The sequence below is a fragment of the Micromonospora taraxaci genome (assembly GCF_007830095.1).
Lineage (GTDB): Bacteria > Actinomycetota > Actinomycetes > Mycobacteriales > Micromonosporaceae > Micromonospora > Micromonospora taraxaci.
The window spans coordinates 1595199-1651844 of the sequence record NZ_VIWZ01000001.1 but is presented as its reverse complement, the minus strand read 5'-3'; the positions used below and the strand labels follow the sequence as shown (position 1 = coordinate 1651844).

The window sequence follows — 56646 nt, the reverse complement described above, 5'->3', positions numbered from 1 at the left end:
AGCCTTCATGTGGTGCGGATTTGCCTACACCACGGCCTACACGCTTACCCCGGCACAACCACCGGCCGGGCTCAGCTACCTTCCTGCGTCACCCCATCGCTTGACTACTACCCGTCAGGTTCCCACGCTCCCCAACATCAACCCGAAGGTCTCCGTCAGTTTGGGTGGTTAGCACAACGAGGTTCATCAGGGACGCTCTTTCGCGGGTACGGGAATATCAACCCGTTGTCCATCGACTACGCCTCTCGGCCTCGCCTTAGGTCCCGACTCACCCAGGGCGGATTAGCCTGGCCCTGGAACCCTTGGTCATCCGGCGGAAGGGTTTCTCACCCTTCTTTCGCTACTCATGCCTGCATTCTCACTCGTGCCGCGTCCACAACTGGGTCACCCCGCTGCTTCACTCGCGGCACGACGCTCCCCTACCCATCCACACACCTGCACAAGGAATCACGTCCAAGCGAGGATAAAATGTGAATGCCACAGCTTCGGCGGTGTGCTTGAGCCCCGCTACATTGTCGGCGCGGAACCACTTGACCAGTGAGCTATTACGCACTCTTTAAAGGGTGGCTGCTTCTAAGCCAACCTCCTGGTTGTCTATGCGACCCCACATCCTTTTCCACTTAGCACACGCTTAGGGGCCTTAGCTGGTGATCTGGGCTGTTTCCCTCTCGACTACGAAGCTTATCCCCCGCAGTCTCACTGCCGCGCTCTCACTTACCGGCATTCGGAGTTTGGCTGATTTCGGTAAGCTTGTGGGCCCCCTAGACCATCCAGTGCTCTACCTCCGGCAAGAAACACGCGACGCTGCACCTAAATGCATTTCGGGGAGAACCAGCTATCACGGAGTTTGATTGGCCTTTCACCCCTAACCACAGGTCATCCCCCAATTTTTCAACATTGGTGGGTTCGGCCCTCCACGCGGTCTTACCCGCGCTTCAGCCTGCCCATGGCTAGATCACTCCGCTTCGGGTCTAGGACACGCGACTGAATCGCCCTATTCAGACTCGCTTTCGCTACGGCTCCCCCACACGGGTTAACCTCGCCACATGCCACTAACTCGCAGGCTCATTCTTCAAAAGGCACGCCGTCACCCCGCAAGGCTCCGACGGATTGTAGGCGAACGGTTTCAGGTACTATTTCACTCCCCTCCCGGGGTACTTTTCACCATTCCCTCACGGTACTTGTCCGCTATCGGTCACCAGGAAGTATTTAGGCTTACCAGGTGGTCCTGGCAGATTCACGGCAGATTTCAGGGGTCCGCCGCTACTCGGGAACACCCACAGAAGGTCAGCAACTTTCACCTACCGGACTTTCACCGTCTACGGTCAGCCATTCCAGACTGTTCGACTAGCCACTAACTTTGTAACTCCTCGAGCGCATGTCAGTACACTCAGCGGGGTCCCACAACCCCGACCACGCAACCCCTGACAGGTATCACACGCAGCCGGTTTAGCCTCGATCCGCTTTCGCTCGCCACTACTCACGGAATCACTAAATTGTTTTCTCTTCCTACGGGTACTGAGATGTTTCACTTCCCCGCGTTCCCTCCACACACCCTATGTGTTCAGGTGTGGGTGACACCACATGACTGGTGCCAGGTTTCCCCATTCGGACACCCTGGGATCACAGCTTGGTTGACAGCTCCCCCAGGCCTATCGCGGCCTCCCACGTCCTTCATCGGCTCCTGGTGCCAAGGCATTCACCGTTCGCCCTTGACAACTTGACCACAAAGATGCTCGCGTCCACTGTGCAATTCTCAACAAACGACCAACCCACAACCCGATCCGCCCCACACCAAACCCAGTCCTCAGACCAGCGGTATGTGAGGCCAGGCCATGCCTGGCAACCTCGCGAACCCACAGGCTCGCTACGGTTCCGAAAGAAACAACACGATGGTTGTTCTTTCAGGACCCAACAGGGTGCTCACATTCTCCCCCAGCCGCACCAGAAGCCACCGTTCCCACCACCCAGCGGTGGCTGTACTAGGCGCCGCCGGCCGTTGCCAGGGCAAAACTTGCCAGTGTCTCCGCCATTCGAGCACCCCACCACCACATTCGGGTGATGCGGGCTCCTTACCGACTTTCGTCGGAAGGTGCTCCTTAGAAAGGAGGTGATCCAGCCGCACCTTCCGGTACGGCTACCTTGTTACGACTTCGTCCCAATCGCCAGCCCCACCTTCGACGGCTCCCTCCACAAGGGTTGGGCCACCGGCTTCGGGTGTTGCCGACTTTCGTGACGTGACGGGCGGTGTGTACAAGGCCCGGGAACGTATTCACCGCAGCGTTGCTGATCTGCGATTACTAGCGACTCCGACTTCACGGGGTCGAGTTGCAGACCCCGATCCGAACTGAGACCGGCTTTTTGGGATTCGCTCCACCTCACGGTATCGCAGCCCATTGTACCGGCCATTGTAGCATGCGTGAAGCCCTGGACATAAGGGGCATGATGACTTGACGTCATCCCCACCTTCCTCCGAGTTGACCCCGGCAGTCTTCGATGAGTCCCCGCCATAACGCGCTGGCAACATCGAACGAGGGTTGCGCTCGTTGCGGGACTTAACCCAACATCTCACGACACGAGCTGACGACAGCCATGCACCACCTGTGACCGCCCCCGAAGGACCCCCCATCTCTGGAGGTTTTGCGGCCATGTCAAACCCAGGTAAGGTTCTTCGCGTTGCATCGAATTAATCCGCATGCTCCGCCGCTTGTGCGGGCCCCCGTCAATTCCTTTGAGTTTTAGCCTTGCGGCCGTACTCCCCAGGCGGGGCGCTTAATGCGTTAGCTGCGGCACAGGGAACCGGAGAGGCCCCCCACACCTAGCGCCCAACGTTTACAGCGTGGACTACCAGGGTATCTAATCCTGTTCGCTCCCCACGCTTTCGCTCCTCAGCGTCAGTATCGGCCCAGAGACCCGCCTTCGCCACCGGTGTTCCTCCTGATATCTGCGCATTTCACCGCTACACCAGGAATTCCAGTCTCCCCTACCGAACTCTAGCCTGCCCGTATCGACCGCAGGCTTGGGGTTGAGCCCCAAGTTTTCACGGTCGACGCGACAAGCCGCCTACGAGCTCTTTACGCCCAATAAATCCGGACAACGCTCGCACCCTACGTCTTACCGCGGCTGCTGGCACGTAGTTGGCCGGTGCTTCTTCTGCAGGTACCGTCACTCTCGCTTCGTCCCTGCTGAAAGAGGTTTACAACCCGAAGGCCGTCATCCCTCACGCGGCGTCGCTGCATCAGGCTTCCGCCCATTGTGCAATATTCCCCACTGCTGCCTCCCGTAGGAGTCTGGGCCGTGTCTCAGTCCCAGTGTGGCCGGTCGCCCTCTCAGGCCGGCTACCCGTCGTCGCCTTGGTAGGCCATCACCCCACCAACAAGCTGATAGGCCGCGAGCCCATCCCAAGCCGAAAAACTTTCCACCACCAGCCATGCGGCCAGCAGTAATATTCGGTATTAGCCCCCGTTTCCGAGGGTTATCCCAAAGCTTGGGGCAGGTTGCTCACGTGTTACTCACCCGTTCGCCGCTCGAGTACCCCGAAGGGCCTTTCCGCTCGACTTGCATGTGTTAAGCACGCCGCCAGCGTTCGTCCTGAGCCAGGATCAAACTCTCCAACAAAAAACTATGTTGAACAGCATCCTGACAACAAACAAATGTTGCCAAAGGAATCCCAACCAGCCAGCAAAAACTGACCAGTCCGGGGTATAAATCATAATTGGCACTGGCTTTACAAGCACCCTGTTGAGTTCTCAAAGAACAACCACACACCGACCAGAAGCCCCACCTCAGTGGAACCCCGTATCGGGGCAACCGCTCAAACTTACTTGGTCGAACTTTCATTGTCAACCTCATGTTCGAGGCGATCAATGTGGCTCGTCCGATTCCACGATGACGCACGCCGTACCCGGCGGTCGCTACTGTCGTGGGAAGCCGCAGACCGGCCGATCGCCGCTTCGCGGCTCTCCGCCCGGCTCCTGCCGGCTTCGAAACTCTACCCGGTCGGCTTCGCGTTCGCAACTCCGTATCCGGAGTGTTCCGCACCGCCCGATCCTCGGTCTCGCTCGGCGTTACCGCCACGAGCCCGGTGCCCGTTCTCAGCCGGTTTGTCCGGCCTCCCCCGTGCAGAGAGAAAGTTACGCGGACGGCCCGGAGAAGGCAAATCAGGGTTCATCACTGGTTTGGCCGAGCGGCTCGCGCGGCCTCCGACGCAGCTCAGGCGACAGTCCCTCGCCGAGCTGGGGGACGCGAGCTGTGCCGACGTGCCAGAGTGTCAGGCATGGATGAGTCCGGGCGCGGGGCGAGGGTGTTCGCCGAGGAGGCTCTGCTCGGCCTCCTCCTGCCGTTCTGGCAGGTGGTAATCGGCGCGGTCGTGCTCGTCGTCCTGGTGCTGTCGGTCGGACGGCTCGCTCGGCGGGGCAGGTCCCGGATGACCACGGCGCTGTTGGTCACCGCTGCGGCGATCGCCGGCTTCGCGGTGATCGGCGTCCTGCTGGAGGGCTGAGGCTCTACAGCCGACGGTTCGCCAGGCTGGGCAGCTCGGCCCGGATCGTGGCGAGGCGATCGAGGTCCAGGTCGACGACCGACACACCAGGGCCGTCCGGTAGCTGGGTGAGGACCGTCCCCCACGGGTCGACCACCATGCTGCGACCGAAGCAGGTACGGCCCGGCTCGTGGTCGCCGGTCTGGCCGGCCGCCGCCACGAAGCACTGGTTCTCGATCGCCCGGGCCCGCAGCAGGACCTCCCAGTGGTCCCGCCCGGTGTGCATCATGAATGCCGCCGGCACTACCAGCAGGTGTGCTCCCCCATCGGTGGCGAGCAGCCGGTACAGCTCCGGGAAGCGCAGGTCGTAGCAGATCGACAGACCGACGCGCAGACCCTCGACGTCCACCACCACCGGTTGGTCCCCGGGCGCGACGGTCGCGGACTCCAGATAGGAGACCCGACCGGGGATCTCGACGTCGTACAGATGGATCTTGCGGTAGCTCGCGGCCAGGCTGCCGGTGCGGTCGAAGACCAGCGACGTGTTCCAGGTGTGCTCCGGGTCCGGACCGGCCTCGTGGAACGAGCCGGCGACCAACCAGATCCCGAGCCGCCGGGCGATTCCGGCGAAGAAGCTGCCGACCTCTCCGTCCACCGGCTCCGGGTCGGGCAACCCGGCGGCCGGGCCGAGGTAGTCGACGTACTCAGGTAGGACGGCCAGGTCCGCGCCACCCGCCGCCGCACGTTCCAGCAGGACCTCCGCGGCGGCCAGGTTGGCCTTGTGGTCGTCCCGGGCGTTCAGCTGGCAGACGGCGACACGCATGAGCACAGGGTACGACCGGAGGAGCCGGCGTGGACAGCGTCAGAGGCTGGCCAACACCAGAGCCCCGGCGGCGAACCCGAGCCCGGCGACCTGGACCGGGCGCAGCCGCTCCCGGTCGACGGCCAACGCCAGCAGGACGGTGCTGGCCGGGTAGAGCGCGGCGATGGCCGCGATGATGCTCAGGTGGCCACGGGCAGCGGCGGCCAGGAAGAGCCCGTTGGCGGCACTGTCCAGCAGACCGGCGACCGCTGCCCAGCCCAGCACCCGTCGTTCCAGTCGCAGGCGCACGCCGGTGCCGGCGGCCAGCGCGAGGCCGACAGCGATCGAGCTGGCCCGTACCGCCGCCACCGGCCACATCCCGGCGCTCTCGTCGGCCTGGCCGAGGAGGGTGAAGAAGACACCGAAGAGCGCTCCGGCGGCGAGGGCGAGCCCGACGAGCCGTGCCGGGACACCCTTCCGTCCGCCACTCTCCCCCAGGCTGACCAGGGCGATCGCCAGCACCGCGAGACCCGCGCCGGTGAGCGCCAGTGCACCGGGGAAGGACGCGGTGAACAGGCCAGCGATGATCGGCACCACTGCGGCGGTGATGGCGGTGACCGGCGCCACGACGGCCATCATCCCGCCGGCGAGGGCCCGGTAGAGCAGCATGACCCCGCCGGCGCCAGCCACCCCGGCGAGCAGGCCCCAGGCGATGTCACCGACGGTCGGGGTGCCGGGCACCGCCAACACGAGTACGACCAGCAGTGGAACGCTCAGGAGTTGGGAGACGACGGTCACGGCGATCGGGTTGGCGCGACGGGACGCCTTGCCGCCGGAGAAGTCGGCGATGCCGAACGCGACGGCGGCCACCGTTGCCAGGACAATGGGGAGCATGCCACTGTCGTACCATAATAGTGACCGTGAAGGATAGTTTAATGACCGAGGCGGGAGCGGATCGGGTGGGTGCGGTGACCGCCGCGGTGGCCCGACAGGTACGCGACCTACGGGCCGCCCGAGGCTGGTCCTTCGAGGAGTTGGCCGGTCGGTCCGGGGTGAGCAAGGGGATGCTCGTGCAGATCGAGGGCGCGCGCACCAACCCGAGCGTCGGCACGCTGTGCCGGGTCGCGGACGCCTTCGGCGTCAACATCGCCCAACTCCTGGAGCCGGCCGAGGAACAGGCCGTGAAGATCACCTCAGCGGCTCAGGCGCCGGTGCTCTGGCAGGGTGAGCACGGCGGCACGGCCCGTCTGCTGAGCGGCCTTGGCGAGCCCGACCTCGTCGAACTGTGGGACTGGCAGCTCGTGCCGGGCGAGGATCACCGGTCCGCCGACCACCCGCGCGGCACGCGGGAGGTGCTGCACGTCCTCACCGGCTCTGTGGTCGTCCGCGTCGACGGGCAGGACCACGGGGTACGGGCCGGGGAGACCATCGAATTCCACGCCGACCGGGAACACGGCTATCGCAACGACACCACCGAACCGGCTCGGCTGATGATGGTGACCGTCACCCCGTCGGGCGAGTGGGACCGCCGAACGCGATCACGCCGGCCGCGTCAGGAGTGAGCGGCCGGCGTGGCGTGGGGAGGATCAGGCCGACTTCTCCTCGCGGTCCCGCCGGGCCCGACGCCCGGTGAACTCGCGCGGAACGATCGTCGGGTTGACGTTCTCCAGGACCACCTCGCGGGTGATCAGCACCCGGGCGGCGTCGGGGTTGCTCGGCACCTCGTACATCGCGGAGAGCAGGACTTCCTCGATGATGGCGCGCAGGCCACGGGCACCGGTGCCTCGCAGCATCGCCTGGTCGGCGATCGCCTCCAGCGCCGGCTCGTCGAACTCCAGCTCGACGCCGTCCAGCTCGAACAGGCGCTGGTACTGCCGGACGAGCGCGTTGCGCGGCTCGGTGAGGATGCGCACCAAAGCGCTGCGGTCCAGACTGCGCACGTTGGTGATCACCGGCAGCCGGCCCACGAACTCCGGGATGAGCCCGAACTTGAGCATGTCTTCCGGCATGACCTGGCTGAAGATGTCGTCGGTCGACCGCTCGGACACCGACCGCAGCCGGGCACCGAAGCCGGTGCCGCCCTGGCCGGTACGGGACTCGATGATCTGGTCGAGACCCGCGAACGCACCGCCGCAGATGAACAGCACGTTCGTGGTGTCGATCTGGATGAACTCCTGGTGGGGGTGCTTGCGACCGCCCTGCGGCGGCACGTTGGCCACCGTGCCTTCCAGCATCTTGAGCAGGGCCTGCTGCACGCCCTCGCCGGAGACGTCGCGCGTGATCGACGGGTTCTCCGACTTACGGGCGATCTTGTCGACCTCGTCGATGTAGATGATGCCGGTCTCGGCGCGCTTGATGTCGTAGTCCGCGGCCTGGATCAGCTTGAGGAGGATGTTCTCGACGTCCTCACCCACGTAGCCCGCCTCGGTCAGCGCCGTGGCGTCGGCGATGGCGAACGGGACGTTCAACATCCGGGCGAGGGTCTGCGCCAGGTGGGTCTTGCCGCACCCGGTCGGGCCGAGCAGCAGGATGTTGGACTTGGCCAGCTCGACGGCATCACTGCCGGAGCCGGGAGCATTCGCCGCCTCGGCCTGGATTCGCTTGTAGTGGTTGTAGACCGCGACGGCGAGGGCCTTCTTGGCCTGGTCCTGCCCCACGACGTAGTTGTCGAGGAACTGGCAGATCTCCATCGGCTTGGGAAGCTCTTCCCACTTCACCTCGCCGGACTCGGCCAGCTCCTCTTCGATGATCTCGTTGCAGAGATCGATGCACTCGTCGCAGATGTAGACCCCTGGGCCCGCGATGAGCTTCTTGACCTGCTTCTGCGACTTGCCGCAGAAGGAGCATTTCAGTAGGTCGCCGCCGTCACCGATCCGTGCCACCTACGTTCTCCCTGCACTCATCGGCCGGAACCCCGGCCCTGACCTGCTGACGCTGCGCGCCGCCCGGTGTGGTTCGCTTCGTCGACCCGACCGGCGAAGCGGTACGGACCCGACGTTACCCGCTGCCGGGGCAATCTCCGACCCCCAAAACGGGTGTGTCAGAGGTCGGCCGGGAACTTCACGCCCCGGCCAACCTCTGACCCGGTACAGCTCAGCTGGCGGAGTGGGTCGCCAGCAGACCCTTCTTGCGGCTGGTCAGGATCGTGTCGACCAGCCCGTACTCCTTGGATTCCTCGGCCGTCATGATCTTGTCACGGTCGATGTCCTTGCGAACCTGCTCGATCGGCCGGTTGCAGTGGCGGGACAGCATGTCCTCCAACTGCGTCCGCATCCGCAGGATCTCCCGAGCCTGGATCTCGATGTCCGAGCCCTGCCCGTAGCCGCCCTCGGTGGCCGGCTGGTGGATGATGATCCGCGAGTTCGGAAGCGCCATCCGCTTACCCGCGGTGCCCGCCGACAGCAGCACCGCCGCCGCGCTGGCGGCCTGCCCGAGGCAGACCGTCTGGATGTCCGGACGGACGTACTGCATGGTGTCGTAGATCGCCGTCATCGCGGTGAACGAGCCACCCGGCGAGTTGATGTACATGATGATGTCGCGGTCCGGGTCGGTGCCCTCGAGCGTCAGCAGCTGGGCCATCACGTCATTGGCCGACGCGTCGTCCACCTGCACGCCGAGGAAGATGATCCGGTCCTCGAAGAGCTTGTTGTACGGGTTGGACTCCTTGACCCCGTACGACGTGCGCTCCACGAACGACGGCAACACGTAACGGTTGTGCACGGCCGCGAACTGGGGCGGCAGGCTCAGATCAGTCATCGTCAGCTCCTCAGCTCAGGGTCCCGGCGCCATCCGGAACCTGAGCGGCCCCGATGATCACCTTGTCGATGAAGCCGTAGTCCATGGCCTCCTGGGCGGTGAACCAACGGTCCCGGTCCGAGTCCGCCTCGATCTGCGACTGGTCTTGGCCGGTGTGGTGCGCGACCCGCTCCTGGAACATCCGCTTCGTGTAGAGCATCTGCTCCGCCTGGATGGCGATGTCGGACGCCGTGCCGCCCAGGCCGCCGGACGGCTGGTGCATCATGATCCGGGCGTGCGGCAGGGCGTAACGCTTGCCCTTGGTGCCCGCGCAGAGCAGCAGCTGGCCCATCGAGGCCGCCATGCCCATCGCCACGGTCGACACGTCGTTGTCGATGAACTGCATGGTGTCGTAGATCGCCATGCCGGAGTAGACCGAGCCACCCGGCGAGTTGATCCACAGGTTGATGTCGCGGTCCGGGTCCTCCGCGGCGAGCAGCAGCAGCTGCGCGCAGATGCGGTTGGCGACCTGGTCGGTCACCTCACTGCCCAGGAAGATGATGCGTTCCTTGAGCAACCGGTTGTAGACCGAGTCGTCGAGGTTGCCAATGGAGTCGCCACCGCGCGCGTCAATCGCCCGGAGCGACTTCTTGGGGATGTGCATGTCGGTCATGGCAGCCCTTCGCTCTCCGTACCGTCTTTCCCGACACTAACCGGTGTGCGGGGCGGCAGAGTCCCGGTCGGGGCACTGTTCGCTCTCAGCGCAGCTGTGTCGGGCACACCCGCGGCGCGGGCTCCCGGCGTACCCGGGGAAAGGATTCGGCCGCCGTCCACCGCACAGCGGCGGACGGCGGCCGCACCCGACGATCAGTGCTGGTGGTTGTGCTCGGCCTCGTTGGCGGCGCGCAGCGCGTCAAGGGTGATGCCGTTGCCGGCCGCGTCCTTGATCGTGATCCGCTCCATGACGGCCGCGAGCGCCTTGCCCCGCCGCACGTCGCCGAAGACGGCGGCGGCCGCGCCGGAGCGCACCAGCTGGTCGTAGTACTGCTGCGGGGCCATACCGGCGCGCTGCGCCCGGTGCACGATCTCGTGACCGAACTCGTCGTCGGAGACCTGCACGTCCTCGGCGTCGGCCAGCGTGTCCAGCAGGAGCTGGACCTTGACGCCCTCGGTCGCCGCCTCGGTCAGCTCGGCGTCGATCTGCTCCTCGGTCTTGTCCTCGGCCGCGAGGTACTCCTCCATGGAGGCGCCGATCCGCTCCAGCTGGTCGACCATCGCCTGCTTGCGGCTCTCGACCTCCTCGCGGACGACACCCTCCGGGGCCGGGATCTCGGCGGCCTCGACCAGCTGCGCCAGGGCCTTGTCCCGAGCGGCGTAGATCTGCTCGACCTGCTTGCCCTGGGTGACCCGCGAACGCAGGTCGCCGCGCAGCTCCTCGATCGTGTCGAACTCGCTCGCCATCTGGGCGAACTCGTCGTTCAGCTCGGGCAGCTCCTTCTCCTTGACCGTGCGCACGGTCACCGCCACCTCGGCGTCGCGACCGGCGAAGTCGCCGCCGACCAGCTGGGTGGTGAAGGTGGTGTCGTCGCCGGCGGCGAGGCCGACCACGGCCTCGTCGAGGCCCGGGAGGAGCTGCTTGCTGCCCACCTCGTGGGAGATGTTGCTGGCCTGGCCGCCCGGCACGTCCTCGCCGTCGACGGTGGCGTTGAGGTCGATCTGGACGTAGTCACCCTCGGCGGCGGCCCGCTCGACCGTCTTGAGGGTCGCGAAACGCTCCCGCAGGTTCTTCACCTGCTCGTCGATCTCGCTCTCGTCGATCTGCAGCTCGTCGACGACCACCTCGATGGTCGACGCGTCCGGGATGGTGATCTCCGGGCGGACGTCGACCTCGGCGGTGAAGTTCAGCGAGTCACCGTCGTTGAACTCGGTGATCTCGACCTCGGGGCGCCCCAGCGTCTTGAGGTCGTGCTCACGCACCGCGGCGAGGATGTTCTCCGGGATGGCCTCCTGGACCGCCTCGTTGAGGACGGTGCCCCGGCCGACCCGCTGGTCGATCACGGCGGTCGGCACCTTGCCCCGGCGGAAGCCCGGAACCTGGACCTGCGAACCGATCTCCCGGTACGCCTTCTTGAGGCTCGGCTCGAGCTCGACGAACGGCACCTCGATGGCGAGCCGCACGCGCGTCGGGCTCAGAGTCTCGACGGTGCTCTTCACAGGCGTACTCCTTGACGGATCTCAGTTGAGTCTGGGCGTGATTCAGCCCATCGAGTGTAGGCGAGCCGGCCTGACGCTCCGGCATCGCCCGGGGACCGCACTGGGCGGCACCCGGGTCGGCCCGGCCGCGGACGACAGTCGGGGTGGCGGGATTTGAACCCACGGCCCCTCGCTCCCAAAGCGAGTGCGCTACCAAGCTGCGCCACACCCCGTGGCGACGAGCAGTCTATGCCGTCGTCGCGTCCCAGGCGGTGCCGGGGCATCCCCCACCCGGACACATCTCCCGAAAGCGCCCACATCGCCACCTCTGGGCGTCGCGCGGGGCCGCACGGGCCGCAAGATCCACACAACTTCCTGGATATAGGGGCCTCACGACGCGCAGATACCACTACATCCCTGATGTTGTGCGGATCTTGGGGAGGCACGACGCGGTCTTGGGGAGGGGCGACGCGGCGTCGGGACGACGCGGGTACCGCGGGGCGGTGGCGCGGTTACGCGTCGGGCGTCGACATTGGGTACGCTGTCGGTGCACCTCGTTCCGACGGGGCGCACGCGGGCGTAGCTCAATGGTAGAGCTTCAGTCTTCCAAACTGACTACGCGAGTTCGATTCTCGTCGCCCGCTCCAACGGCCACCGGCCCAGGTCAGAGGCTCCATCGCTCGATCCGGGCCGGTCGGTCACTCCCCTAGTCAGCGGTGCTGGCAACTGTCGGCTCGGCGGCGTCCGTCCGGTTACGTCTCCGCAGATAAATGATCAACACGGCCAGCACAGTCGCGAGCGACAGCGGCCACAGCAGCGGCGCGAGTGACCGCCAGAGGGGCCAGACCGGGTTGGCGAGCCCGTGCGAGGCGACGCCCCGCCAGGTGAGCAGAGTGCCGGGCAGCAGGGCGACGGTCAGCAGCGTGCGAGCCACCCGGGGTACGGGCGGCCGTCGCCGCGCCACCCACCAGAACAGCGCCGCGCCGGCGGCTCCGCCGAGCAGGGCGCCGACGAGGGTGGTGGCGAGGAAACCGTCCGGCGCGGCCGGGGCGATGGTCAGCGTCGAGACGGTGTCGCGGTGGTTGAGCGTGACGTCCAGTCCGTCCGCCTCGGTGCGCCAGCCGTCGCACGGGCCGCCCGAGACCCGGTGCAGGGTCGGCCACCCCTTCGACGCGGCATTCTGGCGCAGCTGATCGGAGAGCGCGCAGTCGGCGCGGGGGATGCCGTACTGGAATGTCGCGCGGGACGAACCGAAGTCGTCCGAAGCGAGGAAAGTGCCGTACCCGAAGCCGCGTTCGAGCCGCATGCCGGCCGACTCGGCCTGCGGGAGAAGCTCCGCCGCGATACCCGTCGCACGTTCGAAGCTGAGCGGTACGGTGCCCCGGCCGCCGTACCAGGAGCCGAGAGCGAGACCCGGCGTGCCCAGCAGCACCGCGCCGAGCAACACCATTGCAATGCCCCGCAGCCGATGCCGCACTGGCCCTCCTCTGGCTCGGTGCGGCTGAGGGTAGTCCCCGTGGTCCACGAACGGGTGCCCGTCAACGGGGACGAAGAAGGCCCAGGTGGACCGCATGGTCGCGGCACCTGGGCCCACCCGGGGCGCCCGGGTCACCATGTCACTTCAGGTGGAACCGCTCGTCGATCGCGAGGGCCGCCAGTTGCGGCACGGAGAACGGCAGCTTCGTCAGCTCCGGCCGAAGCTCGTCGAGCTTCTTGCCCTGCGCCACGTACACCACCACGCCATCCGGGTGGCGGTACGCCGACCACTGGTCCAGCCGGTCGTCCCTGCCGGGTCGAACCACCACGCCGACCTGCGCCGTTCCCACGGTCTCGACCTGACATTCGCCCTCCATGCCCCAGAACGTCTGGGCCAGGGCACACGGTTCGGTGGGCAGTTCGTGGGTGCCCGCCTCGTGCACCTCGACGATGACGCGCCCGGTGCCCTCGCCCTGCGCCACGGCCACGGAGGTCGAGTAACTCCACCTGTCGACCCCGTCCACTGTGGCCTCGAACTGCGCCTGGTGGGTCCGTAGGGTCAGTTGGCCGTCCGGCGGGTTCGGCGGGTCGTCGGGGGTGCTGTAGCCGGTGGGCACGATCGCGACGACATCTCGGAGCAGTTTGGCCCCTTCGTCGTACTTGGTGCCGGCCCGCGCCGTCCGGTCCTCCTGCGGTCGACCGTCGGGGCCGGTCGGCCACGGCTTCGCGGTGTCGCCCGACGCATCCGGCGCGACCGGCGGACCCCCAGGTTGGTAGACACGGCCGTCCGGAGTGGCGACGGCCGCGAAGCCCGTGACCGCCAATACGACAGCCGCGGTCCCGACCGACGCCCACACCGCACGGTGGCGGACGTTCGCCCGCCGGGCCACGCCGAGCGTGGCCGCCGTACTCAATGGTGGTGGCGGGGTGAGGCTCGCCATCTCGCCGCGCAACCTCGCACGCAACTCGTCTTCGTTCATCGCTCCCCCATACCGATCTCGCTGTAGGTGGGTGCCAGGAGGCCACGCAACGTGTCGAGCCCGCGTGCCGCCTGGCTCTTCACCGTCCCTGGAGAACACTCCAGCAGCGCCGCGACGTCCTCGACCGACAGGTCCTCCCAGTAGCGGAGAACCAGCACGGCGCGTTGGCGCGGTGCCACGCACGCCAGCGCCTGGAGCAGCAGCAGCCGGCTCTCCGGCGAGTCCGGCGGGGCCACCTGCTCGGCGTCCTCGCCTACCACCCGTTCGCGCCGCCACCAGCCACGCCGTCGCTCGTCGAGGAATGTGCGGATCAGGATCTGGCGTACGTAGCTGTCGAGCACCTCGTGCCGGGAGATCCGATTCCAGACCCGGTAGAGCTTGACGAACGCGGTCTGGACCAGGTCCTCGGCACGGTGCCAGTCGCCGCACAGCAGGTACGCGGTGCCGCGCATGGCACCGGACCGAGCCGCGAAGTACTCGGCGAACGCCGTGTCGCGATCGCTCATTCAGGCCTCCGATCCCCGTTTCGAGGTAGTCACGCGGGGTCGGGCGCAGAGGGTTGCTCCTGAACTCGCACTCGTTTCACGGCAGTCAACGACCAACTGGCGCGTTCAGCAGCTCGGGGCGGGGTCAAGGGTGGCGGTCGGCCCGCACAACCTTGACAGGTGTCGATCTATGGACTGGTGTAAGGACCAGTGACATCGACATCCGTCAGGAGGGCACATGATCGTCCGACGACGGTGGACAGCTGCCGCCAGCACAGTAATCCTGTTCAGCGCAGTGCTGTCCCACCCCGCACCGGGAACCGCGGCGCCAGCCGACCCCGCCCCACCGATCACAGTGAGCGCCACCGAAACCGCAGTGGTCCGGGTGCAGCTACGCGATCAGGCGCAGCTCGACCGGCTGGTCGCCACCGGCGCGGACCTGGCCAACCGGCCCCGCACGCGGGACGGACGGATCCTCGCCGACCTCGTGCTGAGCGGCACACAACTCGCCGACCTGACCGCGCAGGGCGCCACGGCGATACAGATCGTGCAGCGTGCCGGGGACGGCAGCCGAAACTACGCCGAGAGCGTCCGCGCGGCGCAGGCCCGCACCGCCACCGGACTACGCGCTCCGGCCGGCCAGCGCACCGCCACCAACACCGACACCCTCCACGTCCAGCAGGCGTACTGGTGGACCACGACCGGCCAGACGTTCCTCCAGGCGCAGGTGGCCACCACCGCCACCGACGACCCGGACGTGGAGATCACCGTCAACTGGCGGACGGCGGACGGGGCGACCGGCTCGTTCCCGCTCTACCGCTTCGAGGACTCCGGCGAGTACCAGTACCACTACGCGCTCCCCCAGCCGGTGCCCGGTCGACCAGTCCAGCTGACGGCCACCTCCAGCCTCGGCGGGGTCAGTCGGGCGATCACGCCGACGCTCTGGCCCAACGCCACCCCGCCGCCGGTGCCTGTCGGCTACCAGAAGGACTTCATCGACGCGTACCTGACGCCGGTGGACATCCAGTCACGGATCAAGCGACTGGCCCGCCAGTACCGGGACCTGGTCGACGTGATCGACCTGCCGAACAAGACCCAGGGGTACCGACGTACCGCCGCCGCGTACCTCGGTGACCCGGCGGTCGCCGCCGTGGTCGTGGACTCGGTGCGCTTCGGCGACCAGGGTATGAACGGTGTGCAGGTGCGCACCGTCGACCCGGGTCGTCCGAACCGGCCGCTGACCGTCGGCTACCGCGACCGCGTCCTGACCGTGTCGCTGGCCACCGACACCGGGGGCAAGACGGTGAGCACCACCGACGAGGTCGCCGCAGCGATCAACGCGCGCCAACCGGACCGGTTCCGGGCCACTGTCGAGGACGGCTCGACCGGGCTGCCGATGCCCGTCGCCGGTCCGGTCCGACTCGACGACGGTCTGCAGGGCACCGAGGTGCCGGCCCGGCCGTGGACGGTGCAGGCGCTGCGCCTCGGCGTCCACCGGGACGGCTCCCGGGTGGGTGTGCTCGCGTACTCCCAGGAGCATGCCCGGGAGTGGGCCACTCCGCTTGTGACGTTGGAGTTCGCCGAGCGGATGCTGGCCAACGCGCGGACCGACCCGGCCACCCGTGAGCTGCTGGAGCAGGTCGACATCTTCGTCATCCCGACGGTCAACCCCGACGGCGCGAACTACTCGTTCAACGACTTCAACTTCCAGCGCAAGAACCTGGTCAACCACTGCACCGGGCCGGCCCGCGACCCGAAGAACCGCACCTCGTGGGGCGTCGACATCAACCGCAACTACACAGTCGGTTCGTACTTCGACGGCTACGTCGGCGCCAGCGCCAACTGCCTTTCCGGCAACTACGCGGGCACGGCCGAGCTGTCCGAGGCGGAGAGCCGCAACGTGATCGCGCTCGCCCAGGACCACCCGAACATCAAGTTCGCGATGAACGTGCACTCCTACGGCGGGTACTTCATGTGGCCGCCGGGGGCGTACCGGGCCGACGGCAGGGTCACCCTGCCCCGGCCGTCGATCGACGAGTCGACGCTGTTCCTCGACAGCGCCCGGCGGATCGTCGGTGCCATCGCGCAGGAGCGTGGCACCGTCACCTGGCCGTCGCAGACCGGGCCGGTGGCCGACGTGCTCTACTCCGCCGCCGGCAACTCGGCCGACCAGCTCTACTACGAGCTGGGCATCTTCGCCTGGGACTTCGAGGTCGGCAACGACCGGTGGAACCCGGCCACCGGCCAGTGGGAGGGAGTCGGCTTCCAGCCGCCGTTCGACGAGGCGCACGGCGAGTCGCAGGAGTACGCGGGCGGGCTGGTCGAGCTGGTGCGGGTGGCCCGCGACTACGCCGTCGCCCAACCCGCCGGCTGATCCCTCAGCGGCGCCAGGCCGCCACGAACGGGGTACCAGACGCACCGGCCGGCCACGGATGAACCGTGGCCGGCCGGGTAAGCAGCGACAGTGCCTGGTGGGGAGACGACCGGTGTCGCGGCGTGCCGCGACCGGGCGTACGGGCGGGTCGGCTCCGAGTCGACCCGCCCGTACGCGCTCCGGATCAGTTCGAGGAGATCCAGTTCCAGGCGGAGACGACCCACGCGGTCTGCTGGAGCCAGGCCACACCGAGGCCGGCGAGGAACACCGCCGTCGCCAGGTGCGCGCCTCGGGCGCTGCGCCGGACCCGACCCATCTGCCGTTCCAGCACCACCCGGCCGACCAGCCGGGACAGGGAGAACAGGCCGACCGCCACCAACAGGCTGAGCACCAGCACCAGCACCGGGCCGCTGAGGTCACCCTGACCGGAGAGCGCCCAGATCCCCCAGCAGACGAACGCGAAGAGCCCGGCCGCCGCACTCCACTCACCGCCGCGACGCAGCTGCGCCATCCGTGAGCTCAGCGACTGGCGAGGAACCGGCCCACCGGGCCAGCCGGTGCCGGTCGGCTCCTGCTCGACCACCGGGAACGGCTCGGTCCGCGGGGTGCGCGGCTGACCGACCGGCGCCACGCCCCGGCGGAACCCGTCCCGCTGCGGCGGCACCCCGACGCCGGCCTGCGGCGGCACCTCCACGGTCCGCTCGGCCCACGGCTGCGTCTGGTCTGCCATCTTGTCCTCCCCCTGACCGACGGCATCACCACCGCCTGATTCCGAGGGTAGCCACCCGGCAAATCGGTCGCCGACCCCGCCCGAGACACAGGACGACCCGACGGTGCCCGATCCCACAGCGGGCAGGGTACGGTCGGCTGATGGGTGACCCGGACCGACGGCGGCGACGGCTACGCCACCACCCCGACTCCGACACGGCCGGACGTGGCGCCGACACCCCGACGGCCAGCACCGCCGGGGTACACGACGGGGACGACCCGCCGCCGCGCCGCAGGGGCCCGGGCGGCGACGACCGCGACGGCGAGCGAGGGCTACGCGGGCTGGTCGGTTCGGGCTCGTCCCAGGTGGGGCTGAGCGCCGCCCTGCGAGCCCGGGACGCGGCCCGACCGACCGAGGACGACCTGGCCGAGGCGGAGGCCCGGGTGGTGGTCGTCCGACGTAACTGGGTACCCCGCGAGGAGCTGCCCCGCTCGCCGCGCTGACCGCCCCGGCTCAGGGCAGGTCGGGCAGCTGTCGGGTCTGCTCGTACTCGGCCACCTGGGCGATCCGACGGGCGTGCCGCTCGTTGCCGGAGAACGGCGTGTTCAGGAACGCCTCGACGATGCCGGTGGCCTCGTCCAGCGTGTGCTGCCGGGCGCCGACCGCTACCACGTTGGCGTCGTTGTGCTGGCGGGCCAGCTGAGCGGTCTCCACGCTCCAGGCCAGCGCGGCCCGGACCCCGGCGACCTTGTTCGCGGCGATCTGCTCACCGTTGCCGGACCCGCCGATGACCACGCCGAGGCCCGTCTCGTCGGCCACCACCTGGGTGCCCGTGTGCAGGCAGAACGTCGGGTAGTCGTCGTCCGGGTCGTAGGCGTGCGGGCCGACGTCGATCACCTCGTACCCCTGCTTGGCCAGGTGATTGGCGAGGTGCACCTTCAACTCGAAACCGGCGTGATCGGATCCCAGGTAGACGCGCATACCGGGCAGTCTGTCAGGCCGCGCTCTCCGACGTCGCAGCGGCGGCGTCGGAGAGCCGGGTTCGTCACACGGTCGTGCGGTGGGCCACTCAGCGCGGCAGCTCGGCGACGACCAGACCGCCGCGCGCCTTCGGGGTGAACCAGGTGCTCTTGCGGGGCATCTTCTCCCGGGCCAGGTTCACCGCGACGAAGTCCGCCACGGTCACCGGCGCGATCAGGATGGCCAGCTCGGCCCGGCCGGCGTCGACCTCACCGGTGAGCCAGCTCGCCGGGTAGTCACCGCCGACGTAGGTGATCCGCTTGTCGCCCGGGTCCAGACCGAGCGCGTCGCGCAGCAGCAACCGCTCGACCAGGGCGTGGTCCAGGTTCTCCAGACGGGCGGAGGCCGTGGCCGGCAGGCGCACCGCGTACCCCTGGCCGTCGAGGCGGAGGTGCACGGTGCCGCCGTCCGTCGGGACCTCGACCGGGCCGTCGATCGGCTCGACAGCGGCGCCCGCGGCCCGCAGCCGGTCGAGCAGCTCGGCCGGCGTCGTGGTCAGCTCGCTGACCAGCCGGTTGTAGGGCTGGATGGCCACCGACGCGGGGGTGGTGACCACGGCCAGGAAGCGGGTCAGCCCGCCGGTCTGGGCGGCCAGGCTGCGATGGTTGCCGTCGGCCACGACCAGCTCTCCGCCACCGGCGAGGTCGGTCAGCGCGGTCTGCTCGGGGCCGGGGCCGAGCAACCAGATGGCGTGCGTGCGGCCGGCCTGGTCGGTGTCCGTCGCGGCGGGCGCGCCGGCCGTCTCGGTCGCCGTCGCGAGCGCGGCGTGCAGCTCGTCGCCACGCCCGGTCTGCAGCAGGAGTACGGGTGAGAGCAGGTGACCCAGCGCCTCGGCCAGTGCCACCCGCTCGCGCACCTTGGCGATGAACACGTCCTCGTTGCGGATGACCAGGCCCGGCTCGTCGGCCCGGGTGGAGATCTGGTCGGTGTCCACCATCGCGAACAGCCCGTACGCGGGCTCCTCTCCGGCTGCGGTGATCCGGTAGAGCACCACCACCTGCTCGGCGGGGGTGTAGCTGCCGTCCGCCTTGGCCTCGGCGAGGCGGGAGACCGCGTCCGGCAGCGCGTCGAGGAACGACCTGCCCAGGCTCTGCGGAGCGCGGTGCGGCATCTCGATGCCGAGGGCACTGTGCGGGTTCGACTCGATGATCGCGGTGATCTCCGCGTCGTCGGCGAACTCGTCGTAGTTCTGCGCGCCGGTGCCACCAGTGGTGACCCACGCCCGGGTGATCGGATGCACGACCGTCATACCCGTGACGCTACCGGCGACGATGTCGCCGCCGACGGGGACCCGCAGGGCGTCCACCAGATGAAAGCAGCAGGCTCGGCGCGGCGGTCAGCCGGCGCGGTCGGACACGCCCCGACGGTGTCGACCCGCGCTCACCGGCCCGTTGTTGCCCCGTCGAACGGTTCCGACGGGTCCGCTGTTCACGCTGCGGCGAGGCGAGGCGGGCGGCCCCGGCACGGGACGGTCCGGGGGCGGTGACGGGACGGGCCGCGGGTTCAGCGGCGGCGTCGGCACCGGGCGCGGCGCGGCCGGCGCCGGGGGTGGGGGCGCGGGTTCCGCCGGCGCCGCCAGTGCCGGCAGATCCGGCAGGGCCGGCAGATCCAGCAGATCCGGCACCGAGTCGGCGGCTGCCGGCAGCGGGTCGGCCGGGGCGGGCGGTGTGAGGCGGGAGGTCACCGGCACCCGGGCCACGCCCACCACGATGGGCGGTGCGAGGAGATCGACCAGGTGGGCGGGCAGGTCCGGACGGACCGCCGGCCAGCGGGAGTCGTCGACCGACCAGTAGGCCGGTCCGGAATTGTCGATCACCCCCGGGCGGGTCAACTGATCGTCACCGGACGCACGGTGCTTGGCCATCGGGATTGCCTCCACGGACTGCGGCTTGCGACCCTGCGGGTCGCTGCGGCGGACATGCAGGCCAACGAGCGCAGCGGTCTCCCGGTGACGGGACGGGCGAGGCGGCGACCCGACACGCCCGGGAGCGTACGGGAAAGGGCCCCGGTCAGCGCCGAGCGCCGACCGGGGCCCTTCCGCACCGCTCAGTCGAAGATCGGGCCCTGCTCGCGGGTGCGCTTCAGCTCGTAGAAGCCGGGCGTGCCGGCGACCAGCAGGACGCCGTCCCAGAGCCGACCGGCGGCCTCCCCCTTCGGCGCCGGGGTGATCACCGGACCGAAGAACGCGACAGGGCTGCCGTCCGGGCCGGGCGCGTGCACGACCGGCGTGCCGACGTCCTGGCCGACCGGGCGCATTCCCGCCTCGTGGCTGGCCCGCAACGCCTCGTCGAAGTCGGTGCTGTCGGCGGCGTCGGCCAGGGCCGGGTCCAGGCCGGCGTCGGTCAGCGCGGCGACGTAGAGCTCACGCTGCCGCTCCTCCTTGCCGAGGTGGATCCGGGTGCCGAGCGCGGTGTAGAGCGGGCGCAGGACGTCGTTGCCGTACCGCTGCTCGGCGGCGATGCAGACCCGGACCGGGCCCCAGGCGGTGCGAAGGAAGGACTTGTACTCCTCGGGCAGCTCGTCCCGGCCGTCGTTGAGCACAGCGAGGCTCATCACGTGGAAACGGATGTCCACGTCCCGGACCTGCTCGACCTCGAGCAGCCAGCGGGACGTGATCCACGCCCACGGGCAGGCCGGGTCGAACCACATGTCTGCGGTGACGCGATCGGTCACGGTGAGGTCCCTTCTCAACAGGGGCGCCGGCGCTCCGGCGTCTCACCGGAATCTTCACCCCACGGCACGTCGAGCGGCACCCGAATGAGAGCGTGACCTCGGCCACCGCCGGCTGCCCGTACGTGGAAGACTCGAATCGGGCCAGCTGTCACGAGTGGCTGGGAGACGGACGCCGCCGGGCGTCGGCGTGAAGTGGGATGGAGACGAACAGTGCCGGGAGTGCGCAACCTGACGCAGGTGGAGGCGACCGAGCGGGCCCGCCTGCTCAACGTGACGGGGTACGACATCAGGCTGGACCTGTCGAGCGCCGTGCTGGCGGCGGACGGCCGTACGTTCCGGTCCGTCACCGAGGTTCGCTTCCGCTGTTCAGAACCAGGTGCGAGCACGTTCATCGAGTTGGCCGCCGACTCGGTGCGGTCCGCGACGCTGAACGGCACCCCGGTCGACCTCTCCGAGTGGTCGGCCGAGAAGGGCCTGGTGCTGTCCGGATTGGACAGCGACAACACGTTGGTGGTCGACGCCGACTTCGCCTACTCCAACAGCGGTCAGGGGCTGCACCGCACTGTCGACCCGGTGGACGGCGAGACGTACCTCTACAGCCAGTTCGAGACCGCCGACGCGCAGCGGGTGTTCGCCTGCTTCGACCAGCCTGACCTGAAGAGCGTCTACACCTGGCATGCCACGGTGCCGGCGCACTGGCGGGCGGTGTCCAACATGCCGGTGCAGCGGGAGGAGCCGGCGGGTGAGGCGCTCAAGACGCTCCACTTCGCCGAGTCGCCGCGGATGAGCACCTACATCACGGCGATGTGCGCCGGGCCGTACCACGAGGTGCGGGACAGCCACGACGGCATCGACCTGGGCGTGTTCTGCCGCGCGTCGATGGCGCGTTACCTCGACTCCGACGACCTGTTCCTGGTCACCAAGCAGGGCTTCGACTTCTTCCACGAGAAGTTCGGTGTGCGCTACCCGCTGCCGAAGTACGACCAGCTCTGGGTGCCCGACTTCAACGCCGGCGCGATGGAGAACTTCGGCTGCGTCACCCACGCCGAGTCGCACTACCTGTTCCGCTCGCAGGTCACCGACTTCGAGTACGAGCAGCGGGCCAACACGATCCTGCACGAGCTGGCCCACATGTGGTTCGGTGACCTGGTCACCATGCGCTGGTGGAACGACCTGTGGCTCAACGAGTCGTTCGCCGAGTGGGCCAGCCACTGGTGCAACACCAACGCCACCCGGTTCACCGAGGCGTGGACGACGTTCCTGTCCATTCGGAAGAACTGGGGCTACCGGCAGGACCAGCTCTCCTCCACGCACCCGGTCTACACCGAGATGCCGGACATGGAGGCCGTCGAGGTCAACTTCGACGGCATCACCTACGCCAAGGGCGCGAGCGTGCTCAAGCAGCTTGTCGCGTACGTGGGTGAGGAGCCGTTCGTCGCCGGGTTGCGGGCCTACTTCGGCAAGCACGCCTGGGGCAACGCCACCTTCGACGACCTGCTCACCGAGTTGGAGGCGGCCTCCGGCCGGGAGCTGCGCAAGTTCGCGGCGCAGTGGCTGGAGACCGCGCAGGTCAACACGTTGCGCCCCGAGGTGACCATCGGCGCGGACGGCACATACGAGCAGGTGGCGGTCCTGCAGGAGGCGCCGACCGCCTACCCGACGCTGCGGACGCACCGGATCGGCGTGGGTCTCTACGACCTGACCGACGGGCGACTGGTCCGCCGTGAGCGGTACGAGGTGGACGTGACCGGCGAGCGGACCGACCTCGCCGAGCTGCGCGGTGTGCGCGCCGCCGACGTGCTGCTGCTCAACGACGACGACCTGAGCTACACCAAGCTGCGCCTCGACGAGCGTTCGATGGCGACTGTGGTGCAGCACATCGGTGGCTTCGAGTCGTCGCTGGCCCGGGCGCTGTGCTGGACCGCCGCGTGGGACATGACCCGCGACGCGGAGCTGTCCGCCCGCGACTACGTGGCGCTGACGCTGAGCGGGCTGCCCGCCGAGACCGACATCAACCTGGTCACCGCCACCCTGCGGCAGGCGACCACCACGCTCACCGTGTACGCCGACCCGGCCTGGGCTCCGACCGGCTGGGCCGACCTGGCCCGGACCGCCCGGGACGCGCTCGCCAACGCCGAGCCGGGCAGCGGTTTCCAGATCGCCTGGGCTCGCGCGTTCACCTCGGCGGCACGCTCCGACGAGGATCTGGCCACGTTGCGGGGTTGGCTGGACGGCACCGGAATCCCGGCCGGGCTGACCGTGGACACCGAGTTGCGGTGGTCGGTCCTCGCCGCCCTGGTGGCGAACGGCGCGGCGGGTGCCGCCGAGATCGAGGCGGAGCTGGCCGGCGACCGCACCGCCAGCGGTGAGCGGGAGGCCGCGTACGCCCAGGCTCTGGTGCCGACGGCGGAGAACAAGGCCGCCCTGTGGGCGCTGCTGACCGGCCCCGACGCGTTGCCGAACTGGCGGCACCGGGCGCTGTTGCAGGGCTTCGCGCACCCGACGCAGGTGGAGCTGATCGCCCCGTACCGGGAGCGGTACTTCGCGACCGTCGCACAGGTGTGGGCCACTCGGGACAGCGAGCCGGCGCAGGAGTTCGCGCAGTTGGCGTACCCGACCTACCTGGTGGAGGACGACACTGTGGCGGCCACCGACGCGTGGCTGGCCGGCGACGGGCACCCCGGCCCGCTGCGCCGGTTGGTCGCCGAGGGTCGCGATGGTGTGGTGCGGGCGTTGAAGGCCCGCGCGAAGGACGCCCAGCAGAGCTGACCAGCGAGTACACGGCCCGGGCCGGTGTGGGCTGAGAGCTCACGCCGGCCCGGGCCGTTATGGTTGCGGAAGGAGGTGGACGCGATGGCACAGCCGACCTACCAATGGCAACCCCCGGAGCGGGGCTGGCGCGAGCAGGACCTGTCCGACCTGCCTGAGGACGGTAACCGCTACGAGATCATCGACGGGAGCCTGCACGTGACACCACCAGCCGGTCCAGAGCACCATGAGCTGGCCGACGAGATCCGGATGGCGATCCGTCAGGCGGCTCCGGCTGGTTGGCGCGTGATCCGAGAGATCGGGGTGCAGGTCCCCGGCGGGAATCTCATCCCCGATCTGACCGTGTTGCGACCAAGCGCAGCGCGCGGGCGGATGTGGGCAGAACCGTCGAACATCGAGCTCGTCCTGGAAGTCGAGTCCACCGGGAGCCGTCGCCACGACCGCTTCACCAAACCTGCTCTCTACGCCGAGGCAGGCATTTCGCACTACTGGCGGGTGGAGCGGGGCGACTTCGGTCCGGTGATTTACCGCTACCGGCTCGGCAAGGGCGACCATTACGAGTTGCTGGGCACCGTCGGGCCGGACGACGCGGTAACCGTGGATGAGCCGTGGACGATGAGGTTGGAGCCGAGCGTCTGGCCCCGCTGAACGCGAGAAGCCCGGCCCGCTTTCCAGCGGGCCGGGCTTCGTCGTAGGAGGAGGGGCTCAGCCCTTGCCGGCGTGGCTGGCGAGCTGGTCGAGGCCGTTGATGATGCCGCCGGCCAGGTCGCCGCCGCTGAACGCGCCGGCCATGGAGAGCGCGGCGAGCTTCGCGTACGTGTCCGGGATGCGCTTGCGGGCGTACCGCCCGGTGATGATCTCCAGCTGACGCTGGTTGGGCGACACCGCGATCAGCACCGACTTGTCGGGGTCGGCGAGCTGGCGGTGCAGCCGCTGGGCGTGCTCCCGTACGGGCTCGTCGAGACCACCGACGAAGACCGAGAAGACCAGGCCGGTGCCCTGGTCGGCGAGGCGCAACGCCTCGTCGATGCGCAGCAACTGGCGGGTCGAGAAGGGCCCGTCCAGCACCTCGGGCGGATTCTCCGACCCGGTCTGCTTCTCACCAACGGTCACTTGCGCCTCCGGTTCCACCGGCCGGCGCCTCGACGCTGGCCTGCTCAAGCTTGCGGCTGGTCAGCGCGGGCGCCTGCGCCCCCGCCGTCAGCGCGGTGCCGGCCGAGTCGGCCAGCTGCTCCGGGCGGCCCAGGAACCAGACCGGAGTGAAGTCGAAGGGCCGGCCCGGGCGGTAGCGCTTGGCGCCACCCCCGCCGGTGGTGGCACCACCACGGCTGCCGGCGTAGGTGAGACCAGTGATGACCAGCACCGCGGCCAGCGGGATGCCGACGAAGACCAGCAACGTCTCGGTAACAGACAATCCCAACGCCCCCAGGCGGAAGAAGGACGACCTCGAACAGCCGGGTCGAATGGACGATCATGATGCCGGCCACCCGACGCCGTCACCATTCACGTTAGCGGAGTCGGCGGCCCGCCAGATTGCGGGGTGCCGATCCCATCCGTCACTTGAGTTCTCCAGTTGCGCAGCGGTCGCGATCAGCCGCGCGTCGTCACCGTACCGGCCCGTGAGCAGCACCCCGACGGGCAGTCCGTCGGTCGTGCTGCCCACCGGCAGGGAGACGGAGGGATCGCCGGTGACGTTGAAGACGGCGCAGTAGGGCGAGAAGCGGCGTTGCCTGTCGAAGTCGGCCGCCGGGTCACCATCGGCGGTGAACCAGCCCACAGGCGCCTGCGGGGCGGCCAGGGTGGGACAGAGCAGCAGATCGACCCCGGCCGTGCGGCGGGCGCCGAGGCGGACCTGCGCCTGCAACTCCCCCAGGGTGGCGGCGAGCGTGCCGGCGCTGATCTCGGCACCCCGGGCGCGCATCAGCCGCGTCAACGGCAGCAGCTCCGCCTCCCGTTGCGGCGGCACCGGGGAGAGCGCCAACACGTACCAGAGGATCTCGAAGAGCGGCCACACCGCCGGCGTGAGCGGCGGCGGGACCTCGACCACCTCGTGCCCGGCCGCGGCGAGCAGCGCGGCGGCGGAGTCCACGGCGGCCACGCAGTCGGGGTGCACCGGCTCGTCGGCGAGCATCGGCGTGGTGAACCGGCCGATCCGCAGCGGGCCGGGCTCGGCCCGGCGGGCCACACCCAGATAGCCCTCCGGTGGCGCGGGCGGCGACAGGTAGGGCTCGCCGGGCACCGGCACGGCCATCACGTCGAGCAGCGCGGCGACGTCGGTGACGGTCCGTCCGAGCGGGCCACCGGTGGGCAGGCCGAACGCGCCGGAGCCGACCGGCCCGCCGGAGACCAGGCCACGACTGGGCTTGTAGCCGACCAGGCCGCAGAGCGACGCCGGGATGCGCAGCGAACCACCACCATCGGAGCCCTGGGCGACCGGGACCAGCCCGGCAGCCACCGCCGCCGCCGCGCCGCCGCTGGACCCACCAGCGGTGTACGCCAGCTGCCACGGGTTGCGGGCGGGCGGAGCGACCCGGCCCTCGGAGTAGAGCGAACAACCCAGCTCGGAGGTTGTCGTCTTGCCCAGACTGACCAGGCCGGCGGCCTTGATGAACCGGACCACGTCGGCGTCGACCGGCGGGACGAAGTCGAGGAAGGCCGCCGAACCGAAGGTGGTGCGCACGCCGGCGGTGAGGGTCAGGTCCTTGATGGCGGTCGGCACACCGTGCAGCGGACCGCGTGCGTCGGTGGGAGCGGCGTCGGCGGCACGGGCGGCTTCCCGGGCCAGGTCCGGTGTGACGGTGACGAAGGCGCCCACTGTGTCACCGAGGGCGGTCACCCGCCGCAGGTGGTGCTCGACCAGCTCGACGCTGGACAGCTCGCCACGCGCGACGGCGGCTGCCTGCTCCAACGCGGTCAGGTCGTGCGGCTCGGCCATCAGGCCATCCTGCCGGTCGCCGGCCCTCGGCGCAGCCGACACGCGCTGCGTGCCGAAAACGGACCAACCGGACCTCGGCGTAGCTCTACGCCACGCGGTCCACGGATGCGGCGCGTGCGCGAAGCAGATCCACCGCATCCTCTCGCGTAATCGAGGGACAGCCGCCGCGTTCGTCGACAACTACGCTCCGCCCGAACGGCGAACGCAGAGTCAGGACGGGGATGTCGTGAAGAACAGGTGGCAACGGTGGCGAGCCGCACTCGCCGGGATGGTCACGATATTCATCGTCACGGCGGCACTCTCAGGTGGTGTTTCGGCGGCGCGGGCCGATGTGGTCGATCCGTCAACTGCGCCATCGGTGCGCAGCATCAGCTACAACGTCTGCGGCGCTGACGATTGTCAGAGCCCGCTTGACACGGCCGATTGGGTTGCGGCCCTTCGCCAACAGGTGACGGACTGGAATGCCGACGCCGTGATGCTCCAGGAACTGTGCATCGGGCAGTGGATCGGCCTGCGGAGCGCCCTGCGCGACCTCGGCTACCAGGCTGTCTGGACCAGCACCCTGGCCGCCTCGGGATGCGCTAAATGGGACGCTTCAGGGGACAACCGCTACGGTCTCGGCGTCTTCGTCAAGGCTGCGACGGCCGATCGGTACGTGGCTAACCTGACCGTCCCCACCGGGCAGGAGCCACGCGCGGTGCTGTGCGCACGCGCCGTTCTGGACGGTCGAGCCACTCTCGCCTGCAGCACCCACCTCGCCCAGTACATCAAGCCGGACAACGGCTCGTCGGAGATGATGGGACACGTCGACCAGTGGGCCGCTGGACTACCGGTGATCATCGGGGCCGACGTGAACGGGGTGCCCACCTCACCAGCGACAGACCCGATCCGCGTCGGCCTCCCCGGCACGGGTTCCTTCGCCGAGGTCGACGAGAACGACCGCCAGTACTTCACGCAGGATTGTCTGGACGCCGCGGTGGCAGCTTGTCGCAGTGGTGAACCGACCAGCATCGTGGGCGGCATCCCAAAGAAGTTCGACCACATCTTCCTCTCCGCGCAGGACTTCCACACCGTGCGCGGCGACGCGGTGGAGCCCGGCCTCTCCGATCATCTGCTCCTTCGAGGCGCTGCCTGGTTCGAGACCCGCCCGGGCTCCGCGGTGGCCGGCGACCTCAGCGACGACGGCCGGGCGGATCTGGTCGCCGTGGACACCAGCGGGGCCTTGCGGCTCTACCCGGGAATCGGGAATGGGCGGCTGCTGAACCCGTATCGCGCAGTCGGTACCAGTGGCTGGACAGACGCGCTGGTCGGACACCGCGGCGACTGGACCGGGGACGGCCACGAGGACGTGGTGGCCAAGATTGGTGACAATCTTTGGGTCTACCCGAACAGCGGCAGCGGCGCGCTCGGCAGCCGGGTGGCGATGGGCGGCCGGCCGAACGCTTGGAGCACCACCAGACAGCTCGCGTTGCCTGGTGACTTCACCGGCGACGGCTACCCGGACCTTCTGGCCCAGTCGAGCACCGGGCTCTGGCTGCATGCCGGCGCCCCCGCGACCAAGCCCGGCGTCTCCACTTCCGCCCCGCTGCACATCGGTGGCGTCGAGTGGGCCGACCTGGACGTCCTCGCGCCGGGTGACGTCGACGGTGACGGGCGGGTCGACCTCTGGGCGCGGGAGCGGAGCACCGGCCAACTGTGGCTCTACCGGAACGCGGGCGGGACCGGCCTGTTGCCACGGCAGCAGGCGAGCACGGGAACCTGGTCGTCAGGGGACCGACCGCTCGTCGTGTCACCCGGCGACGCGAACGGCGACGGCCTCGCGGACCTGTGGGCGACAACCGACTCGGGAGACCTTCTCCTTCACCTCGGCACGGCTGGAGGATTCGGCCCGGCGGGCACGATCGGCACCGGCGGCTGGTCAGGGATCCTGCGCATGAGTTGACCGGACCGGCGTTGGTAGGCCTCGCGCCTCAGGGGCGAGGCCTACCGAGGAAACGCAGGGCGTTGGCGGATCGGAGCTTGTCGCGTTGGGCGTCGGTGAGGAATTCGGCGTCGCGGACCACCGCGCCGGCCGGCCGTTCGCCCAGCGGGTACGGGTAGTCGCTGCCCACCAGCACCCGGTCCTCCCCCATCGTGTCGACCAGCAGCCGCAGCGCGGGCGCCGCGAAGACCACCGAGTCGACGAGGAACCGGTCGACGTAGCTGCTGGGCGGGGCGACGGACGCGCCACGCACCAGGTCGCCCCGGCGGTGCCAGGCGTTGTCGGCGCGGCCGAGCCAGAACGGGAAGCTGCCACCACCGTGCGCGAAGCAGATCCGCAGCGTCTCGGGCACCCGGTCGAAGACACCGCCCAGGATCATCGCCAGCACCGACAGGTGCGTCTCGGCGGGCATCCCGGTGAGCCAACGGGCCATCCAGCGGCCCAGCCGCGGACCGTCCGGCATGTCCCACGGGTGGACGAAGACAGGCGCCCCCACGTCGGCGCAGTGCTGGAGGAAGGTAACCACACCGGCGTCGTCCAGATCCCGGTCGCCGACGTGGTTGCCGATCTCCACACCAACATGACCGGCGGCGAGGCTGCGATCCAGCTCGGCGCAGGCGGCGTCCGGGTCCTGGAGCGGCACCTGACAGAACGGCACCAGCCGGTCGCCGCCGGCGGCGGTGACCTCCAGGGTCAGGTCGTTGAAGATCCGGGCGACCTTCACCGCCTGGTCGGCCGGGCGGTCGTAGCTGAAGAAGACCGGCGTCGGCGAGACCACCTGCACGTCCACGCCGTCGGCGTCCATGTCGGCCAGCCGCCGGGACGCGTCCCAGCACTCGGCGCCGACCGGGCGGAACTCCGTCTCCCCCACCATGATCATGGCGGCGCGCTCGGAGTCGACCCGCAGCCACGGCCAGCCGGACCCACCGCACGCCGCGCCGAGGTCCGGCCACCCCTTCGGTACGACGTGCGTGTGCACGTCGACCACACCTGCGGGCATCAGCCCTTGCCCGGGTGCAGGGTGCCGCAGTTGGCGCAGGTACGCGCCGCCTCGTCGGCGTAGAACGCCTGGAACACCGGCGGGAGGTCGGCGGCGATGTCGCGGACCTGCAACTCCACCTCGTGCACCTTGTTGCCGCACTCGGGGCAGTACCACTGGAAGGTCTCCAGCGTGCCCTCCTCACGGACCCGCTCGACGACCACACCGATCGAGCCGGCCTCCGGCCGCTGCGGGGAGTGCGGAGTGTTGCGCGGCAACATCCACATCTGACCCTCGCGCACGTGCACCGTACGCGGCCCCTCCGGGGTCATCAGGTTGATGTGCATGTTGCCCTTGACCTGGTAGAAGAACTCCTCGTACGGGTCCACGTGGAAATCGGTGCGCTGGTTGGGCCCGCCCACCACCATCACGATGAAGTCGTCGCCGCCGGGGAACATCTCCTTGTTGCCCACCGGCGGCTTCAACAGGTGCTGGTTGTCAGCGATCCAGCCCGGAAAGCTGAACGGTTCGGCGATCTCACTCACGACTGACCTCCTGAGGGAAGAAGGGCCACGGCCTGGATCTCGATGAGCAGGTGCGGGTGCGGCAACTGGTGCACCGCGACTGTCGTACGGGTCGGCCCGGACGCGTCGAAGAACTCCGCCCAGACCTCGTTGTAACCACCGAAGTCGTTCATGTTGACCAGGTACGACGTCACCTGGACAAGGTCGGTGAGGTCCGCGCCGACGGAACGCAGCAGGTCCCGCACATTTTCGATGACCGTGCGCGTCTGGACCCGGATGTCCAGGTTGGTAGTGCCGAGTTCGTCAACCTCGACACCGGCGAAACTGTTGTCCGGCCGCCGCGACGACGTACCCGAGACGAAGACGAACCCGCCCGCCACCTTGACGTGCGGGAAGGCCCCGCGAGGGACGGCCTTCCCCGCGACGACCCGCGCGGTCACGACGAAGCCCGCAGCGACGCGGTGCCGAGCTTCTCGACGACGGCGCGGACGTGTGCGCCGGGACGCAGCGGAACGGCCGCTGTCGCGGCGCCGGCCAGGAAGACCCAGCCGGACTCCAACCGCACCCCGTGCCGCCCGGCCAGCCGGATGCCCTCGTCGAGCGCCCGGCGCGGGTCACCGAGGATCGCGGCCGTCGAGCCGACCTGGGCCACGCGGCCGTCGACCTCCAGCAGCACGCCGAGGTTGTCCAGGCCCGCCGGCACCGGCGACCACGCCCCGATCACGAACGCGGCGGCGGAGGTGTTGTCGGCGATCACGTCCGGCAGCGAGAAGCGGAAGTCCGCGTACCGGGAGTCGATCAGCTCGATGGCCGGGGCGACCGCGCGGACCGCGTCGGCGAAGTCGCCGACCGGCTCGCCCGGTTCGGGCAGTCGGTCCAGCAGGAACGCCACCTCCGGCTCGACCCGGGGGTGGATGAACGCGGCCGGGTCCACCACGCCACCGTCGGGCACCCGCATCGCGTCGGTGAGCCGCCCCCAGATCACCTCGTCCACGCCGACCTGGGCCATCTTCGCCCTGCTGGTCAGGCCCATCTTCAGGCCGACCAGCCGCTGACCGGCGTCGACACGGCGCTGGAGCAGCGCGGCCTGCACGGCGTACGCGGCGTCCACGTCCAGGCCGGTCTCGGCGGCGAGCTGCGGGATCGCGGTGGCCGTGTCGGCCGCCGTGCCCAGCTTGTCGGCGATCCCCACGATGTCCGGTCCGATCATGCTGCGTCATCCTCCGTCCGCGACCGCGGGTCACGCGAACGCTCCGTACCGGCCAGGTCGAGTGCGACGTCCACGATCATGTCCTCCTGGCCGCCGACCATCCGACGCCGGCCCAGCTCGACCAGGATCGACCGGACGTCCACGCCGTACTTCGCGGAGGCCCGCTCGGCGTGCCGCAGGAAGCTGGAGTAGACACCCGCGTACCCCAGGGAGAGCGTCTCCCGGTCCACCTGGACCGGGCGGTCCTGCAACGGGCGGACGATGTCGTCGGCCGCGTCCATCAGCGCGAACACGTCACAGCCGTGCTTCCAACCGTGCAGCTCGGCGACCGCGACGAAGACCTCCAGCGGCGCGTTGCCGGCGCCCGCGCCCATGCCGGCGAGGGAGGCGTCGACGCGGACGGTCCGACCCGACGGCGACCCGAGTGGACCGTCGCCGAGGATCCGGCCGTGTTCAACGGCGAGCACGCTGTTGGCGACCCCGAGCGACAGGTTGTGGTGCGCGTGGATGCCGATCTGCGTCTCCGGTGCGAGGACCTGCCGGTACGCGTCGACCCGCTGCGCCACGTCGGACATCAGCAGCCGACCGCCGGAATCGGTGACGTAGACGCAGTGCGCCCCGTACGACTCCATCAGCTTGGCCTGTTCGGCCAACCCGGCCGGATCGTTCATGTGCGACATCATCAGGAACCCGGCGACGTCCATGCCGTTCTCCCGGGCCCACGAGATGTGCTGGGCGGAGATGTCCGCCTCGGTGCAGTGCGTGGCGATGCGCACGCTGGTCACCCCGAGCGCCTTCGCCGCCTTCAGGTCGGCGATGGTGCCGATCCCGGGCAGCAGCAGCGTGGTCAGCTTCGCCGTGGTCAGCACCTCGGCGGCGGCGGAGATCCACTCGGCGTCGCTGGCCGCTCCGTGGCCGTAGTTGACGCTGGAACCGGCGAGCCCGTCACCGTGCGCCACCTCGATGGCGGCCACACCGGCGGCGTCCAGCGCGGCGGCGATCGTCCGCACCTGGTCGACGGTGTACCGGTGGGCGATGGCGTGCATGCCGTCGCGCAGCGTCACGTCCTGGATGTACAGGTCGGTCATGCCACCGCTCCCGTCGACCGCAGGGCGACCAGCCGCTCCGCGGTACGCAGCGCGGCGGAGGTCATGATGTCCAGGTTGCCGGCGTACGCGGGCAGGTAGTGCCCGGCGCCGGAGACCTCCAGGAAGACCGACACCTGCAGGGCGGTGAGCTGACGCCCGAGCGTCGGCAGGTACGCCTCGACCCGGTCGAACTGCACGTCCTGCTTGAGCCGGTAACCGGGGACGTACTCCTGCACCGTCGCCACCATGTCCGCCACCGAGGCCGCGATGGCGTCGGTGTCGGCGTCGGCGTCCGGGCAGAGGCAGTAGACGGTGTCCCGCATGAGCAGCGGCGGGTCCGCCGGGTTCAGCACGATGATCGCCTTGCCCCGTTCGGCTCCGCCGACCACCTCGATGGCCCGGGCCGTGGTCTCGGTGAACTCGTCGATGTTGGCCCGGGTGCCCGGGCCGGCCGAGCGGGACGCGATCGAGGCGACGATCTCCCCGTACGCCACCGGGGTGACCCGGCGGACGGCGGCGACGATCGGCACTGTGGCCTGTCCGCCGCAGGTCACCATGTTGACGTTCGGCTCGTGCAGGTGCTCGTCGAGGTTGACCGGCGGCACCACGTACGGGCCGAGCGCGGCCGGGGTCAGGTCGACCACGGTGCGGCCGTGCGCCCGCAGCACCTCGTCGTGGCGTCGGTGCGCGCCGGCCGAGGTGGCGTCGAAGACCAGCTCGACGTCGGCGAACTCGGGCATCGCGACGAGCCCGTCCACGCCGTCGGCGGTGGTGGCGACGCCGAGGCGGCGGGCCCGCGCCAGGCCGTCGGAGGCGGGGTCGATGCCGGCCATCGCCACCATCCGCAGGCTGTCACTCAGCCGCAACACCTTGATCATCAGGTCGGTGCCGATGTTTCCGGAACCGAGCACCGCCACCCCAGTGGTCACGCGGAAACCTCCTTGCTGAAGCAGGTGCGCACCGAGCCGAGCCCGGAGATCCGGGCCTCGTACGCGGCACCGGGGGTGACCGGCACCATCGGGCCGAGCGCCCCGGAGAGCACCACGTCCCCGGCCCGCAGCGGGTCACCGGCGCGGGCGAGGGTGTCGGCCAGCCAGAGCAGGGCGTGCAGCGGGTTGCCCAGGCAGGCCGCGCCCGCGCCGACCGAGACCGGCTCACCGGCGTGCTCCAGCACCATGCCGCACAGCCGCAGGTCCACGTCGGCGAGCCGACGCGGGGTGGTGCCGAGCACGAAGAGCCCGCTGGAGGCGTTGTCGGCGACGGTGTCCACGATGGAGATGTCCCAGGCGGCGATCCGCGAGTCGACGATCTCGATCGCCGGCAGCACGTGGTCGACAGCGCGGATCAGGTCGACTGTCGTGATCTGCGGATCTGGGAGGTCCTTGTCGAGCACGAACGCGATCTCCGCCTCGACCCGAGGCTGGAGCAGCCGGTCGATGGGCACCTCGACCCCGTCGCCGACCGCCATGGCGTCGGTCAGCATGCCGAAGTCCGGTTGGAACACCCCGAAGGTCTCCTGCACCGCCCGGGAGGTCAGCCCAATCTTCGCGCCGACCCGGCGTTCGCCCCGGCCCTGCCAGGCCCGCGCCTGGAGTTGCTGCACGCGGTACGCGGACTCGACGTCGCCCTCCGGCAGCAGCCGCCCACGCAGTGGTGGGCACGGCTTGCCGGTGCTGCGGGCGTCGGCCAACTCCCGGTTGGCGGCCTCGATGTCAGCTTCCATGCCCGCTCCCTCGCTACGGCTCACGACAGGTCCACGCAGACGTTCGTCAGTTCGGAGTAGAAGTTCAGCGAGTGCACGCCGCCCTCGCGGCCGATGCCGGACGCCTTCACCCCGCCGAACGGGGTACGCAGGTCACGAAGGAACCACGTGTTGACCCAGACGATGCCGGCGTCCAGCCGGGCACCGGCCCGGTGCGCGACACCCACGTCCCGGGTCCACACGGTAGCCGCAAGGCCGTACTCGGTGCCGTTCGCGAGGGCGTACGCCTCGTCCTCGGTGTCGAACGGCGCGACGTGCACCACCGGGCCGAAGATCTCCTCGCGGTTGGTGCGGGCGTCCGGGCCGAGCCCGGTGAGCACCGTCGGCTGCACGTACGACCCGCCGTCGCGGGTGTCGCCGAAGGTGGGCGAGCCGCCGCCGGTCAGCACCTCGGCGCCCTCGGCCCGGGCCAGGTCGTACGCGCCGAGCACCTTCGCCCGGTGCTGGTGGGAGATCAGCGGCATGGTGGCGGTCGCCTCGTCGGTCGGCCAGCCGTACGCCAGCTCGCCGGCCCGCTTCGCCAGTCGGGCGGTGAACTCCTCGAAGACCGGACGCTGCACGTAGATGCGCTCGGTGCAGAGGCACACCTGCCCGCCGTTGGTGAAGCTGGACCGCACCGAGCCGGCCACCGCGGCGTCCAGGTCGGCGTCGGCGAAGACCAGGCCGGCGTTCTTGCCGCCCAGCTCGAAGCTCACCGCCTTCACGCCGTCGGCGGCGGCCCGCATGATCGCGCCGCCGGTGGCCGACTCGCCGGTGAAGGTGATCGCGTCCACACCCGGGTGGCGGGTGAGGAACTCCCCCGCCGAGTCCGGCCCGAACCCGTGCACCAGGTTGAACACGCCCTCCGGCACGCCTGCGGCGGCCATCACCTCGGCGAGCAGCGTCGCCGAGGCGGGCGTCTCCTCGCTGGGCTTGACCACCACGGCGTTGCCGCAGGCCAACGCCGGGGCCACCTTCCAGGTGAGCAGCAGCAGCGGCAGGTTCCACGGCACGATGACAGCGACCACGCCGACCGGCTTCCGCACCGCGTAGTTGAGCGCCCGGCCGCCGGTCGGGGTGACAGTCGTGAACGACTCGGTGGGCGCGGTCGCCACGATCTCCGCGAACGCCCGGAAGTTCGCCGCCCCACGAGGGATGTCCAGCGTGCGGGCCTGCGCGATGGACTTGCCGGTGTCGGCGACCTCGGCGGTGACCAGGTCGTCGAAGCGGCGCTCCAGCTCGTCGGCGACCCGGCGCAGCACCTCGGCCCGTTCCCGCTCGCCCATCCGGCCCCACGGCCCGCGTAGCGCCGCCCGGGCGGCGGCCACCGCATCGTCCACCGTGGACTTCGACGCCTCGACGACCTCGAAGACCTGCTCGCCGGTCACCGGGCTGGCCTTCGTGAACGTCGACCCTCCGTCGACGAACTCACCGGCGACGAAGTTGCGCAGCCGCTGCGGTTCGCCGTGCCCGTGGCCGGCCATCAATTGTGGATCCCAGGTGCCGGTCATGCTCGCCTCCCTCGACTGAGTGCCGCGCCGATCGCGCCGACCAGCAGCACCGCAGCTCCGCCGACGACCGCGCCGAGCACCCGGTGCTGCCGGCGCACCCGGCGGCGCACCTCCGCGTACGGGGTGGTGGAGAACGACACCAGTTCGTACTGCGAAACGTACCGGCCGGGCAGGGCCCGTTCCAGAGCGTGCTCCACCCGCCGCCGGGCCTGGAAGACCGGCGAGGCGACCTTGTCCCGCATCTCCACGAAGTTGGTCAGCGCCATCGTCGCGATGGCCTCGGCGTTCTCCTGCCGGCGTCGCTGGAACAGCGGCAACGCCGCCGCCCAGTCGTCGGCGCACTCGTCCAGGCAGCGGTCCAACTCGACCACGTCCTCGAACGCGCAGTTGGCACCCTGACCGTAGAAGGGCACGATCGCGTGCGCCGCGTCTCCCAGCAGACCGACGTTCCCGTTGACCTGCCAGGGCGTGCAGCGGACCGTGCCGAGCACGCCCACCGGGTTCTGCTGGTAGTCGTCGACCAGGTCCGGGGCCAGCGGAACGACGTCCGGGTAGTGCTCGGCGAAGTGCCGTTCGATCTCCGCCGGGCCGGTCAGCGAGGCGAAGCTGCCGGCACCGTCGTTGGGCCAGAACAGCGTGCAGGTGAAGGAGCGGTCCGGGTTCGGCAGCGCGATCATCATCGAGGTGCCCCGCGGCCAGATGTGCAGGGCGTCCGGGTCCAGGGCGAAGTCACCGCCCAGCGGCGGGATCGTCAACTCCTTGTAGCCGTAGTCGAGGAAGTCCACGCTCTCGTCCAGCAGCCCGTACGCGAGCAACTGCCCCCGCACCGCGGAGCCGGCCCCGTCGGCGCCCAGCACCACCGACGCCTTGGCCGCGACAGTGCCCTGCGGGGTGTCGAAGCTCAGCGAGCCGTCGGTCGGGTCGAGCCCGACGAGCCGGTGGTCGAAGACGACCCGCACCCCGGGCAGCGCGGCGGCCTCGTCCAGCAGGGCGTTGTTCAACGCGCCCCTACTGATCGAGTTGATCGCCCGGTCACCGGCGGCGCTGTACGACTGGAACTGCTGCTCCCCCTCGACCGGGTGGATCATCCGGCCCCGCATCGGCAGCGCGTCGGTCATGACCTGCTCGGCGAGCCCGATGCGGCGCAACGCGTCCAGGCCGCGCTCGGAGAGCGCCAGGTTGATCGAGCGGCCCCGCTCGGCCGTGCCGTTGCGTGGGTCGGAGCGGCGCTCGTAGAGGGCCACCGGATAGCCCCGTCGGGCCAGGAAGCACGCGGCCAGACAGCCGGCCAGCCCGGCACCGATGATCGCGACCTCGTCGCGCTGCTTCGTCATGAGGTCACCCGGCCCACCGTAGCCGCCAACGCGGCAGCGGCACGCCAGCAGTCGAGGTACGTGGAGTAGAGCGGCACCGGGGCGAACCGGACGATGTCCGGTTCACGGGCATCGGCGATGACGCCGTGCTCGTACCGCAGGCGTTTGGTCAGCTCGGCGGCGCTGCCGGCGCCGATGCGCACCGAGAGTTGGCAGCCACGCCGGGCGGGGTCGCGCGGGGTGACCACGCGCAGCGGCCGGTCGACGACGACCTCGTCGAGCAGCGACTCCAACCAGCCGGTGAGTCGCAGGCTGCGGGCCCGCAGCGCCGGCATGCCGACAGTGTCGAACAGCTCCAGTGAGGTACGCACCGGGCCCATCGCGAAGATCGGCGGGTTGGAGATCTGCCAGGCCTCCACAGTGGCCGGTGGCCGGGATACCGGCGTCATCTCGAACCGGGTGGCCGCCGCGGTGCTCCACCAACCCTCGAAACGGGGCAGGTCCGGATCGCCGAGGTGCCGCTCGTGCACGAAGACACCCGCCAGGGCACCCGGGCCGGAGTTCAGGTACTTGTAGGAGCACCAGGCGGCGAAGTCGACGTCCCAGTCGTGCAGGGCCAGCGGCACGTTGCCGACCGCGTGGGCCAGATCCCAACCGACCACCGCGCCGGCAGCCCGCCCGGCAGCCGTGATCGCCGGGATGTCCAGCAGCTCACCGGTGAGGTAGTTGACCCCGCCGAGCAGCACCAGGGCAACCCGGTCGCCCTCGGCGGCAAGGTAGTCGGTCACGTCCTCGGTGCGCAGCGAGGTCTCGCCGTCGCGCGGGCGCAGCCGGACCACGGTGTCGTCCGGGTCCAGGCCGTGGAACCGGGCCTGGCTGCGCACCGCGTAGCTGTCCGAGGGGAACGCGGCGTCCTCGATGACGATGCGGGTGCGGGCGCCGGCCGGGCGGTAGAAACTGACCATCAGCAGGTGCAGGTTGACAGTGAGCGAGTTCATCACCACGGTCTCCGCGGGCCGGCCGCCGACCAGTCGCGCGGCCGGCGCGGTCAACAGCTCGTGGTACGGCAACCAGGCGCGCTCCGCCTCGACGTGCCCCTCGACGCCGAGCCGCCCCCAGGCGTCCAGGTCGGCGAGGAGTTCGTCGCGGGTGGCCCGGGGTTGCAGGCCGAGCGAGTTGCCGGCGAGATACGCCGACTCGCTGTGGTCGCCGCCGTCTGCCGGCGGCACGTGGAACAGGTGCCGGTGGCCCGGGTCGGACTCGTCCAGGCGGTGTGCTTCTTGAACAGGGGTGTGCATGTCTCGCTCTCCGGTCACATCGCGGTGCGGGCCGACCACAGCTCCGGGAAGACCACCCGGGCCATGCTGCGTTGCAGCCACGCCAGGCCGGCGGAGCCTCCGCTGCCGACCTTCGCACCCATCGTCCGCTGCACCGCCTTGACGTGGTTCCAGCGCCAGTCGCCGAACTCCTCGGCCACCGCGCTCAGCGCCTCGCCGAGCATCCGCAGGTGGTTGTCCGGGGAAGCGTCGTCGTAGATCCGCACCCAGGCCGCCTCCACCGACGGCTGGGGATCGTGTTCGACGGCCACGTCCCGGTCGAGCAGGTCGGCGGGGAGGTCGAAGCCACGCCGGGCGAGCAGCGCGACCACGTCGTCCCAGAGGCTCGGGGCGGCCAGCGCGGTGGTCAACGCGGCGTACACCTCGGTCTGCCGACGGAACGGTCGGATCAGCGTCGGGTCGCGCAGCCCGAGGAGAAACTCCAACTGCCGGTACATGGCCGACTGGAAGCCGGAGGCCTCGCCGAGCAGGTTGCGGAACCGGTTGAAGTCGGCCGGGCTCATCCAGCGCAGACCCTGCCAGGCGGCATTGAGCCCTTCCAGGTGCAGCTTGGCCCGGCGCAACGGGGCCAACGACTCCCAGACCTGGTCGGCGCGGATCAACCGTTGGGTCTCCCGCAGCTCGTGGCAGGTCAACCCGAAGTACAGCTCCATGATCTGACTGACCATGAGGAAGGACATCTCGCCCGGGTCGCTGCTGAGCGGGTGCTGCATCTGGTGCAGGGCGCTGGCCTGCACGTACGCGTCGTACGGCACCATGTCGGCGAACTCCAGCGTCGGCTCGCCGCCGGTACGTTCCGCCTGCTGCGCACGCTGCACAGGGGTCACCGGTCGCACCGTGGCGCGGCGGTTCGGCGCCCGCCGCTCCGTCTGATCCACCATCTCGTCTCCCTCCCCCGGACTGGCCGACGTCATGATCCCGCGGTCGGAACGGCCTGTGGAATGCCAAATCAACGGCTCTCGCCGCCATCTCCTGGCGAACCAAAGGCAACTAGGCGAAGTCGGTTCACGAAAGTAAGGTCTGAGCGTGGACGACATGGACTGGGCGCTGCTGCGCGAGTTGCAGGCCGACGCGCGGCTCTCCTTCAGCGAGCTGTCCCGGCGGGTGCACCTGTCGCCACCGTCCGTCGCGGAGCGGGTCCGCAGGCTGGAGGAGTCGGGCGTCATCACCGGCTACCACGCCCACGTCGACCTCAGCCGGGCCGGTCGCACGGTGGTCGCCCTGATCCGGATGTCCTGCTACGGCGCGCGGTGCATCCTGCACGACTCGTCCGTCGCGGGCTGGCCGGAGATCCTGGAGATCCACCGGATCACCGGGGACGCGTGCAGCGTGCTGAAGGTGGCCGCCGGGTCGATCGGCGCGTTCGAGGGAGTGATCGACCGGCTCGCCCCGTACGGCCAACCGTCCAGCACGATGGTCCTCTCCTCCCCGCTGGGCTGGCAGCCGATCACCCCGCTCCCCTCGGCCCCTGCCACCCCGCGCCAACGCTGACCCACCCCACCCCTGCCCGCCTGCGGGTTTGCCCCCGCGCCAGCGGGAAAGCAGCGCGCGTGCCCAGGGGAGGGTTCCGGCGGTCGTCGCCGGTTGGGGGGTAATCATGCAGGGAATCCGCACTGTCAACCGCGCGCTCTCGTCCGTATTGACACTGGTGGGGCTGATCGGGGCGTTCGTCCTGATGTCGGCCGCCCCGGCGCGTGCCGGTGAGAACACCTTCGTCGAGGTGACACCGAACAGCGCCCAAGCCGGCAGTCGGGTCACCATCCGGGCGAACTGCGACAACGACAACAACAGCCGGCAGTCCAGCGTCCACTCCGACGCGTTCGGGCACGTGACGCTCAGGCCGGACAAGGGCTTCCTGACCGCGCAGGCCTCCATCCCGAGGGACAAGCAGGCCGGTGACTACCCGGTCGACCTGCGCTGCGAGAACGGGCAGACGGCCTCGACCACGCTGACCGTGCTGAACATGGCCTCACCCAGCAAGGGACCGGCGACCGGGGGCGGTGGGACGGCCGGCGGTCGCGGCACCGGCTCGCTGCTGGTGCTCGGCGGCGTGGCACTGGTAGGCACCGCCATCGCGCTCGGCATGGCCGGCGGTCGGCGTCGGAGCGGAGCCGGCTCCTGAGCCGGACGACCCATGACCCGCAGATCCGCGCGTGCGCGGCCGGACCGCCGCGCCCGCCTCCGGGCCGGGCCGGCGCTGCGCGCGTCCGGCCGGCTGGTGGCCCGTGCCTCCCGCCGGTTGCGTCGGGTCGCCGGGCAGGCCGGGTTGGCCAGCGTCACCACCACCGATCCGGCCGCCCAGCCACTGTCACCGAGGCGTCCGGCCGGAGCACCGTCGCCGTCGACCCGACGCCGCTTCGGTACGAGCCCGGGACTGCCGGTGCTGGCCGTCGCCACGCTGATGGTGCTGATCGTGGCGATGCTCGGCGTCGAGCAGGTGACCGGCATGAGTTTGTTGCCGGACCGGATCAGCGCCGGCCTGCGGCAGCCGCCGAAGAAGTTCCCGGTGCTGTCGTCGAGCCGACCGACCAGCCTCGCCATCGAGAAGATCGACCTGCGGGCACCGGTGCACGACGTGGGCATCGCCCCGGACGGCACCATCGCCGTACCGGACGCGACCCGCGCCCAGGAGGCCGGCTGGTACGACCAGGGGCCCACCCCCGGCCAGTACGGCCCGGCGGTGATCGTCGGGCACGTCGACACCACCAGCGGGCCGGCCGTCTTCCACCAGCTCCGCGAACTGCGCTCCGGTGACCAGATCGAGGTCACCCGCACCGACCAGAGCGTGGCGGTCTTCGAGGTGGATTCGGTGGAACGGTTCGACAAGGGGCGACTGCCGGTGGACGAGGTGTACGGCGACTTCAGCCGCCCGAGCCTGCGGCTGATCACCTGCGGCGGCCAGTGGGTCGGCGGTGAGACCGGCTACTCGGACAACGTGGTGGTCTTCGCGTCGCTGGTCAAGGCACGTCATGGCTGAGGTCGGCTGTCGAGGTACTCGGCGAGCCGTCCGGCCCCGGTGAGCATGGCCTGACCGCGCTCGGTGAGCCGTTTCCGCCACTGGCTCAGTGATCCGGCGAGTGCTTCGGCGCCGCCGGCGTCGCGTACCCGACGCAGCACGGTGGCGATGTGGTCGAGCCGGTAGCCACCCCTGCGGAGCAGGTGGGCGAGTTCCGCGTCCCGGACGTCGTCAGGTGCGTAGACGCGGTGCCGGGTGCCGGGGTCGCGCTGCGGGCGCAGAACGCCGGCCAGCTCCCACTTGCGCAGGGTCGCGGGTCGCAGACCGAGCCGGTGTGCCACCACGCTGATCGGTACGGCAGCTCGAGTCTGCGGTGCGGGCTCTGCCCCGACGAGCGTCGCGACCGCCGTCTCGACCGCGTCCAGGGTTTCCCGGTCGCGGTGCAGCAGGCCGTGACTCTGGTCGATCGTGCGCAGAGCCGTGTCGATCTCGCCCCGGTTGACGGCGCGCATGATGTCGCCGCTCGCCGCATGACCGTGGCCCACGATCAGCGCCAGGTAGGCGCTCAACGCCTTGGCGTGCACCTCGGTGAACCGACGGTAGCCGTTCAAGGTGCGTTCGGCGGGCGGCAGGACGCCCTCCCGCTCGTAGTTGCGGACAGCCTGCGCGGAGAGCCCGTGCCGGCGCGCCAGATCGACCGGCCGGTACTTACCGCCGTTTGAGGGTTTGACAGCCTCCACCGCGCTCCTTCGCTCGGAAGCTTAAACGGGTGGTTCAACGATACGGTTGATGCAATGACCACCCTTCTCGACCTGCTCGTCGGATCACCGTCCCTGCTGGCGCTCGGCGAGCCGACGCACGGCGAGTCCGCCTTCCTCCAGCTCCGCAACGAGGCCTTCCTGACGCTGGCCGAGCATGGCTACCGGTCGATCGCCCTGGAGAGCGACCGGGCCGCAGGACTGATCGCGGACGAGTTCGTCCACGGCGCGGCCGTGCCGCTCGACCGCGCGCTCACCGAGGGGTTCAGCCACGGGTTCGGCAGCGCACCGGCCAACCGTGACCTGCTCCTGCGCATGCGCGAGTGGAACGCCGGTCGGCCGGACCGCGAGCGCCTGAGGTTCCACGGCTTCGACGCCCCGCTGGAGATCGAGGGCGCCCCGAGTCCGCGGCGCCACCTCACCCGGGTGTGCCACTTCCTCTGCGACGACCGGGAGGCGGAGATCGATGCCCTGGTCGGGGACGAGGAGCGGTGGAGCGACACCGCCGCGATCTGGGAGCCGGGCAGGTCAGTCGGGCGCTCGACCGACGCCCAGCGTCTGCGGGTGCTCGCCGACGACCTGCTGACCGAGCTGTACCTCCAGGCCCCTCGGCGACCCGAGGGCTGGCAGGCGGCATTCGTCCACGCCACGTCCGCGGTCGCCCTGCTGCGCTACCACGCCGCGGCCGCCGCGCCACTGCCGCCGGAGGAGCGCTTCGCCCGTTTGGCCGGGGTGCGGGACGCGCTGATGGCCGAGAACCTGCTCGCGATCCGGGCGGCCGAGGCAGACCGTGGGCCGACGCTGGTCTTCGCGCACAACACGCACCTCCAGCGTCACGGGAGCACGATGACGATGGGCGGAACGGAGATGTCGTGGGCGGGTGCCGGCGCGATCGTCGCATCGCTGCTGGGTGACCGGTACGCGGTGATCGTCGGCAGCCTCGGCGTGAGCCCGGCGCTCGACATCGCGGCACCCGCCGCGTCGACCTACGAGGGCAGACTCCAGCAGACGGTCAGCCTTCCCGGCTATGTCCGAGCCTCCGACATCGGCCCAGCGGAACGGCGGGAGCACGACTACCGGTACTTCCCACTGGATCAGGCCGCCGTCGAGAACGCCGACGCCGTCCTGCACATCCCGACCGGCGTCGACCCGAATGTGCTCGCCGCTCGCATCCTCGCGCTTCCCGGCGTCGAGCAGGTGGTGGCGAGCGAGGAGAACGGCTCGCCGGAGGGCGCCTGGGGCGACCGGTTCTTCTCTGTCGGTCCGGACCGACGTCAGCCGTTCGCCACCATCGTCGAGCACGACGTGCCCGGCTTCGACGAGGCCTCCCAGCTGGACCGACCCGGGGTCTTCCGCCTCAACCTGGACCTGGGCCGAGCCGAGTTCGAGCGGCTGTTCGGCTTTCCGCCCAAGGCGTTCGAGGACCACCGGGACGCATTCGACTTCGCCCGGCTGGACACCCTCCTGCCGCACCCGTGCTACGCCCTGTACGCCTTCGGCAGCGTCGTCATGCCCGGCCCGCAGATGCTGCCCGAGATCGACCGGCTACTCGCCATCGCGCACGCCCGCGCGACAGAGCGGCACGAGCGCGCGGCACGCCGGACAGCCGACCAGCAGGAGTGAGCCGGTCATCATGCGCCTCGGTCCCGACCGCGACGGGGAATCAGGCCGCGGCTTCGGGCTCGCGCAGGTCGAGCCAGTCGGCCCAGCGGGGGTCGGGCGCGCGGTGCCCGAGGACCCGCCAGGCGGTGCCCTTCGGCGCGGCCGGTAACGCGTGCAACCGCCAGCCCATCTCGGCCGGGGTCTTGTCACCCTTGGTGTGGTTGCAGCGGGCGCACGCGGCGACCACGTTCTCCCAGGCGTGCCGGCCACCCCGGCTGCGCGGAAAGACATGGTCGATGGTCTCGGCCGGACCTCGGCAGTAGGCGCACCGCCACCCGTCCCGGGCGAAGATCGCACGTCGCGACAGCCCGACGTGCGTTCGGTAGGGCACCCGGACGAAGCGCGTCAACCGGACCACTGACGGCACCGGCAGCGCGTCGCGGGCGCTGTGCAGGATGCCGTCGCCGTCGGCGACGCAGACTGCCTTGGCGGAGAGGACGAGGATCGCGGCTCGGCGCACCGACACGACACACAGCGGCTCGTAGGTGGCGTTGAGGACCAACGCGCCGGAGCCCACCGTGGGTCGTATGTCAGGCATCGCGATCACCCTCCCGGTTCAGCGGCTGCTGGGAACCGCCGCCGACCGGGGCAGGGCACGACGGCCCAACCGATCGACGTCGGGCCGATCACCGACGTCCGTTGCGCCAATAGTCCCTGATCGGAACCCGGATTGCACGTACTAATCCCTCATGGGGTATGAGGATCATCCGCGTCGGGCCCGATCGCCATGCCGACCTGGGAGAAGTCCGGCGTTGCCGGGCACTGGTCGAGACCGCTGGTCAGCTCCGGAGCGCTTGACCTACGCTCCGACGGCCGTCGCCGACCAGAAGGCATGACACCGGGCCCTATCGTCACGGGCATGATCGGCAAGCCCGCCGCACTGGCAGCGGCATGCCGACCACGGCGACAGGTCACCCGGCCGGTGGGTCGGCGACGGACCCTCCGGCCCCTTGCGGTACGAAGACAAGGTGAGTGCCGCCAGCGTGACGCCCCTTGCCCTGTCCGATGCCGTTTCGGTGAACTGCCAGGGCAGTTCCTCCTGCGAGTTCCTGTACGAGTTGACCAGGTCGGCCTGGTTCGCCGAGGGCAGTTACTGGATCCTGCTCAAGCCGCTACGGGTGCTGCTGATCCTGGCACTGGCGATGGTGGCCCGCTGGGCGGTGCACCGGACGATCAACCGGCTGGTCCGGACGACCACCGACGGTGCGGTGCCGACGATGCTGCGCCCCCTGCGCGAACGGGTGCCCAGCGCGGCGGTCGACCCCGCCGAGTTCGTGCCCGAGCGGCGACGGCAGCGCGCCGAGGCGATCGGATCCGTGCTGCGAAGCCTGACCACCGCGTTCGTCTTCGGCATCGCCCTGCTGATGATCCTGCGCGAGTTCAACTTCGACCTGGCTCCGTTGCTGGCCAGCGCGGGGATCGCCGGCGTGGCACTGGGCTTCGGCGCGCAGAGCCTGGTCAAGGACCTGATCGCCGGCCTCTTCATGCTGATCGAGGACCAGTACGGCGTGGGCGACAACGTCGACCTGGGTGAGGCGATGGGCGTGGTCGAGGCGGTCGGTCTGCGCGTCACCACAGTGCGCGACGGTCGCGGGGTGCTCTGGTACATCCGCAACGGCGAGATCATCCGGGTGGGCAACAAGAGCCAGGGCTGGGCCCTGGTGGTGGTGGACCTGCCGATCGGGTTCAACAGCACCGAGGAGGCCACCGCCGTCCTGCGGACCGCAGCGGCCTCGGTCGCTGTGGACCCGGAGCTCTCGCCGGAGATCGTCGAGGCGCCGGAGGTGCTGGGTGTCGAGCAGGTGACTGTCGACGGGGCGGTCATCCGGACGGTGGTGAAGACGACAGCGGACGGGCAGTTCGCGGTGGGCCGGGAGCTGCGTCGGCGGCTCGCGGAGGCGCTGGAGAACTCGGGGATCACCGCGCAGATCGCTGCCGCCCGTATCTTTCCCGGGCTGCCGACCCGGCCGTTGTCCGACAACGAGACCGGTCAGGGCGGCGCCACCTGACCCACGCGAAACTGGCCGCCGATGCAGGGGTCGCGAGCCGCCTGGCCCCTCAGGTATCGTCCGTTCGTTCAGTCGGGGAAGCGACGATCGATCCGTTCGCCCTAGCTAGTTGTCAGACGATCGGGCAGAATCCGGGGCACGCGTTCCCGCCGGAGCGTGATCACATCCTCGCTGATCCGCAGATCTGACGAGTGCTTCCGGCCGGGCTGCCACGAGCGGCCAAACCGGGGCCGATGGAGGCGACGGTGCCCGACGAACGACCTTCCGCGGAAGGCCCAGCCACATTTCGCGAGGTGTTCGCCCAGCACGAGTTTCGGGCCGTCTTCGTTGCTGGCGCGCTCTCCTGGGTCGGCGACTACGTCGCGAAGGCAGCCGTCACCCTTCTGGTCTACCAGCAGACCCGCTCCGTCGCACTCTCCGCAACCGCCTTCGCCGTCAGTTTCCTGCCCTGGTTGCTCGGTGGTCCCGTGCTCGCCGCGCTCGCGGAGCGGTATCCGTACCGACGGGTGATGGTGGCGTGTGACGTCATCCGGATGGCGTTGATGCTGCTGATCGCCATCCCCACCCTGCCGTATCAGGCGGTGCTGGCGCTGATCTTCGCGGCCACGCTGGCCAATCCGCCGAGCCAGGCGGCGAAGTCCGCGCTGATGCCGCAGATGCTCAGCGGGGACCGGCTGGTGCTCGGGCTGTCCCTCAACAGCAGCATCGGGCAGGCCGCCCAGGTCGTCGGGTACGTGTTCGGCGCCGCCGTCGCCTCGATCGACCCGGAGGTCGCGTTGCTGTTCAACGCGGCGACGTTCGGCCTGTCGGCGCTGCTGGTGCGACTCGGCGTACGGGACCGGCCGGCGTCCATGACTCCCGCACACCGCAGCCATCTGCTGCGGGAGACCCGCCAGGGTTTCAGCATTGTGTTCGGCACTCCGGTGCTGCGGTCGATCGCGGTGCTGGTGTTCAGCGCCATGCTCTTCTCGATCGTCCCCGAGGGCCTCGCCGCGGCCTGGGCCAACGAGGGCGCCAAGGGTGGTCTGAGCACGGGTGCGGCCCAAGCGGTGATCATGGTGGCCAACCCGGTCGGTTTCATCCTCGGCGGGTTGCTGGTGAGCCGGCTCTTCGGGCCGGCACGCCGGATGAAGCTGATGCGGCCGCTCGCGGTCTTCGCCCCGCTGGCGCTGGTGCCGGCGCTGTTGAACCCGCCACCGCTGGTGGTGGCGTTGCTGGCCGCCCTCTGCGGTTTCGCGGTCGCCGGCATGCTGCCGATGGCCAACGGGCTGTTCGTCCAGGCACTGCCCAATGGCTTCCGCGCCCGCGCCTTCGGTGTGATGGCCTCCGGCGTGCAGGTCATCCAGGGTCTCGCGGTGCTGGCCACCGGGCTGCTCGCCGATCGGTTCCCCATCCCGGTGGTGGTCGGGCTCTGGAGTGCGGCTGGCGTCGTGCTCATGGCGGTGGCCACGCTGAGCTGGCCGGACCGGCAGACTGTGGACGACGCGATCGCCGAGGCGTCGGCGGCCAACACCGAAGCACCTCACAGCACGGGGCGCCCCGGCAACGGTGGCACGGCCGGCGCTCCCGAGCCGCGTTCCGGCGACGGACACCGCCGCCACGCGGTCACCTGATTCGCCGGGCCGACGCCGACGCGAGCCGGCCGGGTCGGCGATCTCGGGCATCCGGGCCCGTCGACCCGGCGTGATCCGACGCACGCCGTGCGGGTCGGGTCGGCGCGGAGCACACCTGGCAGGATGGAACGGTGAACCCCGCAGGTGAATCCGACCGTCCTGGTGCGTCGATGACCCTCTTCGAAGCGGTCGGCGGCGAGCCCACCTTCCGCAGGCTGGTCGACGAGTTCTACGCCGGTATCGCCACCGATCCCCTGCTGCGGCCCATGTATCCGGAGGAAGACCTGGGGCCGGCCGCGGAGCGGATGACCCTGTTCCTGATGCAGTACTGGGGCGGCCCCAACACGTACTCCGCCCAGCGCGGCCACCCGCGGTTGCGGATGCGGCACGCGCCCTTCCGGATCGGCGCGGCCGAGCGGGACGCCTGGTTGCGGAACATGCGCCGCGCGGTGGACCGGCTCGACCTGGAGCCGGAGATCGACGCCACGCTCTGGGACTACCTGGAGCGGGCCGCGTACTTCATGGTCAACGTCGAGGACGACCCGGCCAACGGCGTCTGACCCAGCCGGGGCGCGCGCGGCGTCAGAGCAGCGCGCCCTCGTCGTGCAGCCAGTCCACGAAGCTGGTGGCCACCGCCGCGCCGCAGTCGAGCATCTCGACCAGCAGCGCGTCGTGGGTGCCGGCACCGAGCGGCACCTGGAGCTCGGCGTAGATCGGCAGCTGCCCTCGCTCGGTCGGGTCGCCGATGTACGCCTTGCAGAACCGGCGGGTGTGGTTCCACTCGTTCACCACCCGGTACGCCCGGTCAGCCCAGTCCGGCGGGACCGTGGCGTGCGGGCGTGCCCGCATGACCAGGATCTCGTCCTCTGGCCCTTCGAGGGTGACCAGCACGGCGTGCCGCTCCCACATGGCCAGCAGGTTGCCGTCGCCGTCGGCCAGATAGCGCACGTCGAGCAGGTCGAGTGCGTCGCAGACCCGGCGCAGACTCACCGCCTCGACGGTGGCGGGCATCTCGGTCAGCACGGGCCGCTCGTTGGACGGGCAGTCGTCGCCCGGCTGGCGAGGGCTGGGCGGCCCGATTCGGACCGCGCTTTCCATCGTGATCCCGCTTCGGGTTTCCGGATCGCCGCCGTCGGCGGGACCGGGGCGCCATGACCACCACGGCATTGCTCGCGCACCTCACTCCCCAGCGGATCCAGCCGCCTACGGTGCGTTGGATCCGAGGATGGACGGTACCCGGACAGCCGAGTTGAGGCACCCCCCCAACGACCGCCCCAGCCCAGAAGAATGACCAGGGGTCATCCGTTCGGACGAGTACTCAGGGGTGTTACGGCAAGATCCGTGGCCTTCTGCGACCATGCGGCTCCGTATGGTCCCACCAGGCCGACCCAGCGACCCGCCACCCGCACCTGAACGTTGGGGTCGCCGGGGCCGGCGGACGGGCCGTCAGCGGCCCCGAGGAAGCCCATCCGGACCACCGCCTGCACCAGCCGCTGCGGCACCTCCACCGGGACGGCGGGCGCCTCTTCCGGAGTGACCAGCACCGCCACGTGGTCGAGCAACGCGTCGCGTAGAGCACGCTGGCCCACCGCGCGGCCGGCCACTCCCTGCTCGCTGGCCGTCCGCAGGGTGCCCGCCGCTGCCTGCGCGATCCGGCGCAGCTCAACGACGGGCAGCACCTCCACCTGCCTGCTCCGCGCCGGGGGCAGTGGCCACCGCCACTGCGCGTCCCGACGCGTCGGCAGGGCCACGCCACCGCGCTCCAACTCGGCCAGCAACTCGGCGGCGGCCACCGTGACGTCCTCGGCCGGCCCGCCGGCCACCGTGCGGACCACCAGGACCTGCCAGGGCAGCCGGGCCCAGAGGGCGACCCGGTCAGGGCCGCCGGCCGGACGCAGCCGGACCGGTGCGAGCGGATCCAGCCGGACCAGACGGGCCAGGAAGGCACCGGCGTCCGCCACCCCGGCGACCCCGTGTGTCGGGGTCGCTGCCGCCCGGCCCGGCTCCGTCGTACCCGGTCGGGTCACACCACACCTCCGCCCTGCGGGGCGTACGTGAGCAGGAAGTCCCGCTCCTCCGGAGTGATCCGCCGGGGCACCTGGCGGGTCAGGTCGAACGGCACCAGCACCGAGCGGGCACGGCTGGCCAGCACCTCACCGTCGTACAACTCGTAGGCGACGGTGAACCGGGAGGCCCGGATCTCCTCCACCCACAGCTCGATCCGGACGGTCGGCGCGGCCTCCGCGGTGGCCCGACCCAACGCGTAGTCGACCGGGCGCAGGTAGTCGACCTCGTGTCGGCGGATCACCACCCCGTCGGCGAACGAGCCGACCCCCCAGGCCCGGCCGCCGGCGAACATCAACGCCACCCGCGCCTCCTCGTACAGGGTGAGGAAGCGCGAGTTGTTGACGTGGCCGTACGCGTCCAGGTCGGACCAGCGCAGCGTGCAGTGGTAGACGAACCGGTCGGACACCGTTTCCGCCGGTCAGTCGCGGGTCAGCTTGCGGTAGGTCACCCGGTGCGGCCGGGCAGCCTCCGCACCGAGGCGGTCGATCTTGTTCTTCTCGTACGCCTCGAAGTTGCCCTCGAACCAGAACCACCTGGACGGGTCCTGGTCGTCGCCCTCCCAGGCCAGGATGTGCGTGGCGACGCGGTCCAGGAACATCCGGTCGTGCGAGATGACCACGGCGCAGCCGGGGAACTCCAGCAGGGCGTTCTCCAGGCTGGACAGCGTCTCCACGTCCAGGTCGTTCGTCGGCTCGTCGAGCAGGATGACGTTGCCGCCGATCTTCAGGGTCAGCGCCAGGTTGAGCCGGTTGCGCTCACCACCGGAGAGCACCTTCGTCGGCTTCTGCTGGTCCGGTCCCTTGAAGCCGAACGCGGCGATGTACGCCCGCGACGGCATCTCGACCTTGCCCACCATCAGGTAGTCCAGGCCGTCGGAGACGACCTCCCAGACGGTCTTGTCGCCGTTGAGGCCCTCGCGGTTCTGGTCGACGTACGACAGCGAGACGGTGGGGCCGACCCGGACCTCGCCGCCGGTCGGCTCCTCGAGCCCGACGATGGTCTTGAACAGCGTGGTCTTGCCGACGCCGTTGGGGCCGATGATGCCGACGATGCCGTTGCGCGGCAGCGAGAACGACAGGTTGTCGATCAGCAGCCGGTCGCCGAAGCCCTTGCTGAGGTTGTTCGCCTCGATCACCGTGCTGCCCAGGCGCGGGCCCGGCGGGATCTGGATCTCCTCGAAGTCCAGCTTGCGGGTCTTCTCCGCCTCGGTGGCCATCTCGTCGTACCGGTCGAGGCGGGCCTTCGACTTGGTCTGCCGGGCCTTGGCGTTGGAGCGGACCCACTCCAGCTCCTCGGTGAGGCGCTTCTTCATCTTGGCGTCGCGGCGGCCCTCGACGGCCAGGCGGGCGGCCTTCTTCTCCAGGTAGGTGGAGTAGTTGCCCTCGTACGGGTAGGTCCGGCCACGGTCCAGCTCGAGGATCCAGTTGGCCACGTTGTCGAGGAAGTACCGGTCGTGGGTGATCGCCATGACGGTGCCCGCGTACTTCGCCAGGTGCTGCTCCAGCCAGGAGACGCTCTCCGCGTCCAGGTGGTTGGTGGGCTCGTCGAGCAGCAGCAGGTCGGGCGCCTCCAGCAGCAGCTTGCAGAGGGCGACCCGGCGACGCTCACCACCGGAGAGCTGGGTCACGTCGGCGTCCGGCGGCGGGCAGCGCAGCGCGTCCATGGCCAGTTCGAGCTTGGAGTCGACGTCCCAGGCGTCGAGGTGGTCGAGCTCCTCCTGGAGCTTGCCCATCTCCTCCATCAGCTCGTCGGAGTAGTCGGTCGCCATCTGCTCGGCGATCTTGTTGAACCGCTCCAGCTTGGCCTTGGTCTCGGCGACCGCCTCCTCGACGTTGCCGAGCACGGTCTTGGCCTCGTTGAGCGGGGGCTCCTGGGCGAGCATGCCGACGGTGTAGCCGGGCATGAGCCGGGCCTCGCCGTTGCTCGGCTTGTCCAACCCTGCCATGATCTTGAGAAGGCTGGACTTGCCGGCGCCGTTCGGACCGAGCACACCGATCTTGGCCCCCGGCAGGAAGCTCAACGTCACGTTGTCGAGCACGACCTTGTCGCCGTGCGCCTTGCGCGCCTTTTCCAGGACGTAGATGTACTGGGCCACGGTGCGGGCTACCTCCGTCGGTTGCTGTCGCTGATCGGCGGCGCGGCGCGGGCTGCGAGGACCGCCCGCCGCCGCCGGCCAGGAGCCGGCCGCGCGCACGCCATCGTCAATCCTGACAGGTACGGCGCGCTTCGCCCACATCACCCCGCCCCAGGAGTACGCGGGGCGCGTCTCCTTGCCCAACCCGGTAAGGCAAATTACGGTTTAGGTATGACCAAAAAGATCACCATCAGCCTGCCGGACGAGCTCGCCGACAGGCTGGCCGAGGAGCCGAATGCCTCCGCCTACGTCGCGGAGTCTCTGCGACGGCGGGTGGCCGGGGAGAAGACCCGGGAGATCCTCCGTCGTGTTGGTTTCGAAATCACCGACGAGGGTGTGGCGCGGGTCCACGCCGAGATGGAGCAGTTGCGGGCGAGCATCACCCCCGAACTGCGCGAACAGGCGGCCCAGCTCCAGGCGGAGGTCTTGGCGGCCCGCGCGCGAGCCAGCCGGTGACGGCCTACGGCCTGGCGCTGGATGCGACTGCGCTGCTGGCCTATTCGTCGTCGGAACGGGATGTCGGTCACCGCATCGCGGAGGCCGCTGACTATGGAGTGAACGTGCTGGTGCCGGCACTCTGCCTCGTCCGAGCGCACCAGGAGGCCACTCCCGGTCAGTGGGAGATGCTCGAAGTGCTCGCCGCGTTGCCGCACATCCGGGTAACCCCGGTCGAGCCGAACATGTGCTCCTTCCTCGGCGGATGGTCACGCCGCATGGCCGGGCACACGGACCTGGCCCAGTTGGCGATGGACGCCGCCGCCCACCCCCTCGTGCCGATCATGACGGATCGGCGGGAGCTGCTCGGCGAGGTACTGCCGAAGGAATGGCCGATCATCGACCTCTGACCGGCGGCTGTCGACAAGATCACCCCCAGGATTCGGCACGTCCGGGGCGGGTAGGAGACTCCGGCACTAGGCACAAGACGCCGCAGCTACGCTCAGTACGCTCATCGCGGTGGACCCGTCAGTACCTGGAGGTGGCCGATCGTGACCGTCCGTAGCTCCTTTGTCGTAGTGGCGAACCGTCTGCCGGTCGACGAGGTGAGCACACCCGAGGGACGGCAGTGGCGGCGTAGCCCTGGTGGGCTGGTCACCGCCCTGCATCCCGTACTCGCCGAGCACCAGGGCACCTGGGTCGGCTGGGCCGGCGGCACCGGCCCGGCTCCCGACCCGTTCGACCTGGAGGGGATCCGGCTGCACCCGGTCCCGCTGAGCGCCGAGGAGCTGGAGCGCTACTACGAGGGCCAGTCCAACGCGACGATCTGGCCGCTCTACCACGACGCGGTGGAGACACCTGCCTACAAGCGCCGGTGGCGGGAGGCGTACCGCCTGGTCAACGCCCGGTTCGCGGAGGCCGCGGCGGACGTCGCGGCCGAGGGCGCCACGGTCTGGGTGCAGGACTACCAACTGCAACTGGTGCCGGCGATGCTCCGTGAGCTGCGCCCGGACCTGCGGATCGGGTTCTTCCTGCACATCCCGTTCCCGCCGATCGAGCTGTTCATGCAGATGCCGTTCCGCACCGAGATCCTGCGCGGCCTGCTCGGCGCCGACCTGGTCGGCTTCCAGCAGCGGTTGGCCGCGCAGAACTTCGTCCGGCTGGCCCGGCACCTGCTCGGGCTGCGCTACGAGGGGCAGATGATCCAGGTCGACGGTCGGCAGGTGAAGGCCGGCGCCTTCCCCATCTCGATCGACACCCAGGAGATGGAGCGGATGGCTGCCGACCCGGCCATCCAGGCGCGGGCCAAGCAGATCCGCGCCGAGCTGGGCGACCCGAAGACGATCATCCTCGGGGTGGACCGGCTGGACTACACCAAGGGCATCGAGTTGCGACTCAAGGCCTTCCGCGAGCTGCTGGCTGACGGAAAGTTGACAGTCCCCGACGCGGTCATGGTCCAGGTGGCCACACCCAGCCGCGAGCGCGTGGAGCACTACCAGGCACTTCGCGTCAAGGTGGAGCGCGAAGTCGGTCGGATTAATGGTGAATTCGGCAGGGTCGGCGTGCCGGCCGTGCATTACCTGCATCAGTCGTACAGTCGCAGTGAACTGGCCGCGATGTACGTTGCCGCCGACGTCATGATGGTGACCCCGCTGCGAGACGGAATGAACCTGGTGGCGAAGGAATACGTAGCATCACGTGCCGACCAGGGTGGCGCGCTCGTGCTCAGTGAGTTCGCCGGCGCCGCCACCGAGCTTCGCCAGGCATTTTTGTGTAACCCGCACGACCCGGACGCGGTCAAAGACGCCCTGCTCCGGGCAGTGCACGTGGAGAAAACCGAGGCGCGCCGCCGGATGCGGACAATGCAACGTCACCTGCGTACCCACGACGTGGGCCACTGGGCCAAGTCCTTCCTCTCCGAGCTTGGGGTTTCGGAGGCGGAGGCCGAGTGAACACGTCCGTCAACGATGGGGCGGCGATCGCCACCGGGGTGATGGACCCCGAGCTGCGCGCCGCCATCGGCCGGATCGCCCGGGTCCCCCAACTCCTGGTCGCCTGCGACTACGACGGCACGCTCGCGCCGATCGTGGAGGACCCGAGCACCGCCGTCCCGCTCCCCGAGTCGGTGGCCGCCGTCCGCGCGCTGGCCGCGCTGCCGCAGACCACAGTGGCGGTGGTCTCCGGCCGGGCACTGCGCGACCTGGCCGCACTCTCCCGGCTGCCCAGCGAGGTGCACCTCGTCGGCAGCCATGGCTCCGAGTTCGACATCGGCTTCGTCGAGCGGCTCTCCCCCGAGCTGGTCGCGGTGCGTACCCGCGTCCGCAACGCGCTCCGCGACATCGCCGCCGACCACCCGGGCATCCGGCTGGAACGCAAACCGGCGAGCGTCGCGATGCACACCCGCGGCATCGACCCGGAGGTGGCCGCCGCCGCCATCGAGGCGGTCCGCAACGGCCCCGCCACGTTCGACGGCGTCACGGTGACCCAGGGCAAGGAGGTCATCGAGCTCTCCGTCGTGGCCACCCACAAGGGCACCGCCGTCGACCAGCTACGGACCCAACTCGCCGCCAGCGCGGTGCTCTTCATCGGTGACGACATCACCGACGAGAACGCGTTCGGCCACCTGCACGGCCCCGACCTCGGCATCAAGATCGGCCCCGGGGACACCCAGGCCGGTTACCGGGTCGCCGACCCGCTGGAGGCCGCGCGGGCGTTGGCGCTGCTGCTGGAGACCCGACGGCACTGGCTGTTCGGCGAACGGGCGGTGCCGATCGAACGGCACTCGATGCTGTCCAACGGTCGTACCGTCGCCCTGCTCACCCCCGAGGCCAAGGTGAGCTGGCTCTGCCACCCCAAGCCGGACTCGGCGGCGATCTTCGCCGACCTGGTCGGTGGCAGCCCGGCCGGCCACTTCAGCATCACCCCGGAACGCGGCGGCATCCCGCTGGGCCAGCGCTACCGCTCCGGCACGATGACGGTGGAGACCCGGTGGTCCGGGCTCACCGTCACCGACTGGCTGGACAAGCCGGCCCGGGAGACCACCCCGGACGACAGCCCGGCGGTCATCACCGGCGACTCAACCCTGGTCCGGGTGCTCACCGGCAGCGGCAAGGCCCGGGTCGAGTTCGCGCCCCGGCCCGAGTTCGGCCAGGTCGCCGTGCAGTTGCAGCCGCTCGGCGACGGCCTGTTGGTGCTCGGCTCCAACGAACCGGTCGCGCTCTACGCTCCCGGCCTGCAGTGGGAGGTCGGCAACGACGGTGGGTACGAGACCGCCAAGGCGGTCGTCGACCTCTCCGCCGCCGGCGGGCAGGTCGTGCTGGAGCTGCGCTTCGGCACGCACAGCCTGGAACACCACCGGGTGCCGATCCACGAGCGGCAGGCCGCCGCCGAGCAGCCGTGGAAGGACTGGGTGGCCTCGCTGCGGCTGCCGTCCACCTCCCGCGACCTGGTCGTGCGCAGCGCCCTCACCCTGCGCGGGCTCTGCCACGAAGCCACCGGCTCGATCCTGGCCGCCGCGACCACCTCGCTCCCCGAGGAGCTGGGTGGCGTCCGCAACTGGGACTACCGCTACTGCTGGCTGCGCGACGCCGCGCTGACCGCCCGCTCGCTCGTCGACCTGGGCTCCATCCAGGAGGCCGAGGCATTCCTGCGCTGGGTGGACGGCTGCATCGAGCGCACCGGCGGTCACCCCGAGCGGCTGCACCCGCTCTACACCATCGACGGGTACGAGCTGGGCGCCGAGGCGGTCATCGACACGCTGCCCGGGTACGCCGGCTCCCGGCCGGTCCGGGTCGGCAACCTCGCCAACCACCAGCTCCAACTGGACGTCTTCGGCCCGATCGCCGACCTGATCGCGGCCGTCGCCGACGCTCGCGGCTCGGTCCGCGACGACGAGTGGCGCGTCCTGGAGAACATGGTCGAGGCGGTCCGTCGGCGCTGGCACGAGCCCGACCACGGCATCTGGGAGGCACGGCTGCCACCACGGCACCACGTCTTCTCCAAGGTGATGTGCTGGATGACAGTCGACCGCGCGCTGCACGTGATGCGCGAGCACGGTGGCGAGGACCGACCCGAGTGGAAGGACCTGCGCGACCGGATCGGCGCCAACGTGCTGGAGCACGGCTGGCACTCCGACGTCGAGGCGTACAGCGTCGCGTACGGGGACGAGGACATGGACGCCTCGTCGCTCTGGATCGGGCTCTCCGGCCTGCTCCCGGGTGACGACCCGCGCTTCCTGTCCACGGTCCTGCGGATCGAGGCGGACCTGCGCAGCGGCCCGGTCGTCTACCGCTACCACTGGGACGACGGCCTGCCCGGCCGCGAGGGCGGCTTCCACATCTGCACGGCGTGGCTGATCGAGGCGTACCTGCGCACCGGCCGCCGCACCGACGCCGAGGAACTGTTCGCGCAGATGGTGCTCACCGCCGGCCCGACCGGCCTGCTCCCTGAGCAGTACGACCCGCTCGCCGAGCGCGGCCTGGGCAACCACCCGCAGGCGTACAGCCACCTCGGGCTCATCCGCTGCGCCCTGCTGCTGGACAACATGCTCAAGCAGTAGTCGACGTGACAGAGGGGCTGGAGCGCGAGCGCTCCAGCCCCTCATCACTTTCCATGATCAAGTGATGAGAAGTAGCTCAGAATCTGCCCGGGTAACTACTTTTCATCACTTGATCATGAGGGGCGCGGGCCCTCGTCGA

The 56646-nt window shown here is 69.9% G+C and carries 53 protein-coding genes, 2 tRNA genes and 2 rRNA genes (2 of these 57 running past the window's edge); 19 read left to right on the top strand and 38 right to left on the bottom strand.

Annotated elements, in window-relative coordinates; genetic code table 11:
* Together FHU34_RS07860 and FHU34_RS07855 are read right to left on the bottom strand one after the other, a co-directional pair.
* Positions 1-1726 (bottom strand): 23S ribosomal RNA (locus FHU34_RS07860) (it extends 1383 nt beyond the left edge of the window).
* A gap of 377 nt (positions 1727-2103) precedes the next feature.
* Positions 2104-3618 (bottom strand): 16S ribosomal RNA (locus FHU34_RS07855).
* The 16S and 23S rRNA genes sit together here, the layout of an rRNA operon.
* 658 nt (positions 3619-4276) lie before the next feature.
* Here FHU34_RS07855 and FHU34_RS07850 point away from each other — a divergent pair.
* Positions 4277-4501 (top strand): hypothetical protein, encoded by a 225-nt coding sequence (locus tag FHU34_RS07850; RefSeq protein ID WP_145779361.1) that lies wholly within the window; start codon positions 4277-4279, stop codon positions 4499-4501.
* A gap of 4 nt (positions 4502-4505) precedes the next feature.
* Here the strand turns inward: FHU34_RS07850 and FHU34_RS07845 are convergent, their stop codons facing one another.
* Together FHU34_RS07845 and FHU34_RS07840 are read right to left on the bottom strand one after the other, a co-directional pair.
* A complete protein-coding gene (locus tag FHU34_RS07845; RefSeq protein ID WP_145779360.1) occupies positions 4506-5303 on the bottom strand; it encodes a carbon-nitrogen hydrolase family protein in 798 nt (265 codons plus the stop codon).
* Positions 5304-5342: 39 nt separating this feature from the next.
* Positions 5343-6176, bottom strand: coding sequence for a DMT family transporter (locus FHU34_RS07840; RefSeq protein WP_145779359.1), 834 nt, complete (start codon positions 6174-6176; stop codon positions 5343-5345).
* A gap of 41 nt (positions 6177-6217) precedes the next feature.
* Here FHU34_RS07840 and FHU34_RS07835 point away from each other — a divergent pair, with 41 nt between their 5' ends.
* The gene (locus tag FHU34_RS07835) at positions 6218-6844 is read left to right on the top strand and encodes a helix-turn-helix domain-containing protein (protein WP_145779358.1); all 627 of its coding nucleotides are present in this window, start codon (positions 6218-6220) and stop codon (positions 6842-6844) included.
* A gap of 24 nt (positions 6845-6868) precedes the next feature.
* On the opposite strand, the gene clpX is transcribed toward FHU34_RS07835, so the two are convergent.
* From clpX to FHU34_RS07810, 5 genes are all read right to left on the bottom strand, one after another.
* Positions 6869-8164: an ATP-dependent Clp protease ATP-binding subunit ClpX gene (gene clpX, locus FHU34_RS07830; RefSeq protein WP_145779357.1), complete on the bottom strand. Its 1296-nt coding sequence runs from the start codon at positions 8162-8164 to the stop codon at positions 6869-6871.
* A gap of 211 nt (positions 8165-8375) precedes the next feature.
* Positions 8376-9038, bottom strand: a complete 663-nt coding sequence (locus tag FHU34_RS07825) for an ATP-dependent Clp protease proteolytic subunit (protein WP_007464109.1) — start codon at positions 9036-9038, stop codon at positions 8376-8378.
* A 10-nt stretch (positions 9039-9048) separates the two neighbouring features.
* Positions 9049-9690, bottom strand: a complete 642-nt coding sequence (locus FHU34_RS07820) for an ATP-dependent Clp protease proteolytic subunit (protein WP_088988027.1) — start codon at positions 9688-9690, stop codon at positions 9049-9051.
* A gap of 194 nt (positions 9691-9884) precedes the next feature.
* Entirely contained in the window at positions 9885-11231 is a 1347-nt protein-coding gene (tig, locus tag FHU34_RS07815; RefSeq protein ID WP_145779356.1) for a trigger factor, read from the bottom strand.
* Between the two features lie 138 nt (positions 11232-11369).
* Positions 11370-11443 (bottom strand) — tRNA-Pro (locus FHU34_RS07810).
* 340 nt (positions 11444-11783) lie between these two features.
* Here FHU34_RS07810 and FHU34_RS07805 point away from each other — a divergent pair.
* Positions 11784-11857, top strand: a tRNA-Gly gene (locus tag FHU34_RS07805).
* A gap of 59 nt (positions 11858-11916) precedes the next feature.
* Here FHU34_RS07805 and FHU34_RS07800 read toward each other — a convergent pair.
* From FHU34_RS07800 to FHU34_RS07790, 3 genes are all read right to left on the bottom strand, one after another.
* Positions 11917-12687, bottom strand: coding sequence for a hypothetical protein (locus FHU34_RS07800; RefSeq protein WP_244311579.1), 771 nt, complete (start codon positions 12685-12687; stop codon positions 11917-11919).
* A gap of 139 nt (positions 12688-12826) precedes the next feature.
* Positions 12827-13666 (bottom strand): hypothetical protein, encoded by an 840-nt coding sequence (locus FHU34_RS07795; RefSeq protein WP_145779355.1) that lies wholly within the window; start codon positions 13664-13666, stop codon positions 12827-12829.
* Complete coding sequence (locus tag FHU34_RS07790; protein WP_145779354.1) at positions 13663-14172, bottom strand: SigE family RNA polymerase sigma factor; 510 nt, start codon at positions 14170-14172, stop codon at positions 13663-13665. Before FHU34_RS07790 ends, FHU34_RS07795 begins: the two co-directional genes overlap by 4 nt.
* Positions 14173-14389: 217 nt before the next feature.
* Here FHU34_RS07790 and FHU34_RS07785 point away from each other — a divergent pair, with 217 nt between their 5' ends.
* Entirely contained in the window at positions 14390-16525 is a 2136-nt protein-coding gene (locus FHU34_RS07785) for a zinc carboxypeptidase (RefSeq protein ID WP_145779353.1), read from the top strand.
* A 184-nt stretch (positions 16526-16709) separates the two neighbouring features.
* Here FHU34_RS07785 and FHU34_RS07780 read toward each other — a convergent pair whose 3' ends face one another.
* Positions 16710-17255, bottom strand: coding sequence for a hypothetical protein (locus FHU34_RS07780; RefSeq protein WP_145779352.1), 546 nt, complete (start codon positions 17253-17255; stop codon positions 16710-16712).
* A 140-nt stretch (positions 17256-17395) separates the two neighbouring features.
* Between FHU34_RS07780 and FHU34_RS07775 the strand changes: the two genes are divergently transcribed.
* Positions 17396-17737, top strand: a complete 342-nt coding sequence (locus tag FHU34_RS07775) for a hypothetical protein (protein WP_145779351.1) — start codon at positions 17396-17398, stop codon at positions 17735-17737.
* Between the two features lie 10 nt (positions 17738-17747).
* Here the strand turns inward: FHU34_RS07775 and FHU34_RS07770 are convergent, their stop codons facing one another.
* From FHU34_RS07770 to FHU34_RS07755, 4 genes are all read right to left on the bottom strand, one after another.
* Complete coding sequence (locus FHU34_RS07770) at positions 17748-18215, bottom strand: ribose-5-phosphate isomerase (RefSeq protein ID WP_145779350.1); 468 nt, start codon at positions 18213-18215, stop codon at positions 17748-17750.
* Positions 18216-18303: 88 nt separating this feature from the next.
* Positions 18304-19503, bottom strand: coding sequence for a DUF1015 family protein (locus FHU34_RS07765; protein ID WP_145779349.1), 1200 nt, complete (start codon positions 19501-19503; stop codon positions 18304-18306).
* 87 nt (positions 19504-19590) lie between these two features.
* A complete protein-coding gene (locus FHU34_RS33210; protein ID WP_208744942.1) occupies positions 19591-20118 on the bottom strand; it encodes a hypothetical protein in 528 nt (175 codons plus the stop codon).
* Positions 20119-20300: 182 nt separating this feature from the next.
* On the bottom strand, positions 20301-20927 hold the full coding sequence (locus FHU34_RS07755; RefSeq protein WP_088988020.1) for a mycothiol-dependent nitroreductase Rv2466c family protein: 627 nt from the start codon (positions 20925-20927) through the stop codon (positions 20301-20303).
* 219 nt (positions 20928-21146) lie between these two features.
* Here FHU34_RS07755 and pepN point away from each other — a divergent pair, with 219 nt between their 5' ends.
* Both pepN and FHU34_RS07745 read left to right on the top strand, forming a co-directional pair.
* Positions 21147-23696, top strand: coding sequence for an aminopeptidase N (gene pepN / locus FHU34_RS07750; RefSeq protein ID WP_145779348.1), 2550 nt, complete (start codon positions 21147-21149; stop codon positions 23694-23696).
* Between the two features lie 84 nt (positions 23697-23780).
* Positions 23781-24344 (top strand): Uma2 family endonuclease, encoded by a 564-nt coding sequence (locus tag FHU34_RS07745; protein ID WP_145779347.1) that lies wholly within the window; start codon positions 23781-23783, stop codon positions 24342-24344.
* Positions 24345-24401: 57 nt separating this feature from the next.
* On the opposite strand, the gene FHU34_RS07740 is transcribed toward FHU34_RS07745, so the two are convergent.
* Genes FHU34_RS07740 through FHU34_RS07730 form a run of 3 tightly spaced genes read right to left on the bottom strand, consistent with a single transcriptional unit; the run spans position 24402 to position 26631 of the window.
* Positions 24402-24809: a DUF5130 family protein gene (locus FHU34_RS07740; protein ID WP_088988018.1), complete on the bottom strand. Its 408-nt coding sequence runs from the start codon at positions 24807-24809 to the stop codon at positions 24402-24404.
* A complete protein-coding gene (ctaJ, locus tag FHU34_RS07735) occupies positions 24796-25116 on the bottom strand; it encodes an aa3-type cytochrome oxidase subunit CtaJ (protein ID WP_460717485.1) in 321 nt (106 codons plus the stop codon). The genes FHU34_RS07740 and ctaJ overlap by 14 nt, the downstream gene beginning before the upstream one ends.
* Positions 25117-25167: 51 nt before the next feature.
* Positions 25168-26631 carry an amidase gene (locus FHU34_RS07730; RefSeq protein WP_145779346.1) on the bottom strand — a complete coding sequence of 488 codons (1464 nt, stop codon included), beginning with the start codon at positions 26629-26631 and terminating at the stop codon, positions 25168-25170.
* Positions 26632-26899: 268 nt separating this feature from the next.
* Between FHU34_RS07730 and FHU34_RS07725 the strand changes: the two genes are divergently transcribed.
* Positions 26900-28573: an FG-GAP-like repeat-containing protein gene (locus FHU34_RS07725; protein ID WP_145785480.1), complete on the top strand. Its 1674-nt coding sequence runs from the start codon at positions 26900-26902 to the stop codon at positions 28571-28573.
* A 28-nt stretch (positions 28574-28601) separates the two neighbouring features.
* Here FHU34_RS07725 and FHU34_RS07720 read toward each other — a convergent pair whose 3' ends face one another.
* From FHU34_RS07720 to FHU34_RS07670, 11 genes are read right to left on the bottom strand one after another with little or no spacing between them, the layout of a single operon-like run.
* Positions 28602-29612 carry an amidohydrolase family protein gene (locus FHU34_RS07720; protein ID WP_145779345.1) on the bottom strand — a complete coding sequence of 337 codons (1011 nt, stop codon included), beginning with the start codon at positions 29610-29612 and terminating at the stop codon, positions 28602-28604.
* Positions 29612-30136, bottom strand: a complete 525-nt coding sequence (locus FHU34_RS07715; RefSeq protein WP_145779344.1) for a 3-hydroxyanthranilate 3,4-dioxygenase — start codon at positions 30134-30136, stop codon at positions 29612-29614. Before FHU34_RS07715 ends, FHU34_RS07720 begins: the two co-directional genes overlap by 1 nt.
* Positions 30133-30555 (bottom strand): RidA family protein, encoded by a 423-nt coding sequence (locus tag FHU34_RS07710; protein WP_145779343.1) that lies wholly within the window; start codon positions 30553-30555, stop codon positions 30133-30135. Before FHU34_RS07710 ends, FHU34_RS07715 begins: the two co-directional genes overlap by 4 nt.
* Positions 30552-31325, bottom strand: coding sequence for a 2-keto-4-pentenoate hydratase (locus tag FHU34_RS07705; protein WP_145779342.1), 774 nt, complete (start codon positions 31323-31325; stop codon positions 30552-30554). Before FHU34_RS07705 ends, FHU34_RS07710 begins: the two co-directional genes overlap by 4 nt.
* Entirely contained in the window at positions 31322-32413 is a 1092-nt protein-coding gene (dmpG, locus tag FHU34_RS07700; protein WP_145779341.1) for a 4-hydroxy-2-oxovalerate aldolase, read from the bottom strand. The genes FHU34_RS07705 and dmpG overlap by 4 nt, the downstream gene beginning before the upstream one ends.
* Complete coding sequence (locus FHU34_RS07695) at positions 32410-33342, bottom strand: acetaldehyde dehydrogenase (acetylating) (protein WP_145779340.1); 933 nt, start codon at positions 33340-33342, stop codon at positions 32410-32412. The genes dmpG and FHU34_RS07695 overlap by 4 nt, the downstream gene beginning before the upstream one ends.
* Positions 33339-34136: a 2-keto-4-pentenoate hydratase gene (locus tag FHU34_RS07690; protein WP_145779339.1), complete on the bottom strand. Its 798-nt coding sequence runs from the start codon at positions 34134-34136 to the stop codon at positions 33339-33341. The genes FHU34_RS07695 and FHU34_RS07690 overlap by 4 nt, the downstream gene beginning before the upstream one ends.
* A gap of 20 nt (positions 34137-34156) precedes the next feature.
* On the bottom strand, positions 34157-35638 hold the full coding sequence (locus tag FHU34_RS07685; RefSeq protein ID WP_425280566.1) for a 2-hydroxymuconic semialdehyde dehydrogenase: 1482 nt from the start codon (positions 35636-35638) through the stop codon (positions 34157-34159).
* Positions 35639-35661: 23 nt separating this feature from the next.
* The gene (locus FHU34_RS07680; RefSeq protein ID WP_145779337.1) at positions 35662-36999 is read right to left on the bottom strand and encodes an FAD-dependent oxidoreductase; all 1338 of its coding nucleotides are present in this window, start codon (positions 36997-36999) and stop codon (positions 35662-35664) included.
* Positions 36996-38276, bottom strand: coding sequence for a kynureninase (kynU, locus tag FHU34_RS07675; protein WP_145779336.1), 1281 nt, complete (start codon positions 38274-38276; stop codon positions 36996-36998). Before kynU ends, FHU34_RS07680 begins: the two co-directional genes overlap by 4 nt.
* Before the next feature lie 14 nt (positions 38277-38290).
* On the bottom strand, positions 38291-39193 hold the full coding sequence (locus FHU34_RS07670; protein WP_145785479.1) for a tryptophan 2,3-dioxygenase: 903 nt from the start codon (positions 39191-39193) through the stop codon (positions 38291-38293).
* Between the two features lie 148 nt (positions 39194-39341).
* Between FHU34_RS07670 and FHU34_RS07665 the strand changes: the two genes are divergently transcribed.
* The 3 genes from FHU34_RS07665 to FHU34_RS07655 all read left to right on the top strand — a co-directional run bounded on the left by FHU34_RS07665 (position 39342) and on the right by FHU34_RS07655 (position 41292).
* Entirely contained in the window at positions 39342-39806 is a 465-nt protein-coding gene (locus FHU34_RS07665; RefSeq protein ID WP_145779335.1) for an Lrp/AsnC family transcriptional regulator, read from the top strand.
* 106 nt (positions 39807-39912) lie between these two features.
* Positions 39913-40437, top strand: coding sequence for a hypothetical protein (locus FHU34_RS07660; RefSeq protein WP_208744940.1), 525 nt, complete (start codon positions 39913-39915; stop codon positions 40435-40437).
* A 75-nt stretch (positions 40438-40512) separates the two neighbouring features.
* Complete coding sequence (locus FHU34_RS07655) at positions 40513-41292, top strand: class F sortase (RefSeq protein ID WP_208745127.1); 780 nt, start codon at positions 40513-40515, stop codon at positions 41290-41292.
* On the opposite strand, the gene FHU34_RS07650 is transcribed toward FHU34_RS07655, so the two are convergent.
* The gene (locus FHU34_RS07650) at positions 41283-42011 is read right to left on the bottom strand and encodes a MerR family transcriptional regulator (protein ID WP_145779333.1); all 729 of its coding nucleotides are present in this window, start codon (positions 42009-42011) and stop codon (positions 41283-41285) included. The genes FHU34_RS07655 and FHU34_RS07650 overlap by 10 nt on opposite strands.
* A 54-nt stretch (positions 42012-42065) precedes the next feature.
* Between FHU34_RS07650 and FHU34_RS07645 the strand changes: the two genes are divergently transcribed.
* On the top strand, positions 42066-43652 hold the full coding sequence (locus FHU34_RS07645; RefSeq protein ID WP_145779332.1) for a DUF6194 family protein: 1587 nt from the start codon (positions 42066-42068) through the stop codon (positions 43650-43652).
* Between the two features lie 40 nt (positions 43653-43692).
* On the opposite strand, the gene FHU34_RS07640 is transcribed toward FHU34_RS07645, so the two are convergent.
* Positions 43693-44229: an HNH endonuclease gene (locus tag FHU34_RS07640; RefSeq protein WP_030333470.1), complete on the bottom strand. Its 537-nt coding sequence runs from the start codon at positions 44227-44229 to the stop codon at positions 43693-43695.
* A 412-nt stretch (positions 44230-44641) separates the two neighbouring features.
* Here FHU34_RS07640 and FHU34_RS07635 point away from each other — a divergent pair, with 412 nt between their 5' ends.
* From FHU34_RS07635 to FHU34_RS07625, 3 genes are all read left to right on the top strand, one after another.
* Entirely contained in the window at positions 44642-45700 is a 1059-nt protein-coding gene (locus FHU34_RS07635) for a mechanosensitive ion channel family protein (RefSeq protein ID WP_145779331.1), read from the top strand.
* A gap of 233 nt (positions 45701-45933) precedes the next feature.
* The gene (locus FHU34_RS07630; protein ID WP_145779330.1) at positions 45934-47313 is read left to right on the top strand and encodes an MFS transporter; all 1380 of its coding nucleotides are present in this window, start codon (positions 45934-45936) and stop codon (positions 47311-47313) included.
* 131 nt (positions 47314-47444) lie between these two features.
* Positions 47445-47873 carry a globin gene (locus FHU34_RS07625; RefSeq protein ID WP_145779329.1) on the top strand — a complete coding sequence of 143 codons (429 nt, stop codon included), beginning with the start codon at positions 47445-47447 and terminating at the stop codon, positions 47871-47873.
* Positions 47874-47895: 22 nt separating this feature from the next.
* On the opposite strand, the gene FHU34_RS07620 is transcribed toward FHU34_RS07625, so the two are convergent.
* The 4 genes from FHU34_RS07620 to ettA form a co-directional block, all read right to left on the bottom strand.
* Positions 47896-48480: a type III secretion system chaperone family protein gene (locus FHU34_RS07620; RefSeq protein WP_145779328.1), complete on the bottom strand. Its 585-nt coding sequence runs from the start codon at positions 48478-48480 to the stop codon at positions 47896-47898.
* Positions 48481-48611: 131 nt separating this feature from the next.
* The gene (locus tag FHU34_RS07615) at positions 48612-49340 is read right to left on the bottom strand and encodes a DUF8185 domain-containing protein (RefSeq protein ID WP_145779327.1); all 729 of its coding nucleotides are present in this window, start codon (positions 49338-49340) and stop codon (positions 48612-48614) included.
* Positions 49337-49786 (bottom strand): acyl-CoA thioesterase, encoded by a 450-nt coding sequence (locus tag FHU34_RS07610; protein ID WP_145779326.1) that lies wholly within the window; start codon positions 49784-49786, stop codon positions 49337-49339. Before FHU34_RS07610 ends, FHU34_RS07615 begins: the two co-directional genes overlap by 4 nt.
* Positions 49787-49798: 12 nt before the next feature.
* Positions 49799-51475 (bottom strand): energy-dependent translational throttle protein EttA, encoded by a 1677-nt coding sequence (gene ettA, locus FHU34_RS07605; RefSeq protein ID WP_145779325.1) that lies wholly within the window; start codon positions 51473-51475, stop codon positions 49799-49801.
* Positions 51476-51685: 210 nt separating this feature from the next.
* Here ettA and FHU34_RS07600 point away from each other — a divergent pair, with 210 nt between their 5' ends.
* The 4 genes from FHU34_RS07600 (at position 51686) to otsB (ending at position 56507) form a co-directional block, all read left to right on the top strand.
* A complete protein-coding gene (locus FHU34_RS07600; RefSeq protein ID WP_145779324.1) occupies positions 51686-51970 on the top strand; it encodes a hypothetical protein in 285 nt (94 codons plus the stop codon).
* Entirely contained in the window at positions 51967-52359 is a 393-nt protein-coding gene (locus tag FHU34_RS07595) for a hypothetical protein (RefSeq protein ID WP_145779323.1), read from the top strand. The genes FHU34_RS07600 and FHU34_RS07595 overlap by 4 nt, the downstream gene beginning before the upstream one ends.
* Positions 52360-52500: 141 nt before the next feature.
* Positions 52501-53901, top strand: coding sequence for an alpha,alpha-trehalose-phosphate synthase (UDP-forming) (locus FHU34_RS07590; RefSeq protein ID WP_145779322.1), 1401 nt, complete (start codon positions 52501-52503; stop codon positions 53899-53901).
* Between the two features lie 41 nt (positions 53902-53942).
* Positions 53943-56507, top strand: a complete 2565-nt coding sequence (gene otsB, locus FHU34_RS07585) for a trehalose-phosphatase (RefSeq protein ID WP_145785477.1) — start codon at positions 53943-53945, stop codon at positions 56505-56507.
* 113 nt (positions 56508-56620) lie between these two features.
* On the opposite strand, the gene cobA is transcribed toward otsB, so the two are convergent.
* Positions 56621-56646, bottom strand: the end of a protein-coding gene (cobA, locus tag FHU34_RS07580) for a uroporphyrinogen-III C-methyltransferase (protein ID WP_145779321.1). The gene runs 1231 nt beyond the window's last position; 26 of the gene's 1257 nt are visible here — the last part of the coding sequence; its start codon lies beyond the right edge, outside the window; it ends in the stop codon at positions 56621-56623.

Coding starts and splice junctions, on each gene's coding strand:
- FHU34_RS07745 (WP_145779347.1), top strand. CDS start 23,781: ATGGCACAGCCGACCTACCAATGGCAACCCCCGGAGCGGGGCTGGCGC.
- otsB (WP_145785477.1), top strand. CDS start 53,943: ATGGACCCCGAGCTGCGCGCCGCCATCGGCCGGATCGCCCGGGTCCCC.
- FHU34_RS07685 (WP_425280566.1), bottom strand. CDS start 35,638: ATGGCCGGCCACGGGCACGGCGAACCGCAGCGGCTGCGCAACTTCGTC.
- FHU34_RS07730 (WP_145779346.1), bottom strand. CDS start 26,631: ATGGCCGAGCCGCACGACCTGACCGCGTTGGAGCAGGCAGCCGCCGTC.
- FHU34_RS07780 (WP_145779352.1), bottom strand. CDS start 17,255: ATGGCAGACCAGACGCAGCCGTGGGCCGAGCGGACCGTGGAGGTGCCG.
- FHU34_RS07775 (WP_145779351.1), top strand. CDS start 17,396: ATGGGTGACCCGGACCGACGGCGGCGACGGCTACGCCACCACCCCGAC.
- FHU34_RS07790 (WP_145779354.1), bottom strand. CDS start 14,172: ATGAGCGATCGCGACACGGCGTTCGCCGAGTACTTCGCGGCTCGGTCC.
- FHU34_RS07600 (WP_145779324.1), top strand. CDS start 51,686: ATGACCAAAAAGATCACCATCAGCCTGCCGGACGAGCTCGCCGACAGG.
- FHU34_RS07725 (WP_145785480.1), top strand. CDS start 26,900: ATGGTCACGATATTCATCGTCACGGCGGCACTCTCAGGTGGTGTTTCG.
- FHU34_RS07850 (WP_145779361.1), top strand. CDS start 4,277: ATGGATGAGTCCGGGCGCGGGGCGAGGGTGTTCGCCGAGGAGGCTCTG.
- FHU34_RS07690 (WP_145779339.1), bottom strand. CDS start 34,136: ATGGAAGCTGACATCGAGGCCGCCAACCGGGAGTTGGCCGACGCCCGC.
- FHU34_RS07640 (WP_030333470.1), bottom strand. CDS start 44,229: ATGCCTGACATACGACCCACGGTGGGCTCCGGCGCGTTGGTCCTCAAC.
- FHU34_RS07820 (WP_088988027.1), bottom strand. CDS start 9,690: ATGACCGACATGCACATCCCCAAGAAGTCGCTCCGGGCGATTGACGCG.
- kynU (WP_145779336.1), bottom strand. CDS start 38,276: ATGCACACCCCTGTTCAAGAAGCACACCGCCTGGACGAGTCCGACCCG.
- FHU34_RS07825 (WP_007464109.1), bottom strand. CDS start 9,038: ATGACTGATCTGAGCCTGCCGCCCCAGTTCGCGGCCGTGCACAACCGT.
- FHU34_RS07620 (WP_145779328.1), bottom strand. CDS start 48,480: ATGCCGTGGTGGTCATGGCGCCCCGGTCCCGCCGACGGCGGCGATCCG.
- FHU34_RS07845 (WP_145779360.1), bottom strand. CDS start 5,303: ATGCGTGTCGCCGTCTGCCAGCTGAACGCCCGGGACGACCACAAGGCC.
- FHU34_RS07795 (WP_145779355.1), bottom strand. CDS start 13,666: ATGAACGAAGACGAGTTGCGTGCGAGGTTGCGCGGCGAGATGGCGAGC.
- FHU34_RS07660 (WP_208744940.1), top strand. CDS start 39,913: ATGCAGGGAATCCGCACTGTCAACCGCGCGCTCTCGTCCGTATTGACA.
- FHU34_RS07785 (WP_145779353.1), top strand. CDS start 14,390: ATGATCGTCCGACGACGGTGGACAGCTGCCGCCAGCACAGTAATCCTG.
- FHU34_RS33210 (WP_208744942.1), bottom strand. CDS start 20,118: ATGGCCAAGCACCGTGCGTCCGGTGACGATCAGTTGACCCGCCCGGGG.
- FHU34_RS07835 (WP_145779358.1), top strand. CDS start 6,218: ATGACCGAGGCGGGAGCGGATCGGGTGGGTGCGGTGACCGCCGCGGTG.
- FHU34_RS07645 (WP_145779332.1), top strand. CDS start 42,066: ATGACCACCCTTCTCGACCTGCTCGTCGGATCACCGTCCCTGCTGGCG.
- FHU34_RS07770 (WP_145779350.1), bottom strand. CDS start 18,215: ATGCGCGTCTACCTGGGATCCGATCACGCCGGTTTCGAGTTGAAGGTG.
- FHU34_RS07840 (WP_145779359.1), bottom strand. CDS start 6,176: ATGCTCCCCATTGTCCTGGCAACGGTGGCCGCCGTCGCGTTCGGCATC.
- FHU34_RS07630 (WP_145779330.1), top strand. CDS start 45,934: ATGGAGGCGACGGTGCCCGACGAACGACCTTCCGCGGAAGGCCCAGCC.
- FHU34_RS07705 (WP_145779342.1), bottom strand. CDS start 31,325: ATGATCGGACCGGACATCGTGGGGATCGCCGACAAGCTGGGCACGGCG.
- FHU34_RS07765 (WP_145779349.1), bottom strand. CDS start 19,503: ATGACGGTCGTGCATCCGATCACCCGGGCGTGGGTCACCACTGGTGGC.
- dmpG (WP_145779341.1), bottom strand. CDS start 32,413: ATGACCGACCTGTACATCCAGGACGTGACGCTGCGCGACGGCATGCAC.
- FHU34_RS07680 (WP_145779337.1), bottom strand. CDS start 36,999: ATGACGAAGCAGCGCGACGAGGTCGCGATCATCGGTGCCGGGCTGGCC.
- FHU34_RS07720 (WP_145779345.1), bottom strand. CDS start 29,612: ATGCCCGCAGGTGTGGTCGACGTGCACACGCACGTCGTACCGAAGGGG.